Source organism: Aquamicrobium soli (assembly GCF_042646345.1).
GTDB classification, from domain to species: domain Bacteria; phylum Pseudomonadota; class Alphaproteobacteria; order Rhizobiales; family Rhizobiaceae; genus Mesorhizobium; species Mesorhizobium soli_A.
In genome coordinates, this window is sequence record NZ_JBHRTK010000015.1 from 165353 (window position 1) to 222079 (window position 56727).

Sequence of the window (56727 nt, forward strand, 5' to 3'; positions counted from 1 at the left end):
AAGTCACGCCCTTGCCGACGTCGACGACGATGCCGGCGCCCTCATGGCCGAGGATGGCGGGGAAGATGCCTTCCGGATCGGCGCCTGACAGGGTGAATTCGTCGGTGTGGCAGATGCCGGTCGCCTTGACCTCGACCAGCACTTCGCCTTCGCGCGGGCCTTCGAGGTCGACCTCCATGATCTCCAGCGGCTTTCCGGCGCCCACGGCTACGGCGGCACGAGTCTTCATCAGGCAGTTCTCCAGTACGATTCGAGAAAACGGTCGGTTGGCCGCAAGGCTAGCAGCCAAGGGCGCCAGCGGGAACCCGGGGCAGGCCCTGTCCACACGACACGATGACGCTGCCGGCTTATTGCCTGCTTGAGCGTTGCTGCGGGAACCCATACAAGAAGAGCTTTCGAGGGGATATCGCCGGCATGTTTTCGAAAATCCTGATTGCCAACCGTGGCGAGATCGCCTGCCGCGTCATCAGGACCGCGCGCAAGATGGGGATAGCCACGGTCGCGGTCTATTCGGATGCGGACCGGCAGGCCGTGCATGTCGCCATGGCCGACGAGGCTGTGCATATCGGGCCGGCGCCCGCGGCGCAGAGCTATCTGGTCGCCGAAAAGATCATTGCCGCCTGCAAGGAGACGGGTGCGCAGGCCGTTCACCCCGGCTACGGCTTCCTGTCGGAGCGCGCCTCCTTCTGCGAGGCGCTCGAGGCCGAGGGCATCGTCTTCATCGGCCCCAAGCCCAAGGCGATCCGCGCCATGGGCGACAAGATCGAATCCAAGAAATTCGCCAGCGAGGCACAGGTCAGCACGGTGCCTGGCTTTCTTGGCGTCATCGAGAATGCCGACCATGCGGAGAAAATAGCGGGCGAGATCGGCTATCCGGTGATGATCAAGGCTTCCGCCGGCGGCGGCGGCAAGGGCATGCGCATCGCCTGGAGCGAAACGGAAGTACGCGACGGCTTCGACCGCGCCCGCTCGGAGGCCAAGAGCTCGTTCGGCGACGACCGCGTCTTCATCGAAAAATTCGTGGTCGACCCGCGGCATATCGAGATCCAGGTGCTGGGCGACGCTCATGGCAACTGCATCTATCTCGGCGAGCGTGAATGCTCGATCCAGCGCCGCAACCAGAAGGTCGTGGAGGAGGCGCCATCGCCGTTCCTCGATGCCGCGACCCGCAAGGCCATGGGCGAGCAGGCGGTGGCGCTGGCCAAGGCGGTGGACTACCAGAGCGCCGGCACCGTCGAGTTCATCGTCGATGCCAACAAGAACTTCTATTTCCTTGAAATGAACACCCGTTTGCAGGTCGAGCATCCGGTGACGGAACTCGTTACCGGCATCGACCTGGTCGAGCAGATGATCCGTGTCGCGGCCGGCGAGAAACTGGCGCTCAAGCAATCCGACATAAAGCTCGACGGCTGGGCCGTCGAAAGCCGCCTCTATGCGGAGGACCCGTACCGCAACTTTCTGCCCTCGATCGGAAGGCTGACGCGCTACCGGCCGCCGGAGGAAGGCGGGGAAGGCGACATCGTCGTGCGAAACGACACGGGCGTTACCGAAGGGTCGGAAATCTCGATGTTCTACGACCCGATGCTGGCCAAGCTGTGTACCTGGGCGCCGACGCGGCTTGCCGCCATCGACGCCATGTCGCAGGCGCTGGACGAGTTCGTCGTCGAAGGCATCGAGCACAATATCCCGTTCCTGTCGGCGCTGATGCAGCATCCGCGCTGGCGCGAAGGGCGGCTTTCGACCGGCTTCATCGCCGAAGAATATCCCGAAGGGTTTTCGCCGATCGTTCCCGACGCGCAGGAAAAGGCGGTGCTGGCCTCGGTTGCGATCGCGGTGGAACTGTTGCGCAAGGACCGTCTCGACCGGCTCGGCGGGCGGCTTGCGCCGCATTCGGGCGCGCTGAAGCGCCACTGGGTGGTGAAGCTCGGCGAGGAGTATCTTTCGGCCGAAATCCTCGAAGGCATGATTTCGATCCCCATGGAGGTCGACCTGTCGATCGCCGGGGGCAAGGCGCTGACGGTGTTGTCGGACTGGCGCCCGGGCGACGCCGTGTGGCGCGGTACCGTGGGCGGCCGTGCTGTTTCGGCGCAGTTGCGGCCGGTGCCCAACGGTGTGCGCATCGCCTGGAAAGGCATGGCGGTCGATGCCCATGCGATGCTGCCGCGCACCGCCGAGCTCGAGAAGCTGATGCCGGAGAAGGTGGCGCCCGATACCTCGAAGCTGCTTTTGTGCCCGATGCCGGGGCTGATCGTCTCGATCGCCGTCGCCGAGGGGCAGGAGGTCAAGGCGGGCCAGACGCTGGCTGTGGTCGAGGCGATGAAGATGGAGAACGTGCTGCGCGCCGAGCGCGACCTGACGGTGGCGAAGCTTGCCGCCAAGCCGGGCGACAGCCTCGCGGTCGATGCAGTCATCATGGAATTCGCATAACCCACAGGCTATTGGGCTAACGCGGTCATTTTGCTGGACGGATGGGGCAGGGTTCCGGACAATGGGCCTGATCTTTCCCCCGAGTCCCGCGAGCGATTGACGATGGCAGAAGACGGATTTCAGAACGACACGCCGCCCCAGGCGGCAGCGCCCGGCGGGCGCGCGTTCATCCACCTGCGCGTCCATTCCGCCTATTCGCTGCTCGAAGGCGCATTGCAACTCGGCAAGATCATCGGCCATGCGGTGAAGGACGGTGCGCCGGCCATCGCCATCACCGACACCAACAACCTGTTCGGCGCGCTGGAATACGCGCAGAAGGCAGTCAAGGACGGCATCCAGCCGATCATCGGCTGCCAGGTCGACCTGGCCTTCTCGGGCGAGGAAGCCGAGGGGCAGCGCGACCGGCGCCGGCAGGGGCCGGAACTGCGGCCGCTGGTGCTGATCGCGGCGACGGAAACGGGCTATGCCAACCTCGTGCGGCTGGTCAGCCGCGTCTACCTGGAAACGCCGCCCGGCGAACCGGTTCACCTGACCACTTCCATGATGGAGGAAAGCTGCGAGGGCCTGATCTGCCTCACCGGCGGCCCGCGCGGGCCGATCGGCCATGCGCTGAAGCAGGAGCGGCGCGATCTCGCCGAGGCCCGCCTGCTTGCATTGAAGGCGATGTTCGGCGATCGGCTCTATGTCGAACTGGAGCGCGTCGGCGCCTATGACCGCGCCATCGAGCAGGCGTCGATCGACCTCGCCTACAAGCACGAACTGCCGCTGGTCGCCACCAACGAGGCCTTTTTCTCGTCGCGCGAGGACTACGAGGCGCATGATGCGCTGCTCGCCATCGCTGACGGTTCGGTTGTGGCCGCGGACAACCGCCGCCACCTGTCGCCGGACAATTATCTCCGCAGCCAGGCAGAGATGGTCGCGCTGTTCGCCGACCTGCCGGAAGCTCTGGACAATACGGTCGAGATCGCGCTGCGCTGTTCCTACTATCCGCAAACCCGCAAGCCGATCCTGCCGCGCTTTACCGGCGGCGACGTCGAGGACGCGGAAGCCGTCGTCAAGGCGGAAGCCGCCGAACTCACCCGGCAGGCGTGGGAAGGGTTGGACAAGCGCCTTGCCGTCCATGGCCCGACCGCCGGCCATACCGAGGAGCAATACCGCGAGCGGCTCGCCTTCGAACTCGGCATCATCGAGCGCATGAAGTTTCCGGGCTACTTCCTCATCGTCTCGGACTTCATCAAATGGGCGAAGGCGCACGGCATCCCGGTCGGGCCGGGGCGTGGCTCGGGCGCCGGCTCGCTGGTCGCCTATGCGCTCACCATCACCGACATCGACCCGCTGCGCTTCTCGCTGCTGTTCGAGCGCTTCCTCAACCCCGAGCGCGTCTCGATGCCGGACTTCGACATCGACTTCTGCCAGGACCGCCGCGAGGAGGTGATCCGCTACGTGCAGGGCCGCTACGGCCGCGACCAGGTCGGCCAGATCATCACCTTCGGTACGCTGCAGGCCCGCGCGGTGCTGCGCGACGTGGGTCGCGTACTGCAAATGCCCTACGGGCAGGTCGACCGGCTGTGCAAGATGGTGCCGCAGAACCCGGCGCATCCGGTTTCGCTGGGGCAGGCGATCGAGGGTGAGCCGCGCTTTGCCGAGGAGGTGGAGAAGGAGCCGATCGTCCAGACGCTGCTTACCGTGGCGCAGAAGCTGGAGGGGCTTTATCGCCATGCCTCGACGCACGCCGCCGGCATCGTCATCGGCGACCGGCCGCTCTCGGAACTGGTGCCGATGTATCGCGACCAGCGCTCGGACATGCCGGTCACCCAGTTCAACATGAAATATGTCGAGCAGGCCGGACTGGTGAAGTTCGACTTCCTCGGACTGAAGACGCTGACGGTGCTGAACACCGCCGTCAAGCTGATCGCCCGGCGCGGCGTCGACATCGATCTGGCGCACATCCCGCTCGACGACGAGAAAACCTATGCCATGCTGTCGCGCGGCGAGGTGGTCGGCGTGTTCCAGGTGGAAAGTGCGGGCATGCGCAAGGCGCTGCTCGGCATGAAGCCCGACTGCATCGAGGACATCATCGCGCTGGTGGCGCTCTACCGGCCGGGGCCGATGGAGAACATCCCGACCTACAACGCCCGCAAGCACGGCGAGGAGGAGATCGCCTCGATCCACCCAAAGATCGACCATCTGGTGAAGGAGACTCAAGGGGTCATCGTCTACCAGGAACAGGTGATGCAGATCGCGCAGGAACTGGCCGGCTATTCGCTGGGCGAAGCCGACCTGCTGCGCCGCGCCATGGGCAAGAAGATCCGCGCCGAGATGGACAAGCAGCGCGAGCGCTTCGTCTCGGGCGCGGTCGAGCGCGGCGTCACCAAGCCGCAGGCCGATTTCATCTTCGACCTCTTGGCGAAGTTCGCCGACTACGGCTTCAACAAGAGCCACGCGGCGGCCTATGCCGTGGTGTCCTATCAGACGGCCTATCTCAAGGCGCATTACCCGGTCGAGTTTCTCGCCGCGTCGATGACCCTCGACATGTCGAATACCGACAAGCTGGCCGACTTCCGGCAGGACGCGATGCGCCTCGGCATCGAGGTGGTCGCGCCCTCGGTGCAGACCAGTTTCCGTGCCTTCGAGGTGGGCGAGAACCGCATCTTCTACTCGCTGGCCGCGCTGAAGGGCGTCGGCGACGCGGCCGTCGAGCACATCGTGGAAAAGCGCAAGGACGGCCAGTTCAAGAGCCTCGCCGACTTCTGCGAGCGCATCGACCCGAAGATCGTCGGCAAGCGCGTGTTCGAAAGCCTGATCATGGCGGGCGCGCTCGACTGCTTCGGCGAGGACCGCGCCACCATGATGGCCGGGGTGGAGCGCATGATGGGATTGGCCGCGCTCGCCCAGCAGAACGCGACCTCGGGGCAGGCCGACATTTTCGGCGCGTCGCTGGGGGCGCAGTCGCAGGCGCTGCACCTGCCTGCCACCGAACCTTGGCTGGCGGCGGACCGGCTGCACCGGGAATTCCAGGTGGTGGGCTTCTATCTCTCGGCGCACCCTCTCGACGAGTACAAGGCGGCGTTGCAGAAGATGCGGGTGCAGAATTGGGCGGAGTTTTCCGCCGCCGTCAAGCGCGGCGCTTCGGCCGGGCGGTTGGCGGGCACCGTCTCCACCAAGCAGGAGCGAAAGACGCGTACCGGCAACAAGATGGGCGTCGTGGTCTTTTCCGACAACACCGGCCAGTACGAGGCGGTGCTGTTTTCCGAGGCGCTGGCGCAGTATCGCGACCTGCTCGAGCCCGGCCGCTCGGTGGTGATCACCGTTTCGGCCGAGGATCGTCCGGAAGGCGTCAACCTTCGCATCAACAGCGTGCAGTCGCTGGACGATGCCGCCGGCCGCGTGGAGAAGCAGTTGCGTATCTTCGTGCGCGGGGCCGCCCCGGTCGACTCGGTCGCCGCCCGCCTCGGGCAGAGCGGCGAGGGCCAGGTCAGCATTGTCGTGCTGAAGGAGGAAGGGCAGGGTGAGGTCGAGGTGGCGTTGCCCAGCCGTTATCGCATCGACCATCGCATTGCCGCCGCCATCGGTGCCGTGCCGGGCGTCGTGGAGGTGGAACTGGTATAGGAGCGGTATGAGCAAGGACGCCGAAGCGGCGGAGCCGACCGGGTTCGCCGCGCTGAGGGACAGGCTGCGCCGGATCTATCACGGCACGACGCCGCTGGCGTTCCGCTTCCGGCTGGCGACGATGGTCGTCGATATCGCCATCATCGCCTTCTTCATCGCCACGCCGGTCCTGCAGGAGACGCCGACCTTCCTGTGGCTGGACTATGCGGTCGCCGCGCTCGTCGCCGCCGACATGACCGCGCGGCTTCTCGCTTCCACCGACATGCCGCGCCTGATGCGGCAGCCGACCTTCCTGGTCGATTTCTTCATCCTGCTGACCCTGCTGTTTCCGACCGCGCTCGCCAATCTCGGCTTCCTGCGCATCCTGCGGCTGTGGTCGCTGTCGCGCAGCGGCGCCCTGTGGCGGCACCTCGAAATGCGGCGCCTTAAAGTCTGGCGCGACGCCAGCCAGGCGGTGGTCAACCTGCTGACCTTCCTGCTGGTCGTCGCCGGCTTCGTCTACACCTTCTTCTTCCGCGACGGTTCCGGCTTTGCCGGCTATGTCGATGCGCTGTACTTCACCGTCGCGACGGTCACCACCACCGGCTTCGGCGATATCGTCCTGCCGGGCATTGCCGGCAAGCTGACGGCGATCGTCACCATGATCATCGGCATCTCGCTGTTCGTGCGGCTGGCGCAGTCGGTGTTCCGGCCGAACAAGGTGTTTTTTCCCTGCCCGCAATGCGGCTTGCAACGCCATGAGCCGGATGCGGTGCACTGCAAGGCCTGCGGCTACCTGCTCAATATCCCCGACGACAACGACTGATTCCGCCGGCGTCCGGGTGCGGGATTTGCCATTTCGGCCACGTTGCCTATAAGGCGCGTTCCCTTCAATGAACGCGCCGAAGCCAATGACCGTGCTTTCCACCCCCTATTACTTGATCGACGAGGCCCGGCTTCTCCAAAATATGGAGAAGATCGCCCGCCTGCGCGAGAAATCCGGCGCCAAGGCGTTGCTCGCCCTGAAATGCTTCGCGACCTGGTCGGCCTTCGACCTGATGCGCCCCTACATGGACGGCACCACGTCGTCCTCGCTGTTCGAGGTGCGGCTTGGGCGCGAGAAATTCGGCGGCGAAACCCATGCCTACAGCGTCGCCTATGGCGACGACGAGATCGACGAGGTCGTCTCCCACGCCGACAAGATCATCTTCAACTCGATCGGCCAGTTGCAGCGCTTCGCCGACAAGGCGTCCGGCATCCGCCGTGGCCTGCGGCTCAATCCGCAGGTGAGTTCCTCCAGCTTCGACCTGGCCGATCCGGCCCGGCCGTTCAGCCGGCTTGGCGAATGGGACGTGGCGCGCGTAGAGACGGTCATGGACCGCATCAGCGGCTTCATGATCCACAACAACTGCGAGAACTCGGATTTTTCGCTGTTCGACCGCATGCTGGCGCAGATCGAGGACAGGTTCGGCTCGCTGCTCAAGCGGGCGGAGTGGGTAAGCCTCGGCGGCGGCATCCATTTCACCGGCGAGAACTATCCGCTGGACGCCTTTGCCGAACGGCTGAAGGCCTTTGCCGGCCGCTACGGCGTCCAGGTCTTCCTGGAGCCGGGCGAGGCCTCCATCACCAAGTCCACTACGCTCGAGGTCACGGTTCTCGATACGCTGTTCAACGGCAAGCATCTCGCCATCGTCGATTCCTCGATCGAGGCGCACATGCTCGACCTCCTGATCTATCGCGAGAGCGCGCGGGTGGAGCCGAACACGGGCCCGCACGAAGTGATGCTGTGCGGAAAATCCTGTCTTGCCGGCGATATTTTCGGCACCTTCCGCTTCGAGCGGGAACTGAAGGTCGGCGACCGGATTTCGATCCAGGATGCCGCCGGCTATACCATGGTCAAGAAGAACTGGTTCAACGGCGTCAAGATGCCGGCCATTGCGATCCGTCAACGCGACGGATCGGTTCGCCTGGTCCGCGAGTTCACCTATGCGGACTATGAGCAGAGCCTGTCCTGAGCTCTGCGCCAACTGCCACCCATCGCAAAAGGATGCTTGACAGGGAATGAAGAAGAACGTGCTCGTTATCGGCGCCGGCGGTGTGGCGCAGGTCGTGGCGCATAAATGCGCGCAAAACAACGATGTGTTCGGCGATATCCATATCGCGTCGCGGACGGCTGAAAAATGCCGTCAGATCGTCGCTTCGGTGCACGAGAAAAAGAGCCTGAAAGGGCCGGGCGTGATCGAGGCGCATGAACTCGACGCCATGGATGTCGAGGCGACCAAGGCCCTGATCCAGAAGGCCGGTTCGCGCATCGTCATCAATGTCGGCTCGCCCTTCGTCAACATGACGGTGCTTTCGGCCTGTATCGCGACGGGTGCAGCCTATCTCGACACGGCCATCCACGAGGATCCGGCGAAAGTGTGCGAGTCCGCGCCCTGGTACGCCAACTACGAATGGAAGCGGCGCGAGGAGTGCGCGAAGGCAGGCGTCACCGCCATTCTCGGCGCCGGCTTCGACCCGGGCGTCGTCAACGCCTATGCGCGCCTTGCCGTGGACGATTATTTCGACACGGTCGATTCGATCGACATCATCGACATCAACGCCGGCAGCCACGGCCGCTACTTCGCCACCAATTTCGATCCGGAGATCAATTTCCGCGAGTTTACCGGCCGGGTGATGACGTGGCAGGACCGGGAATGGAAGATCAACAAGATGTTCGAGGTTCGCAAGGACTGGGACCTGCCGGTCGTCGGCAAGAGCCCGTCCTACCTGACCGGGCATGACGAGATCCATTCCCTGTCCCAGCACCTCGACGTGCCGACCATCCGCTTCTGGATGGGGTTCGGCGATCACTACATCAACGTCTTCACGGTGCTGAACAGCCTCGGCCTGTTGTCGGAGCAGCCGGTCACGACCGCCGAGGGGCTGGAAGTCGTGCCGCTCAAGGTGGTCAAGGCCGTGCTTCCCGACCCGTCGTCGCTGGCGCCCGGCTATACCGGCAAGACCTGCATCGGCGACCTGGTCAAGGGCACGAAGGACGGCAAGTCGCGCGAGGTCTTCATCTACAACGTGGCCGATCACAAAGAGGCTTATGAAGAGGTCGGCAGCCAGGGCATTTCCTACACCGCCGGCGTTCCAGCGGTCGCGGCCGCGATGCTGATCGCCTCGGGCGAGTGGGACGCCAAAAAAATGGTCAATGTCGAGGAACTGCCGCCACGCCCGTTCCTCGACCTGCTCGGCCGGATCGGCCTTCCGACCCGGGTGAAGGAAGGCGAGAGCGACCAACCTTTCGCCTGACGCGATGTAGCCGGCGGAGCCAATCTGGGTCCGCCGGCCTCAGATGCGCTCCCACGGATGCCGGATTTCCGGCCCTTCGTCCTCGTCGGGGCGGGTAGGGCGGCCGCGGTGACCCTTGCCGAACGTATAGCCGGTCTCGACCGCCTTGCCGCCGAACTTGTCGCGCAGGGCGTCGATGGCGCCTTCGGCCAGCGCGCGCTTCCTCGCCTGCACGTCGACGAGGTCGGGCGGGTCGGCCTTTCCGGCATCCGACAGGTCGCTGACCCCAATGCCGAGCAGCCGGTATTTCGTGCCGTCGAGTTCCTTGCCGATGAGGTGGAGGCCAGTCTGGAAGATGCGGTCGGCAAGCCGTGTCGGGTCGTCCAACTGATGGTTGCGGGTCCTGATCCTGAAATCCTGCGTCTTCAGCTTCAGCACTACCGTGCGGCCGGCGAGGTTCGCCTTCTTCAGCCGGGCCGAGACCTTTTCCGACAGGGCGCGAAGCACCGGCACCAGGTCGGCGGCGCCGGCAAGATCGGTGTCGAAGGTGGTTTCGGCCGATACGCTCTTGGAATCCCGGTCCGCCGTCACCCGGCGGTCGTCCTCGCCGCGCGCCAGATAGTAAAGACGGTCGCCCATGCTGCCGTATCGGCGCAGGAGATCGCCGCGTTCCATCTTCTGCAACTGGCCGATGGTGCGGATGCCGTCCTGCTCCAGCGTGGCCGCGAAAGCCTTGCCCACGCCCCAGATCATGGTCACCGGCTGCCCGGCCAGGAAGTCCGGGGCCTCCGCCTCGCCGATGACCGAGAAGCCGCGCGGCTTGCGCAGGTCGGACGCCACCTTGGCGAGGAATTTGCAATAGGAGAGGCCGACCGAGGCGGTGATGCCGATTTCCTGTTCCACCGTGCGGATGAAGCGCGCCAGCACCAGCGCCGGCGGCAGGCCGTGCAGCTTTTCCGTGCCGCCGAGGTCGAGGAACGCCTCGTCGATGGAGATCGGCTCGACCAGCGGCGTCAGCGCCTGCATCATCGAGCGCACCTGCCGCCCGACGCGGGCGTATTTCTCCATGTCCGGCTTGATGACGATGGCGTCGGGGCAGGCCTCCAGCGCCTTGAACATCGGCATCGCCGAGCGGACGCCGTTGATGCGGGCGATGTAGCAGGCCGTCGAGACCACGCCGCGCTTGCCGCCACCGACGATGACCGGCTTGTCCTTCAGCGCCGGGTTGTCGCGCTTTTCCACCGCGGCGTAGAACGCGTCGCAGTCGATATGGGCGAGGTGCAGTCGGTAGAGTTCGGGATGGCGGACCAGCCGGGGGCTGCCGCAGCGCTCGCAACGCGGCGCAGGCCCGCGCTGAAGGGTCAGGCAGTCGCGGCAGAAACCGTGAGCGGGATCGTTGACAGGGGCTGCCATGGTCTGCGAACGTAAAGAGAACGATCGTTATCCTACGTCAGGGCGCGACGGGCGGCAAGGCGGCGAACGAGAGGCTGTGGATATGGGTGTTCTGCGCATCGTCCCCAACATAGCGGGGGCCGACCTGGAGCAGGCGAAGGCGTTCTATCGGGAGGTTTTCGACCTCGATATCGCGATGGACCTCGGCTGGATCGTCACTTTCGCCTCCGATGCCGGCATGCGGCCCCAGATCAGCGTCGCCAGCGAAGGCGGTTCGGGGACGCCGGTGCCGGATGTCTCGATCGAGGTGGAGGACGTCGACCAGACGTTTAGGCGCGCCGCCGATGCCGGACACGAAATCCTGTACGGCGTCGCCGACGAGCCCTGGGGCGTACGCCGCTTCTACATGCGCGACCCGTTCGGCAAGGTGCTGAACGTGCTTTCGCACGCCGGCTAGCCGAGGTCAGATGCTGAGGGCCTTGACGATCTTCGGCAGCGCGTCGTCCCAGTCCTCGACCACGGTAATGTCGTCCGGGATCGGCGGCAGGAAGTCGCGCAGTGAATTGTCCGCCATCAGGTGGAACAGATGGGCATCGGCAACCGACTCGCGCGCCGACAGAAGGTTGGCGGGCTGGTCGTCGACGAAGGCGACCGGGCGGCGGGTGGCGCCGCGCAGCTTGGCCACGGCCGGCCCCTTGGCCATCTCCGTCGTCAGCAGCGGGTAGGCGAGGCCGAGCGCGTCGAGATGCGCGCGGCGCGCCGCGCGATGACGGTGGAACATCGCCGTCAGCAGCACGATCTCGGCATGCCGGCCGATCTCGGCCAGCGCGTCGGCGGCGCCGATGGTGACGCTCTGCCACTCGGCCTGGGCGTCGAAGAATTCATCGAGCAGCGCCGTCACCTCCGCCTGCTCGACCAGCCTGCCGGTCGCCGTCTCGGCGACGTTGCCGGTCAGGTGGAACGATTTCAGCGTCAACTGGAGGCCGCGCTTCTCGAGGAAGTTCGGGAAGGGGCGGATGAATTCCAGCACCACGTCATCGACATCGAGCACCAGCAAGGGGCGGTCGTCGTGCGCCAGTTCCTCGATCTGGCGCGCTGTTTCGGGATCGTCGCTCATGTGGAAGCCTCGTAAGTGTCGTTGCCGGTGGGAAGGGCCCGCAGCGCGGCGCCGACGGCGGCCGGCGGCGTGCCGGTTTCCTCGGCAAAGCGCAGGAGCGTCGGCTCGTGGGCAAGGATGAACTGCAGCACGCCGGCCAGGAAGCCGGGTTCGCGCGCGGCCTGGCGGATGGCGCCGGCTTCGATGCCGGTGATGGCGAGGAAACGAGGCAAAAGCTCGGGGTCGCCGGCAATGAAGCCGAGCGCGCCGATGGCCAGCGCCTCGGCATTCTCGCGTGTCGACGTTTGCTCGGCCATTGCTGCCTTCTGCCTTGAACTCCCGGATTGCGACCCCGAAGTAATGCTTTGGGACGGCGGCGGCAAGCCGTCGGCCCGACAACTGTGCCGAACGGGCGGAACCGGGCGGTTTTCGACCCTCGGGTTACCGTTTCGTCAAGGATATCGGTGTAGGGTAGCCCTCGGGTTTGGCGCGTTCGCGAAGGAACGCACGGCTGCAGCGGCCAGCTACGGACGCTGCCCGGACGGGAGCGATATGTCAAAAAAGGTCATGATCGTCGAGGATAACGAGCTCAACATGAAGCTCTTTCGCGACCTCATCGAGGCCAGCGGTTATGAAACGGTGCGCACGCGCGACGGGCTGGAGGCGCTGGAACTCGCCCGCCGCCACAAGCCGGATCTCATCCTCATGGATATCCAGTTGCCGGAGGTTTCCGGCCTGGAGGTGACGAAATGGCTGAAGGAGGACGACGAACTGCACGTCATCCCCGTCATCGCCGTTACCGCCTTCGCCATGAAGGGGGACGAGGAGCGCATCCGGCAGGGCGGGTGCGAAGCCTACATTTCCAAGCCGATCTCGGTGCCGCGCTTCATCGAGACCATCAAGTCCTATCTGGGCGATGCCTGATGGTCACCAGGTCCTGCCCCGGAGTTCGCTGACATGACTGCTCGCATCCTGGTCGTCGATGACATCCCGGCCAATGTGAAACTGCTCGAAGTCCGGCTGCTGGCCGAATATTTCGAGGTGCTGACCGCCACCAACGGGCCGGACGCCATCGACACCTGCGAGAACGGCAAGGTCGACGTGGTGCTGCTCGACGTGATGATGCCGGGAATGGACGGCTTCGAGGTCTGCCGGCGCCTGAAGAGCGATCCGGTGACCTCGCATATCCCGGTGGTGATGATCACCGCGCTCGACCAGGTCGCCGACAGGGTGCGCGGCCTGGAGGCCGGGGCCGACGATTTTCTCACCAAGCCGGTCAACGACCTGCAACTGATGACGCGCGTGAAAAGCCTGGTGCGGCTGAAGTCGCTGACCGACGAGTTGCGGCTGCGCGCCTCCACCACGCGCAACATCGGGATCGAGGAACTGCTGAACCGGACCTTCACGCCGGCCGACACCACGCCGAAGGTGCTTTTGGTGGACGAGCGCAAGTCGTCCTTTGAGCGTATCCAGAAAATGCTGCGCGGCAGTGTCGAGCTCGACGTGTCTACTGACCCGCATACGGCGGTGTTCCAGGCTGCCGAGGCGCCTTACGACTGCGTCATCATCTCGACGGGCTTCGACGAGTTCGATCCGCTCAGGCTGTGCTCGCAACTGCGCTCGCTCGACCGTACCCGCTTCCTGCCCATCATCCTGCTTGCCGAGGCGAGCGAGGACCAGCGCATCATCCGCGGCCTTGAACTCGGCATCAACGATTATCTCGTGCGGCCGGTCGATCCGCACGAACTGACGGCGCGGCTGCGCACGCAGGTGCGGCGCAAGCGCTACAACGACCAGCTTCGCGCCAGCGTCACCCAGACCATCGAAATGGCGGTAACCGATGGCCTGACCGGCCTGCACAACCGCCGCTACCTCGACAGCCACCTGCAGACGCTGTTCGAGCGCGCGGTGGCGCGCCGCCGGCCGCTGTCGATGATGATCACCGACCTCGACCGCTTCAAGGCGATCAACGACACGCACGGCCACGACGGCGGCGACGACGTGCTGCGCGAATTCGCGCAGCGCCTGCGCAAGAACGTGCGCGGCATCGACCTCGCCTGCCGGTTCGGCGGCGAGGAATTCGTCGTGGTGATGCCGGATACCGACGGTTTCGTGGCGGAGAAGGTGGCGGAGCGCATCCGCGCCGAGATCGCGCGCGAGCCGTTCGCGATCGGCCATGACGGCAAGGCGATCGAGGTTACGGTCAGCGTCGGGGTTTCCTCGCTACTGAAGGGCCCGGACACCGTCGAAGCGATGATGAAGCGGGCGGACCTTGCCCTCTACGAGGCCAAGAGCGGGGGCCGCAACCGGGTGGTCGCCAAGGCGGCCTGAACGCTTCGCTGCTGCCCGGCCTGTCAAGCGCGTAAGGTTAGCGATTTACCTTAACCCAAGCGATTCGGCCGCCGTGGTTAAGAAAGTGTTGATTTATATAAGCCTTTGCGCAAATGTCATTCCAGAGCATGTCTCCCTGGAGTGAAAGCGGTTTTCGCGACAGGGTGGGCGTCCGAAAGCAGCATCAAGGCGCGCCGCACGCGCAATAGCGGATTGGCGGCGCAAGAAGATCATGTGCTTCAGGGACGCGCCACGGATGCTCCGATACGTTGATTGGGCATTGGAAGGATCCGGGGAGTTTCCTCGGACCAACGCTCCAAAACGTCCACCGGCCAGTTGCCGGGACGTTTCCAGCATACCCCATGATGCTCAGGTCCGCCGCATCTCCTGGGTCCGTGGGGTCGGTCGGCCGGCACTGGCATATAGTGGCCTCCTCGTACCGCTGCCAAACGCCGGCCGACCCCCAATTTCCAGAACCGTTGCGATCGAGAGTGGCCCACAGGGCATGACCCCTGGGTGGCGCGCCAAATAAAAACGCCGCCCGGAGGCGGCGTTCAGACATTCCGGCGTGACCGGATTACTTGATCTTGGTTTCCTTGAACTCGACGTGCTTCTTGGCGACCGGGTCGTACTTGCGGAAGGACAGCTTGTCCGTCTTGGTGCGGCTGTTCTTGCTGGTCACGTAGAAGAAGCCGGTGTCGGCGGTCGACAGGAGCTTGATCTTGATGTTTGCGGCTTTGGCCATGATATTCGTCCGTTTTTGTCGTGGGGTTCGCGCCGCTTGAGCACGGGAAAACACCCGGACGCGGGAAACTTGGCGCGACACATAAAGGAGACGCCTGGAAAGTCAAGTCCGCAGCCGGCGCCGGATCGGTCTAATCCGGCATTCGGCCGCGGAATCGGGCGTTCCGGTCAGCTCGTATGGGCGACGAGCTTGTTGATCGTCTCCGGGAAGAAGCTCGGGGCGGCGCGGCGCTTGCCGAACATCATGTCGTACTGCAGGAAGCGAAAGTCGCGGATCGCCGGATCGATTTCCTTGGCGCGCGCCCAGTCGGGCGTCGCCTCGCCGGAAGTCGACAGGAGCAGGCTGCGGTCGACCACCCGGTAGCGCTCGTTCAGCTCGCCCAGGAAGCCGGTGTAGTAGGGATGCGTGATGCCGGCCGCCGTCAGCACGTGGTAGGGCAGGAACGCAGGGCTGATCGCGCCCATGTCCTTCACCGGGCCGGTCTTGTTGGACCAGACGACGAGCGGCGTCTCGCGATGCTCCAGCATCTTTTCCGGCGCTTCCTTGCGCGGCGCGACGTTGTTCTTCAGGAAGCCCGTCTCGACATAGACCGGCCCCAGCGGCGGCAAGTGGTCGCCGAAGAAGGCGATGACCGTCGGCCGTTCGCGCTGCCTGGCCCAGTCGAGCAGCCGCTGGAGGCCATGGTCGGCGTCGGCGGCGCCTTCGGCATAGCTTTGCAGCGAATCGCGCGCCCACTGGCTGGTCGGGGCGTCCACCGTGTGTTTCGCGTCCGGGTAGCGCTGCGGTTCGTAGGGGCCGTGGTTCTGCAGGCTGACCACGAAGAAGAAGAACGGATCGCTGGTCTCGTCCGCCTCGCGGATGACTTCGTCGGTCATCGCCGCGTCGGAGGCGAGCGGGCCGCGCTTCTGCATCGGCGGCATGTTTTCTTCCGAGCGGAAGCTGTCGAAACCGAAATCGGCGTAGACCGGCGTGCGGTTCCAGAACCAGTTCGTGCCGGGGTGGATGGCGCGCGTCTCATAGCCTTCGTTCTTCAGGAACGTCGCCATCGAGGGGATCGGCGCGCGCACATATTGCTGGTAGGGGATGCTGCCGGCCGGCAGGAAGGCGTTGGAGAAGCCGGTCAGCGCCTCGAACTCGACATTGGCGGTCATGCCGCCGAACTCGGGCGAGAATACCGAGCCGGAACGCAGGTCGCGCACCGTGGGGATGGGGTCCGGCTTGATGGAAACGCCGGGCAGCACGGTCGGGTCCCAGAACGATTCGCTCATCACGACGATGATGTCGGGCTTTTCCGGCGGGAGGGAGGTGGTGACGGTCGGCTTCTTGATCGCAGCGATCGCGTTTTCGGAATAGCCCTTCGGCGCGGTGACGTGCGCCATCGGCACGTTGAGTGCGAACGCCAGCGCAAAGCCGTTGGAATTGTAGTTTTCCTTCTGGTCCCACATCATCGGGATGATCTGCAACCGATCGCGCGTCCACGAGAAGCTCGCGTAGTCCATCAGGGAAACGAAGAAGGCGAGCAGCGGCAGGGTCAGCACCAGCCGGGCGAGACGCCCCTTGTAGGTCAGTGCCGGCGCAAGGCGCCGCCACAGGCGCCAGCCATAGACCAGCAGCGCGGCCGCAAGGACGATGCCGACGACCAGGGCGATGCCGGTCATCGGGCGCTCGCGCACCAGAAGCGGCATCAATTCGATGATCTGGCGGGCGTAGAGGAAGTCCGTCGGGTAGAGCGGGTCGCCGAGATAAAGCGACTTCTGGTGACCGACGAAGGCAAGCCCCAGCGTCAGCGGCGCGACGAACATCAGGCTCTGGTGCCTGCGGCCGAAAACGGCGTCGAGCCCGATCATGATCAGCGCGAACAGGATGATCGTGGTCCAGCCGGGCTTGAAGGGCTGCGAGAAGAAATTGGTCGTAGCGGCGAGGTCGCCGCGAAAGATGAGCTCGATGGCGAACACGAGGACGGCCGCACTCACCAGCGAGACGAGCCCGTAGCCGGCCACATGCCAAGCTGCGCCGGCGCGGCCGACCGGTCGCCTTGCCTTGCCAAACTGATCCGGCACCTCGCGGGCGGTGCCTGCGATACTCTTCACCACTCGAACTTCCCCGGTCTGCGCAGGCCAGGGCCTGCAGTCATGGAACTGTCATCGGAATGTCATGTTGAATTATCGCGTGTGGCGAAAATAGGAAGAGCCGGCGAACGAATCGTGTGCGGTTTTAACCAGGAGTGATCGGCAAAAACCGTCTAAAACCCGAAGCTTGGCCTCGCTCATGCCGGGTTCCGGCGCGTCGGATGACTTGACTTGAACTGGCGGCTTGCGCAACAGCAGGCGGGAAGAAGTTACGCTGGAGCACAGGACATGGCCGTCGCATTCACTTTTCCGGGGCAGGGCAGCCAGGCCGTCGGCATGGGCAAGGACCTGGCCGAGGCTTTTCCCGAGGCGCGCAGGGTGTTCGAGGAAGTCGACGAGGCGCTCGGCGAGAAGCTGTCGACGCTGATCTGGGAAGGGCCGGAAGAAACGCTGACGCTGACGGCCAATGCGCAGCCGGCGCTGATGGCGGTGTCGCTGGCGGCGGTAAGGGCGCTGGAAGCGCGGGGCTTTTCGCTGAAGGACAAGGTGGCCTATGTCGCCGGGCATTCGCTCGGCGAATATTCGGCCTTGGCCGCAGCTGGCTTCGTCTCCGTCGCCGACGCGGCGCGCCTGCTGCGCATTCGCGGCAACGCCATGCAGGCGGCGGTGCCGGCGGGCGAGGGCGCCATGGCGGCCATCATCGGCCTGGAGCAGGCGGACGTGGAGGCTGCCTGTGCCGAAGCGGCGGCCGGGTCGGTCTGCCAGGTCGCCAATGACAATGGCGGCGGGCAACTGGTGATCTCCGGGGCGAAGGCCGCCGTCGAGCGCGCCGCCAAGCTGTGCACGGAAAAAGGCGCCAAACGCGCGCTGATGCTGCAGGTGTCGGCCCCCTTCCATTCGGCGCTGATGTTGCCGGCGGCCGAGGCGATGCGCGAGGCGCTGGCCAAGGTAGAGCGGCACGCGCCGGCCGTTCCGGTGGTCGCCAACGTCTCGGTGAAGCCGTCGAGCGACGTCGAGGAGATCACGCGCCAACTCGTCGAGCAGGTCACCGGCCGGGTGCGCTGGCGCGAAACCGTCGACTGGTTCGGCGGCAATGGCGTTTCCACGCTTTATGAGGTAGGCGCCGGCAAGGTCCTGTCCGGCCTGGCGCGGCGCATCAACCGCGACATCGCCACCGCCAACATCGGTACGCCGGCCGAGATCGAGGCCGCGCTGGCGGCGTTGTCGTAAGAAAGCTATTTTGAACGCTCCCTGCCGAAGGGAGTGCTCCAACAAGGAGAAAAAGATGTTCGATCTGACCGGCCGCAAGGCGCTTGTCACCGGCGCATCGGGGGGAATAGGCGAGGCGATCGCGCGGATATTGCACGCGCAGGGGGCCGTCGTCGGCCTGCACGGCACGCGGGTCGAGAAACTCGAGGGGCTGGCGGGCGAATTGGGCGACAGGGTCAAGCTGTTTCCCGCGAATCTGTCCAACCGCGACGAAGTCAAGGCGCTCGGCCAGAAGGCGGAAGCCGAACTGGAAGGCGTCGACATCCTCGTCAACAATGCCGGCATCACCAAGGACGGGCTGTTCGTGCGCATGTCGGACGCCGACTGGGATGCGGTCATCGAGGTCAACCTGACCGCCGTCTTCCGCCTTACCCGCGAGCTCACCCATCCGATGATGCGCCGCCGGCATGGCCGCATCATCAACATCAGTTCCGTCGTCGGCGTCACCGGCAATCCCGGGCAGGCGAACTATTGCGCCTCCAAGGCCGGCATGATCGGCTTTTCCAAGTCGCTGGCGCAGGAAATCGCCACCCGCGGCATCACCGTCAACTGCGTGGCGCCGGGCTTCATCGAATCGGCGATGACCGACAAGCTCAACGACAAGCAGAAAGAGGCGATCATGGCCGCGATCCCGACGCGGCGCATGGGCACCAGCGCCGAAGTCGCCTCGGCCGTGGCCTATCTGGCCTCCGACGAGGCCGGCTATGTCACGGGGCAGACGCTGCACGTGAACGGCGGCATGGCGATGATCTGAGGGATGGGGAAAATCCCCATTTCGCGTTGGACCCCGGCCGATTCTCGTGTATGCGGGCCCAGACCCCGGCGGTTGGGGATATGACCGTCCTGTTGCCGTCGTGTTTTCGGCAGGACCATCTTTCAGCTTGATTAGCGGCATTGCGACCGCTAACGAAGACAGACAAACATGAAGACGAGGATGCCCACATGAGTGACACCGCAGAGCGCGTCAAGAAGATCGTTATCGAGCACCTCGGCGTCGATGCCGAGAAGGTAACGGACCAGGCGAGCTTCATCGACGATCTGGGCGCGGACAGCCTCGACACGGTCGAACTGGTCATGGCTTTCGAGGAAGAATTCGGCGTCGAGATTCCCGATGACGCGGCCGAGACGATCCTGACCGTCGGCGACGCCGTGAAGTTCATCGACAAGGCTTCGGCCTAAACTACGCTTCTGACAGGAAGGACCTGCGATGAGGCGCGTCGTCGTCACAGGCCTCGGTCTGGTTTCGCCCTTCGGAATGGGCTTCGAGCACGGGTGGAAGGAACTGCTGAGCGGCCGTAGCGCCGCCAAGCGTGTCACCGAGTTCGAGGTGGACGATCTGGCTTGCCAGATCGCTCACGTCATTCCGCGCGGCGACGGTAGCAACGGCACCTTCAATCCCGAGGCCGTGCTCGAGCCGAAGGAACTGCGCAAGATCGGCGACTTCATCCTGTACGGGATCGCGGCCGCCGACGAAGCGTTGAAGGATTCCGGCTGGGAACCGAAGAGCGAGGCCGAGCGCTGCGCCACCGGCGTCATGATCGGCTCCGGCATCGGCGGTCTGGAAGGCATCGCGGAAAACGCGATCATCCTGAAGGAACGCGGACCGCGCCGCATCAGCCCGTTCTTCATCCCCGGCAACATCATCAATCTCGTTTCCGGCCAGGTTTCCATCCGCCATGGGCTGAAAGGCCCCAATCATGCGGTGGTGACGGCCTGTTCCACCGGGGCGCACGCCATCGGCGACGCCGCGCGGCTGATCATGTTCGGCGACGCCGACGTGATGCTGGCCGGTGGCGCCGAATCGCCGGTAACGCGCCTGTCGCTGGCCGGCTTCGCCGCCTGCCGGGCGCTTTCGACCGACCGCAACGACACGCCCGAGAAGGCTTCGCGCCCCTATGACCGCGACCGCGACGGTTTCGTCATGGGCGAGGGCGCCGGCGTGGTGGTGCTCGAGGAACTGGAGCACGCCAAGGCGCGCGGTGCCAGGATCTATGCCGAGGTGACGGGCTATGGCCTGACGGGTGACGCCTACCACATCACGGCTCCGGCCGAAGACGGCGACGGCGCCTTCCGCTGTATGACGGCGGCGCTGAAGCGCGCGAACCTGAAGCCGGCCGATCTCGATTACATCAACGCCCACGGCACCTCGACCATGGCCGACACGATCGAGCTCGGCGCGGTCGAGCGCCTCGTCGGCGATGCCGCTTCGAAGGTTTCGATGTCGTCGACCAAGTCGTCCATCGGCCACCTTCTGGGGGCCGCGGGCGCCGCGGAAGCGATCTTTTCCATTCTGGCCATTCGCGACAACATCGCGCCGGCGACGATCAATCTGGAGAATCCCGAACGGGAGACGGAAATCGACCTCGTGCCGGTCACGCCGCGCGCGCGCAAGATCGACGTGGCGTTGTCCAATTCCTTCGGCTTCGGCGGCACCAACGCGTCGCTTGTTTTCCAACGCTTCAACGGCTGACCGGGCGGGCCTCCGCCCACGGCCGTGATCGACCGTTCCGGCAATTTTGCCATATTCGCCTCTACTGTTCCGGCATGGATTCGTCGCGAGATCAAACGATAGACCCTCATGAGCAATACGCCGGATAATCCTGGAGAATTCGCCCCGCGCGCAGCAGCGTCCGGGCCTATCATCCCCAAGACGGCGAACGAGGCGCTGCGGCCGGAAGCCGGCACGCCGCCGCCGAAGCGTTCGCGCGCCTCGCGCAGCCAGTTTGTCGTGTTCCTGAACTTCCTTGTTTCGCTGATCATGCTGGTCGTGCTCGGCGCCGGCATCGGGGTCTATTTCGGCCGCGAGGCCTTTCTCGAGCCCGGGCCGTCGGCTGCCGGCGACACCTTCCTGGTCAAGCCGAAAATGGGCGTGGCCGACATCGCCGACCAGTTGGAGCGGCGCAACCTGATCAGCGACGCACGGATCTTCCGCCTCGGCGTGCGCGCCTACGGCAACGAGACGGCGCTGAAGGCCGGAGAGTACGAGATCAAGCCGCAGGCCTCGATGCGCGACATCATGGAACTGCTGAAGAGCGGCAAGTCGGTCCTTTATTCGCTGACCATCCCCGAGGGGCTGACGGTGGAACAGGCGTGGCAGCGCATCTCCGAACAGGAAGCGCTGACCGGCGACATGCCGGCGACGATGCCGCCGGAGGGCAGCCTCGCCACCGACACGCTACGCTTCACGCGCGGTGCGACCCGCCAGCAGATGGTCGACAAGCTGCTGGCCGACCAGAAGCAACTGGTCGAGGACGTATGGCAGCGCCGCTCGCCCGACCTGCCGCTGGCCAATATCGAGGAATTCGTGACGCTGGCTTCCATCGTCGAGAAGGAAACCGGCCGGGGCGACGAACGCTCGCGGGTGGCGGCCGTGTTCCTGAACCGGCTGGCCAAGGGCATGCGCCTGCAGTCCGACCCGACCATCATCTACGGCCTTTTCGGCGGCAAGGGAAAGCCAGCCGACCGGCCGATCTACCAGTCGGACATCGCCAAGCAGACGCCGTACAACACCTACCTGATCAACGGCCTGCCGCCGACGCCGATCGCCAATCCCGGCCGTGCCGCGCTCGAGGCCGTCGCCAATCCGTCGAAGACCAAGGATCTGTATTTCGTGGCCGACGGCACCGGCGGCCATGTATTCGCCTCCACGCTGGAAGAGCACAACGAAAACGTCGCCCGTTACCGGAAGTGGCAGAAGCAGCAGGCAGCAGAGGCGGCGAAGGCTTCCGAAAACGCCGGTGAGAGCACCGAGCAGTAAAGCCGCTGGGGGGCGGGGCGTATGAGCGTTCAGAGTATGACCGGGTTTGCCCGCTCCACCGCCCAGCACGAGGGCGCGGTGCTGGCGTGGGAGGTCAAGTCCGTCAACGGCAAGAGCACCGAACTTCGACTGCGCGTGCCGCAGGGGTTCGAGCGGTTGGAGCCGGTGGTCCGACAGACCGTGCAGAAGCGGTTTTCGCGCGGAAATTTCCAGGCGGCGCTGACGGTTAGCCGCGTCGCCGCGGCGCCGGTTCAGCCCGTCATCAACGAGGCATTCCTGAAGGATATCGCCGGCCTCGCCAAGCGGCTGGAGGAGCAGTTCGGCGTGGCGCCGGCCACCGCCGACGGCATCCTGGCGCTGCGCGGCGTGCTCGACATGCCGGAAGCGGTCGAGACCAGCGAGACGCGAGATGAGCTCGATGCGGCGATCCTTGCGACCCTCGACGAAGCGCTGTCCGGGCTGGAGGCGGCGCGCCGGGCGGAGGGCGAGGCGTTGCGCACGCTGCTTGGCGGCCATCTCGACGCCATCGAGGCGCTGACGCTTCGGGCCGAGGCCGACCCTTCACGCGAACCGGCCGCGATCCGCGAGAGGATCGCCGGGCAGGTGCGCCTGTTGCTTGATGCCGCCGCCAACCTCGACGAGGCGCGCCTGCACCAGGAAGCCGCATTCCTCGCCACCAAGGCCGACATCCGCGAGGAGATCGACCGGCTAAAGACGCATGTGGCGTCGGCCCGCGCGCTCCTGTCGGGCGGTGGAGCCGTCGGCCGCAAGCTGGATTTCCTGGCACAGGAATTTAACCGCGAATCCAATACGCTTTGTTCGAAGTCGAATGCGGCGACGGTGACGGCCATCGGGCTGGAACTGAAGGCCGTCGTCGACCAGTTTCGCGAACAAGTCCAGAACCTGGAGTAACCGATGGTTGCCAAAGATGCCGGGTCCCGCATCCGCCGCCGGGGGCTGATGCTCGTGCTGTCGTCTCCCTCCGGGGCCGGCAAGTCGACTATCGCCAGGAATCTGATCGAAACCGATCCGGGGTTCGAACTGTCGGTCAGCGTGACGACGCGGCCGCGCCGTGGCAGCGAGATCGACGGCATCCACTATCACTTCCGCACGCAGCGGGAGTTCGACATCATGCGCGACAATGACGAGTTGCTGGAATGGGCCGAGGTGCACGGCAACTTCTACGCCACACCGCGCGAGGCGGCCGAGAAGGCGATGGCCGAGGGGCGCGACATGCTGTTCGACATCGACTGGCAGGGCGCCAAGCAGCTCAAGGAGAAGATGCGCGGCGACATCGTCTCGATCTTCATCCTGCCGCCGTCGATGAAGGAACTGAAGGCACGCCTGAAGCGGCGCGCCGAAGACCAGGAAGCTGCCATCGAGACGCGGTTGAAGAATGCGCGCACCGAGATCGAGCACTGGACGGAATATGATTTCGTCGTCGTCAACGACGATCTCGACCGGGCCTTCAGCCAGGTGAAGGCCATCGTCGTCGCCGAGCGGCTACGGCGAGATCGCCGTCCAGGCCTGTTCGACTTCGTCTCCGGCCTGCTCGATGAAAATCTAGAGTAGCCGTTTCTGATCAGTGGTTTAAGCTGATTCTCAGACGTTTAGAATTAAGCGCAGCGGATTGGCCGGGTCGGCCAGGAGTTTAGCGGCCAGCGCCACGCACACGACGACCAGAAGCGGCTTGATCAGCCGGGCTCCGTTGCGGATGGCGAGCCAGGCGCCGGTGCGCGCGCCGAGGAACTGCGCCACCCCCATCAACAGCCCGATTTTCCAGGAAATGGCGCCCACCACCACGAACACGGCGAAACTGCCGGCGTTGGAGGAAAAGTTCAGCAGCTTGGTGTGGGCCGTCGCCTTCAGGACGCCGTAGCCTGCAAGCGCGACATAGGCGAGCATGTAGAAGGAACCGGCGCCGGGCCCGAAGATGCCGTCGTAAAAGCCGATGGCGGGAACGAGCAGCAGGGCGAACAGGAACGGCGACAGTCGGTGTGCGCGGTCGACGTCGCCCATGCTGGGCTTGATGGCGAAATAGAGCGCGATGGCGACCAGCACGATGGGGAGCGCCGCGCTGAGGATGTCTGCCGGCACGACCGTCGCCACCACTGCCCCGAGCGCTCCGCCGGCAAATGCCATCAGCGCGGAAGGCAGCTGCCGGCGCGGGTCGACATGGCCTTTCGAGGCGTAGGCATGAGTCGCCGAACCCGACCCGAACAGGCCCTGCAACTTGTTCGTGCCCAGCGCCTCGACCGGCGGCAGCCCGGCCAGAAGCAGGGCCGGAACCGTGATCAGCCCGCCGCCGCCGGCAATGGAATCGACAAAGCCGCCGGCGAAGCCGGCGAGCGCCAGCATGGCAACGGTTTCGGCGGTGAGATCAAGCATGGCGGGCGGGAAATCCGGAGGGTATCACGCGTTCGATCACAGGCGCCTGCCTTATGCAAGGCCAATCGCAGGCGCCGCGGGCCGGAGTCCAACCGCGTCAGCCTTGCTCGCGCAGGCGTTTGGCGATGGCACGGTGGAGATCGGGGGCGGCGCTGACCAGCGCCTGCGCGGCCGGCGATTGCGGGTGCTCGAGCACGTCCGCGGTCTTCCCCCGCTCCACGATCCGACCTTCGTGCATTACCATCACCTCGTCGGTGATAGCGCGCGCGACCGTGAGGTCGTGGGTGATGAACAGATAGGCGATGCCCAGCCGCCCATTGAGGTCCGCGAACAGGTCGAGAATCTGTGCCCGGATCGAGACGTCGAGCGCCGACACCGGCTCGTCGGCGATGACCAGTTTCGGGCGGGTGATGATAGCGCGCGCGATCGACAGCCGCTGGCGCTGGCCGCCCGAGAACTGATGCGCGTATTTCTCCATGTCCGACGACGACAGGCCAACCTCGTGCAGGGCCTGTGCGACGGCCTCGCGGCGCTCAGCCGGCGAAGGCTTTTTCTCCAGCACGTGCAGCGGCTCCGCCACCAGCCGCTCGGCCTTCAGGCGCGGGTCGAAGGAGCCGTAGGGGTCCTGGAACACGACCTGCATGTTGCGGCGCGCGGACTTCAGGTCTGCCTCGCTGCGGTTGGTGATCGTTTCGCCGAGAAAGCCGATTTCACCGGAGGTCGGCTTGTCGAGGGCGAGAATAAGGCGCGCCAGCGTCGACTTTCCGCAGCCTGAGCGCCCGACCAGCGCGACCGACTGGCCGGCCTGCATGGAAAAGGAAACGTCGTCGACGGCGCGGGCAGGGGCCTCGCGGCCGAACAGGGAGGTGCGGCGGCCAGGATACAGGCGCGATACGGATTGGACGGAGAGGAGGGGGGAGGCGTCTTCTGTGGAAGCAGAGCGGCCGTGGATATGTTCACCCCCACCCCTAGCCCCTCCCCACAAGGGGGCGGGGGACGCGGGGAGCGCTTCATTCCCCTCCCCCTTGTGGGGAGGGGGCGGGGGTGGGGAGAGTACCGCCGCTGTCCTCTCTTGCCTTCGTGCCGGCACATGCATCGAGGCTTGGGCCAGTTGGCGCGTATAGGGGTGGAGCTGTTCGGAAAGCACGCGGGCGGTGTCGCCGGCTTCCATCACTTCGCCGTGGCGAAGGATGGTGATGCGGTCGGCCATCTCGGTGACGACGGCGAGGTCGTGCGAGATCAGCAGCAGGCCCATGCGGCTTTCCGTCACGAGATCGCGCAGCAGATCGAGGATCTGCGCCTGCAACACCACGTCGAGCGCCGTCGTCGGCTCGTCGGCGATCAACAGCTTCGGCTTCAGCGCGCAGGCGATGGCGATGACGACGCGCTGGCGCTGGCCGCCCGAAAGTTCGTGCGGATAGCGCGTCAGCGGGAATTTTTGCGGCGGCAGGCCGACGCGGTCGAGGATTTGTGCCGCCCGTTCTTCAGCTTCCGCACGGCTCGCCCGCGTATGCCAGCGGATGCCCTCGGCGACCTGTTCTCCGATGGTTTTTACCGGGTTGAGCGCCGTCATCGGCTCCTGGAACACCATGCCGATATCGTCGCCGCGCAAGGCGCACATCCTGTCTTCGCCGGCCTTGAGGATATCTACGCCCTCGAACATCACGTGCCCTTTGGCCCTCGCGGCATGCGGCAAAAGTTGCATTACCGTCAGCGCGGTCATCGACTTTCCGGAGCCGGATTCGCCCACGAGGCCCATGACCTCGCCCGGCGCCACGCTCAGGCTGACCTTGTCGAGGATCGCGGCGTCGCCGATCGCCAGCGACAGGTTTTCGATGTCGAGCAGGTTCATGCGCGCCGCCTTGATTTGGGGTCGAGGACGTCGGCAAGCCCGTCGCCGAGAAGATTCAGCCCGAGCACGGTGACGACGATGGCCATGCCGGGGAAGATCGCCATCCACGGCGCGATGACCATGCGGGTCTGCGCCTCGAACAGCATGCGGCCCCAGCTCGGCATCGGCGGCTGCGCGCCGAGGCCGAGATAGGACAGGCCGGCTTCCGCCAGGATGCCCAGCGCGAACTGGATGGTGCCCTGCACCAGAAGCAGCGTGGCGATGTTGGGCAGGATGTGTTCCAGCGTGATCTGCGCGCTGCCCTTGCCGGCGGCGCGGGCGGCGAGGATGAACTCGCGTGGCCAGATGGCGAGCCCGCCGGCGCGCGCCACGCGGGCGAAGACGGGAATGTTGAAGATGCCGATGGCGATGATGGCATTGACCGCGCCGGGCCCGAAGATGGCGGTGATCATGATCGCCGAAAGCAAGGCGGGAAAGGCGAAGACGAGGTCGTTCAGCCGCATCAGCACCTCGTCGACGAAGTTGCCCCGCGCCGCGGCCCAAAGGCCGAGCGGAACGCCGATGCCCATGCCGATGCCGACCGCCACCAGCGCCACCGCGATGGAGTTGCGGGCGCCAATCATGATCATGGACAGGATATCGCGGCCGAAATGGTCGGTGCCGAACCAGTGTGCCAGCGAGGGCGCCTGCGTCTTGTCGGAAATGACCAGCCTGGTCACGTCATAGGGCGTCCACGCATAGGAGGCGAGCGCCATCGCCGCCACGGCCAGCGTGATAAGGAAGCCGGTGAGGAAGGACCGGTTGGAAAAAGCCGCGCTCATGACCGCCCCCGCAAGCGCGGGTCGACGATCGCATAGGAGAGATCGACCAGGAGGTTGACGACGATGACGCTGGCGACCAGCAGCATCACCACGCTTTCGACCACGATCAGGTCGCGCTGGGTGATGGCCTGGAACACCAGCCGGCCGAGGCCGGGCAGGTAGAACACGTTCTCGATGATGATGGTGCCGGCAAGCAGGAAGGAAAATTGCAGGCCCATGATGGTCACCACCGGGATCATCGCGTTACGCAGCGCATGGCGCCACAACACGGCGCGGCGCGGCATGCCCTTGGCGCGGGCGGTGCGGATATAATCCTCGGAAAGCACCTCGACCAGCGCCGAGCGCGCCACGCGCGCCAGGATCGCCGCCTGCGGCAGGGCGAGCGCGATCGCCGGCAGGAGCAGCGCCTTCAGCCCGGGCCACAGGCCTGCCCCCCAACCGGGAAAGCCGCCGGCCGGCACCAGTTTCAGCCACACGGCGAACAGGTAGATCAGCATCAGCGCGAACCAGAAGTTCGGAATGGCGACGCCGAGCTGGGCTGCCCCCATCGAGATCGTGTCGCCGGCCTGGCCGCGCCGGCTCGCCGAATAGAGCCCGACCGGAAGGGCGATGGCGGTGGCGAGAAACAGCGCCATCAACGCCAGCGGCAGCGAGACGATCGTGCGCTCGGCTACGAGGTCGATGACGGGCACCGAATAGGTATAGGAGCGACCGAAATCGAGCGCCAGCAGTCCGCCTGCCCAGTGGAGGTAGCGAATGAGGACGGGCGCGTTGAGGCCCATCTGGTCGCGCAACAGGTCCACCTGTTCCGCGCTGGCGTTCATGCCGAGCATCAGCCGTGCCGGGTCGCCCGGAACGATTTCCAGCACCGCGAAAACGATGATGGAAGCCAGCACCAGCGTGGCGGCGGCGACGGCAAGGCGCTTTGCGAGATAGGCCGTCATAGAGCTTGCCCCTCACCCTTACCCTCTCCCCGTGAAGAACGGGGAGAGGGGGGCGTCGACGTCACCGCTTGTCCCTTCTCCCCGTTCTTCACGGGGAGAAGGTGCCGGCAGGCGGATGAGGGGTGACCGGTTGGCGCAAGGGCTACTCCGACCACTTCACCTTGGTCAGGTCGTTGGCCTGGATCGGGGCGTTTTGCCAGAATCCTTCCAGCCTGGCGTCCCAGACGCCGACCTTCGGCAATTCGAACAGGAAGCCGACGACCGCGTCATCCGCGAGAATCATTTGCGCCTTGCCCAGCAACTCGTCGCGCTTGGCCTCGTCCGAGGTCAGGTTCAGTTCCTCGATCACCTTGTCGAAGGCCGGGTTGTCGTAGTTGAAGTAATAATCCTTGCGCGAATAGATATCGATGTCGCTCGGCTCGGTGTGCGACACGATGGTCAGGTCGTAGTCTTTCCGGGTGAAGACCTGGTCGAGCCATTGCGCCCACTCGACGGGAATGATCTCCAGGTTGATGCCGACGTCGCGCAGTTCCGACGCGACGATCTCGCCGCCGAGACGCGCATAGTCGGGCGGCGGCAGCTTAAGCGTCGCCTTGATGCCGTTCTCGAAGCCGGCCTCCTTCAGCAGTTCCTTCGCCTTGGCGGGATCGTGCGGATATTCACCGGTGAGATCGACATAGGCCTTGTTGGACGGCGACATATGCGAGCCGATCGGGACACCCAGGCCGCCGGTCGCGCCGTCGATGATCGCCTTGCGGTCGAGCGCATAGGAGATCGCCTGCCGCACCTTGAGATTGTCGAAGGGCGGTTTCTTGTTGTTGATGGCGAGGATGGTTTCGCCTTCGGTCGAGCCGATAACGACTTTCAGGTTCGGGTTATCCTTCACCTGCGCCACCGCGTCGGGCGGGAAGAACGGGAACGCCTGCACGTCGCCCGACAGCAGCGCCGGCACCTGCGCTGCGGCATCGGGAATGATGCGGAACTCGGCCTTGTCGAGGAACACCGGGTCGCCCCAGTAGCCGTCCGATTTCACCAGCGTGATCGAGGAGCCCTTCGCCCAGTTCTGGAACTTGAACGGCCCGGTCCCGATCGGCTTTTCCTTGTTGGTGTCGGCCGATTCGGGCGCCACGATCACCGCATCGCCCCAGCCCATGTTGTAGAGGAAGGACCCTTGCGGGTGCTTGAGCGTCACCTTGACGGTGGCGGGGTCGACGACCTCGACGGTGTCGATGGCCGAGAACAGGCCCTTCTGGGCATTGACGGAATTGTCGGCGCGGGCGCGGTCGAGCGAGAATTTCACGTCGTTGGCGTCGAAATCGGTGCCGTCGTGGAATTTGACGCCGGTATGCAGCTTGAACGTGTAGACCTTGCCGTCGTCGGAAACCGTCCAGCTTTCGGCGAGGTCGGGCAGCACTTCGCCATTGGGGCCGATGCGGGTCAGGCCCTCGAACACGTTGGCGTAGACCACTTCGTCGATGGCCGCGGCGGCGCCCGCGGTCGGGTCGAGATGCGGCGGCTCCAGTACGACGCCGAGGACGAGGTCGGTACGGGCGGCCATGGCGGCGGCGCTCGAAGCGAGGGCCAGCACCGATGCCGCGACCAGGGTTTTCCAAATTCTCATGACTGCCTCCCGAAATCCGGCCGGTGCTTCAAATCCCGGGCGGATAGAAGCGTGAAAACGACATCGAGTAAATCGACTTTCTGGCAATCGGCGCCGCCATGCAGCGGAAACGGCGGCTCTCCGTCACTCCCGGCCGCCCCGCAGCAGGATGTTGAGGCCGATGGCCATCACCTTGGCCGATTGCAACATGTCGGCGATGCCGACCCATTCGTCGGGGCGGTGGGCGAGGTCGAGAATGCCGGGGCCGTAGGCGATGCAATCGTACAAATGGCCGATGCGGGCGATATGCTTCTGGTCGTAGGTGCCGGGAGAAATGACGTAATCCGGCTCGCGGTCGAAGATTTCCATGATGCCTCGCGCCACGGCCTTGACCACGGGCGCGTCGCGCTCGGTCATGGTCGGCTGCACTTCCATCAGGTCGCGGATTTCATAGCGGAATTTAGGCCGCTTGCGGGCCAGCCGGTCAAGGATGCCGGTCACTTCCCGCTTCACGTCCTCGATCTTTTCTTCCAGCAGGAAGCGGCGGTCGATGGTCAGCCGGCAGCGGTCCGGCACGTTGGGCGAGGGCAGGCCGGGGCGGAAATCCTCGGTCTGGCCGCCATGGATCGAATTGATGTTCATTGTCGAGCGCCGCGCGCCCTCGGGCACCACGGGCATGGTGGTCCGCTTCCGGTCCAGCGCCGGGAAAAGCTCGTCCTCGAAGGCTTGCAGCACCGCGCCCATGTGGCGCACGGCATTGTCGCCGAGAAACGGCATGGAGCCGTGGGCGATCTCACCGCCGGTCTCGATCTCGGCCCACCAGACGCCGCGATGGCCGAGGCAGATGCGGTCCTTGTTGAGCGGTTCGGGAATGATGACGTGATCGACCCGGGGCTGCGAGAAATAGCCGAGCTTCGCCAGATGGGCGACGCCGCCGAAGCCGCCGGATTCCTCGTCTACCGTTCCCGATATTTCGATGGCGCCGGGAAAGTCGGGATAGGCCTCCATGAAGGCCTCGACGGCGATGACGGAGGCGGCGAGCCCGCCCTTCATGTCGCAGGCGCCGCGGCCGTAGACACGCCCGTCCTTCACCACGCCGGCAAAGGGATCGACGCTCCAGCCTTCGCCGGCCTCGACCACGTCGATATGCGAGTTGAAATGGACGCAGGGACCGGGCGAGCGCCCGTCGAAACGGGCCACGACATTGACGCGCGGATAGCGCTCGCTGTCGCCCGGAACGCCTTCGGCGCGGATGAACTCGATTTCGAAGCCCCGCCGCTTCAGCCGCTCGCCGAGATATTCGGCGCAGGGGCGATAGGCTTCGCCGGGCGGATTGGCGGTGGGAAAGCGGATCAGATCGACCGTCAGTCCGACCAGATCGTCCACGCGCTTGTCGATCAGTTCCAGCAGTTTTTGCGTCATGCCTGATTTGAGGGCCAAGCGGCAAGCATTGCAAGCCTGTCGCGTCGCCATCCCGGAATGGCTGCCGCCGGCCTCACCCTGGAATCGTTCAAATTTTACGGGCCGGGGTGGCCAGTTTTTCAAGTCTTGCGTGTATCACGGACAAACCCGTTCCAAAAATTGAAAAGGAATGGGAAAGTGAGCAGGCAGGGAAAACGAGGGGTTTGATCTCATGAGGAAGACCATGCTCATGGCGGCCATGCTGGCGGGGCTTTGCCTCGGTGCGCCACAGGCCGACGCGGCGAGCCTCGTCGCGCGCATCGATGTCGGATCGCAGACGATGACCGTATCCAGGCAGGGCCAGGTTCTCTACCGGTGGAAGGTATCGACGGCACGCAACGGCTATGTGACGCCGCGCGGCACCTACCGGCCGCAACGGCTGCACCGCATGTGGTACTCGCGCAAATACGAGATGTCGCCGATGCCGTGGTCGGTCTTCTACCATGGCGGCTATGCCATCCACGGCACCAATGCGGTGAGGCGGCTGGGCACGCCGGCTTCCCACGGGTGCGTGCGGCTTCACACCGCCAACGCGGCCAAATTCTACGCACTGGTCAAGGAAGTCGGGCCGGCGAACACCAGGATCGTCGTCACCAACTGATTTTTTGCGCAAGCGGCCGGCTGCGGCCTCGTTGGCGGTCGCCGGGCGTTCTTGCTCGGCGCAGCCGTCTGCGCGCATGAATTTTGCTGTCAAATGCCTTGTAAAAGCATTTCTTTTCTGCCTTCGCCCCGATAGGAGTAGGAGGTGAGGAGTTGTGCCGATGAGTCCGAGACAGCGGGTTGCGCTTTCCGAGCCCAGGGCCGACGAGGTCCGCAAGACCACGTGCTACATGTGCGCCTGCCGCTGCGGCATCAACGTCCACATCAAGGGCGGCAAGATCCGGTACATTGAGGGCAATCGCGACCATCCCGTCAACAAGGGCGTGCTGTGCGCGAAGGGCTCGGCCGGCATCATGCAGCACTACGCGCCGGCGAGGCTCAACGCGCCGCTGAAGCGGGTGGGACCGCGCGGCTCGGGCGAGTTCGAGGAAATCTCCTGGGACGAAGCGCTCGCCATCGCCACCGACTGGCTGGGCACGGTGCGCCAGAACGACCCGAAGAAACTCGCCTTCTTCACCGGGCGCGACCAGTCGCAATCGCTGACCGGGTTCTGGGCGCAACAATACGGCACGCCCAACTACGCCGCCCATGGCGGTTTCTGCTCGGTCAACATGGCGGCCGCCGGCATCATGACCATCGGCGGCGCGTTCTGGGAGTTTGGTGCGCCGGATTGGGAGCGGACGAAGTTGTTCGTGATGTTCGGGGTGGCCGAGGACCACGATTCCAACCCGATCAAGATGGGCATCGCCAAGCTCAAGCAGCGCGGTGCGCGCTTCGTGTCGGTCAATCCGGTGCGCACCGGCTATTCGGCCGTAGCCGACAACTGGATCGGCATACGCCCGGGCACGGACGGGCTGTTGATCCTCTCGGTCATCCACGAACTGCTGAAGGCGCGCAAGATCGATGTCGATTACCTGGCGCGCTATACCAACGCGCCGTGGCTGGTGATCGACGCGCCGGGCACGGCCGAGCACGGCCTGTTCGCGCGCGACGGCGAGGGCAGGGCGCAGGTCTACGAGACGGTTACCGAGCGGGTCGTACCGGTCGGCACCAAGGGCGCGCGGGTAGGGCTTTCGGGGCGCGTCCAGCTTCAGGACGGGCGCTTTGCCGTGCCCTCCTTCCAGTTGCTCGCAGAAAAGTACCTCGACGAGAAATACGCGCCGGAAAAGGTAGCGAAGCAGACAGGCCTTGCTGTCGATACCATTCGCGGCCTTGCCGGCGAGATCGCACGCGTCGCCTTCGACGAGCCGATCAGCATCGACCAGCCTTGGACCGACATGAACGGCGAACGGCATCAGGCCTATATAGGGCGGCCGGTTTCGTTCCATGCCATGCGCGGCCTTTCCGCCCATTCCAACGGGTTCCAGACCACGCGCGCCCTGCATCTCCTACAGGTGCTGATCGGCGCGATAGACTGTCCGGGCGGCTTCCGCTTCGAGCCGCCTTATCCGAAGCCGCTGGCGGCGCATCCGACGCCCCATGGCCGGGCGGAGCATTTCGGCTCCAACAAGCCGCTGTCGGGGCCGCATCTGGGTTTTCCGCGCGGACCGGAGGATTTGCTGGTCGACGAGGACGGGCGGCCGGCCCGCATCGACAAGGCGTTCTCGTGGGACGCGCCGATCTCCGCGCACGGCATGATGCACATGGTGATCGCGAACGCGCATGCGGGCGATCCGTACCCGATCGACGTCCTGTTCCTCTACATGGCCAACATGGCCTGGAACTCTTCGATGAACACCGCCGGCACCATAAAGATGCTGGAGGACAAGGACCCCGCCACCGGCGAATATCGTATCCCCAAAATCATCTATTCCGACGCCTATGCCTCGGAAATGGTCGCCTATGCCGACCTGGTGCTGCCCGACACCACCTATCTGGAGCGGCACGACTGCATTTCGCTGCTCGACCGGCCGATCTCCGAGCCCGACGCGGTGCAGGACGCCATCCGCTGGCCGGTCGTGGAGCCGGATCGCGATGTGCGCGGCTTCCAGACCGTGCTCCTGGACCTCGGCGCGCGGCTCGACCTGCCGGGCTTCACCGATGGCCATGGCAAGGCGCTCTACAAGGACTATGCCGATTATATCGTGCGCCACGAGCGACGGCCGGGCATCGGCCCGCTGGCGGGCTTTCGCGGCCCCAAGGGCGACCGCACCGGGCGCGGGGCTGCCAATCCGGACCAGTTGCGCCGCTATATCGAGAACGGCTCGTTCTTTTCCGCGCATATCCCGATGGAGGCGCAGTTCTTCAAGCACGCCAATCAGGCCTATCAGGACTTTGCCGTGCGTATGGGCTTCTTCGATACGCCGCAGCCGGTGACGTTCCAGCTTTATCAGGAGACGCTGCAGAAGTTCCGCCTGTCGGCGCAGGGGCTGCGCCAGCCGGTGGCGCCGCAAACGCACGCCGCCCGTATCCTCGAAGCCTTCGATCCGCTGCCGGACTGGTACGAACCGCTTGGCGAGGCGCTGGTCGACGGCGAGCGATACCCCTACCACGCCATCACCCAGCGGCCGGCGGCGATGTACCATTCCTGGGGCTCGATGAATGCGTGGCTGCGCCAGATACATACGAAGAACCCACTTTATGTGCCGGGGCCGATCTGCGACGAACTCGGGCTGGCCGATGGCGATTGGGCATGGATCGCCTCGCACCATGGCCGCATCAAGGTGCAGGTCGCGCGCATGGAGGCGGTCAATTCGAGCACGCTGTGGACGTGGAACGCGATCGGCAAGCGCAAGGGCGCCTGGGGCCTGGACAGGCAGGCGCCCGAAGCCACAAAAGGCTTTCTGATGAATCACTTGATCCATGAACTTCTTCCATTGAAGAAGGACGGGTTGCGCTGGTCCAACTCCGATCCGGTGACGGGACAGGCGGCCTGGTACGATCTCCGGGTCAGCATCGAGAAGGCGGACGCCGGCGAGGAGAGCGAACCGCAGTTTGCGCCGCTCGCCCAGCCCGGGCGGCCCGAGCCGCACCCCGCCGTGCTGCGCTACGGACAGGAGTGGACGAAGTGACCTCGCTTCCTTCCCTGCCTACGCCGAAGAAGCTCGGCCTCGTCATCGATCTCGACGTCTGCGTCGGCTGCCATGCCTGCGTGGTCAACTGCAAGGAGTGGAACACCGGCGGCTATGGCGCGGCGCTGTCGGACCAGGACCCCTACGGCGCGGATGTTTCCGGTGCCTGGCTGAACCGCGTGCACACCTTCGAGGTGGTGCCAGACGGCGGCGAGGTGGTTGGCGAGGCAGGCGACGCACGCATCGTGCATTTCCCGAAATCCTGCCTGCATTGCGAGGATGCGCCTTGCGTCACCGTGTGCCCGACCGGGGCTTCCTACAAGCGGGCCGACGACGGCATCGTGCTGGTGGACGAGGATATGTGCATCGGCTGCGGTCTGTGCGCCTGGGCGTGCCCCTACGGTGCGCGCGAGATGGACCTTGCCGCCGGCGTGATGAAGAAATGTACGCTGTGCATCGACCGCATCTATAACGAGACTTTCGAGGAAGCCGACCGCCAGCCGGCCTGCGTGCGCACCTGTCCGGCCAATGCGCGCCATTTCGGTGACCTGGCCGACCCGCAATCGGCTGTATCGATCATGGTGGCCGAGCGCGGCGGCGTCGACCTGATGCCGGAGCAGGGCACGCGGCCGGTCAACAAGTATCTGCCGCCGCGCGCGCGCAAGCCGCTGGCCGACAGCGCCCCCTCGCTGCCGCTAGCCGAAAACACCGAAGGCGCGAAGGGCTTCTTCGCCTGGCTCGACGGCATGTTGGACAGGATCTGAGCCGATGCATCCAGCGCCTTCCATCATCGTCTTCACGACGCTGTCCGGGCTTGGCTACGGCTTTGCGGCAGTGCTCGGGCTGGGGCTTGTCGATCCATCGGCATTGGCGACCAAGGTGGCGCATGTGCTTGCGCTGGCGCTGATCGCCGCTGGCCTGTCGGCGTCCACCCTGCACCTCGGCAATCCGCAGCGCGCCTGGCGGGCGCTGTCGCAATGGCGCTCGAGCTGGCTGTCGCGCGAAGGGGTGATGGCGATCCTCACCTTCGTGCCGCTGGTCGTCTCGGCTTGGGCCTCGCTGTTCGAGGGGCGCTATTTGCCGACGGTCGGTATCGTCGGCACGGTCATGTGCATGGTGACGGTCTATTGCACGGCGATGATCTACGCCTCGCTGCGATCGGTCCAGGCCTGGCACACGAAGCTGACGCCGCTCTGCTACCGCCTGTTCTCCATCGCCGGCGGCTTTGTCCTGGCTGCTTTCTTCGCGCTTTGCGGCGGCGGCAACGGCGTTGCCATGTGCCTCCTGGCCCTGCTGTTCCTGATTGCCGCGTGGGTGGCCAAGGTCTTCTGGCGCCGGAACATGCTGCAGGCGCCGCCGCTGTCGAGCCCCGAAAGCGCCACCGGCCTCGGCAACATCGGCCGCGTGCGCCTGCTGGAGCGGCCGCACGCCATGGAAAACTACCTGACCCGCGAAATGGGCTTCAAGGTCGCGCGCAAGCATGCCGCCAAGCTGTGGAAACTCGCGTTCGCCGCCGGCGGCGTGATCCCGGCTGTGCTGATGCTGGCGTTGCTGCCGCTGGCGGGCGGGCCCAGCCTGTTCGCGGCGATGCTGGCCGGGCTAGCGATTATTTTCCACCTGCTCGGAATGCTGGTGGAGCGCTGGCTGTTCTTTGCCGAAGCGCGGCACGCGGTGATGAACTATTACGGCGGCTAAGCCTTAGCCACGCAGCTTGCGGGGGTGGCCGCTGATCTGCCAGCGCTTGTGGAACCACATCCACTGGCCGGGGTCGTCGCGGATCCAGCGCTCGACGACATCGGCCAGAAGCTGGGTGGTCGCCCTGACATCGACATTGCCGGAGCCGTCGCGCGGCAGTTCCAGCCGGTCCTCGACCTCGAGGCGGAAGCGGTTGCCGGGCAGGCGGACGCAGCGCGCGGGGTAGACGTCGCAATCATAATGGCGCGCAAGCATGCCCAGCACGGGGTTGCTCAGGCAGCGGCGGCCGAAAAACGTCGTTTCCACGCCGCGCGAAAATTTCTGGTCGACCAGCACGCCGACATTGCCGCCTTCGTCCAGGATGCTGGCGAGCGCGAAGGAGGCGCCGGTAGAGGACGGTTGCAGGTTGCCCATGGTGGCGCTGCGCGTCGACTGGATATAGTCGGCCAGATAGGGGTTGTTCGGCGGGCGAAACAGCGCCGTGATCTTCATGCCGAAGGTAGCGGCGGCCACCGGCAGCAGTTCGAAATTGCCGAGATGGCCGGTAAACAGAATATGCGGCCTTGCCTCGCCGGCGATCCGCAGGAAGTTTTCCGCGCCCTTGACCTCGATGCGGCCGGGCGTCGCCGCGTTCGGATCGTAGTCGAACAGCCGGTCGAGGAAGATGTACTCGGCCGCGAGCCGGGCCATGTTGCCCCACATGTCGGAAGCGATGGCCTCGATCTCGGCTTGCGACTTTTCCGGATAGGCCTGGCGCAGGTTGTCCAGCGCCACCCGGTGGCGGCCGACCAGCGGGCCGAGGCGGCGTGCCATGCGGTCGGCGAAGTTGAGCGCGGTGTCGGTAGGCAGGTGCCGCAGCAGCGCCATCGCCGCCATCGCGGCGCGGGCGATCAGCCAGTAGTTCAGCTTGCGCAGCCTGAGCGCGAGGGCGAACCGGAAGCCCGGTTTCGGAAGGCGACGCCGTGCCAAGATCGTTTCAGCCGACGGTGAGGATGATCTTGCCGAAGACGTTGCGGCTTTCCATGCGCTTCAGCGCCGTGTCGATGCCGTCGAAGCCGATCTCGGTGTCGATGACCGGATGGACCAGCCCGGCCGCCATCTTCTGCATGGCGTCGGCCATGTTTTCCATGCGGCAGCCGAACGAGCCCAGCAGCTTCAGTTGCTGCTGGAAGAGTTGCATCAGGTTGACCTGTGTCGACACGCCCGAGGTGGAGCCGCAGGTGACCAGGCGGCCGCCGCGCTTCAGCGCCAGCATGGAGCCGGCGAAGGTATCGGCGCCGACATGCTCGAAGACGACGTCGACGCCCTTCTTCTTCGTCAGCTTGCGGGTGACGCCCTCGAAGCGGTCCTCGCGATAGTTGATGACGTGGTCGGCGCCAAGGGCCTTCGCCTTTTCCACCTTGTCGTCGGAGCCGACGGTGGTGATGACGGTGCAGCCCATCTTCTTGGCAAGCTGGATGGCCGCCGAGCCGATGCCGGAGCCGCCGGCATGGATGAGGATCGTCTCTCCCGGCTCAAGTTTGGCATTGTCGAACAGCATGTGCTCGACCGTGCCGAAAGTAACGGGCGCGACCGCGGCACCGATGGCGTCGACGCCGGGCGGGGCTGGCACCAGCAGGCGCGCCGGCAGGTTGATCTTTTCCTGCGCAAAGCCGTCCAGATGGAAGCCATGCACGCCAGAGACGTGCTCGCACAGATTGTCGCGGCCCTCGCGGCAGGGGCGGCAGAGCCCGCAGGTGCGCGCGCCGTAGATGGACACGAGCTGGCCGGGCAGGAGGTTGGCAACGCCGGGGCCGACCGTCTCGACTTCGCCGGAAGCCTCGGCGCCGACCACGAGCGGCAGCTTGCGCTTGGCAAACGCCATGCCGCGCCAGCCCCAGACGTCGATGTGGTTGAGCGCCACCGCCTTGATCTTCAGCGTCACCTCGCCCAGCGCGGGCGGCGGCGGCGGCGGCAGGTCCACGGTTTCGAGCCGGCGGTCCTCGATGAGTTGCAGTGCGCGCATGGCCAGTATTTCGGTTCCGTTTAAGCGATACGGGGTCGCTTAAACGGGTTCCCGCGCCATGACAAGGCAGGTGTTCTGGCCACCGAAGCCGAACGAGTTCGACAGCACTGTTTCGACCTGCGCTGCGCGGCTGGTGTTCGGCACGACATCCAGCGGGATCGCCGGATCGGGATTGTCGTAGTTGATGGTCGGCGGAAGGACGCCTTCACGCATGGTCATCAGCGAAAACGCCGCCTCGATCGCGCCGGCCGCCGACAGCGTGTGGCCGATCATCGACTTGTTCGACGAAACCGGGATCGAGCGGAGCGCCTCGCCGAACACGGTGGAAAGCGCCAGATGCTCCATCTTGTCGTTTTCCGGCGTCGAGGTGCCGTGGGCGTTGATGTATTCGATCCTGTCTTCGGCGAGCCCCGCATCGGCAAGGGCTGCCTTGACCGCCGCGATCGCCGGCGAGGCGTCGGGCTTGGAGCGGGTGCGGTGGAAGTCGTCGGCCTTTTCGCCGCAGCCGCTGAGGATGCCGAGGATGGCGGCACCCCGCGCCTTTGCGCTCTCCAGCGATTCCAGCACCAGCGCCGCCGAGCCTTCGGCGAGCACAAAGCCGTCGCGGTCCTTCGAGAACGGCTTCGAGGCCTTTGCCGGATTGTCGTTGCTGGTCGACAGCGCCGATAGCAGCGAGAAGCGGATCAGCGCCTCCGCGGTCGCCGAACCGTCGGCGCCGATGGACAGCGCGCGGTCGGCCTCGCCGCGCCGGATCGCCTCGACGCCGAGCTGGATCGCGGTAGCACCCGAGGCGCAGGCGGTGGAAAGCGTGATCGGCAGGCCGCGCGTGCCGAAGCGATCGGCAAGGCGGTCGGCGATGGAGCCGAATTGCGCGGTTTCGAACAGGTCGAACGAGTTCAGGCCGCGCGCCACTTCAAGCAGGCGGTCCGGCTCGCCGTCGCCCTCGCCGCTGTTGTAGAGCGCGAAGCGGTCGTGCCAGTCCAGTTCCATCGGCGGCGAGGCGAGGAACAATGGGCCGCCGAAGTCCTCCAGGCCGAAGCCCGATTCGGCGACCGCCTCGTGCGCCGCCTTTTCGGCGAGTTCGTAGGTGAGGGCGCTGGCGCCCTTGCTGCTCGAGGGCAGGAAATCGACCATGCCGGAAATGCGGGTGCTGAGCTGCTCCACCGGAAAGCGCGTGATGGAGCGGATGCCGGAGGTTCCCGACGTCAGCGCCGCCCAGTTGTCGGCCTTGCCGATGCCAAGGGAAGTGACGATGCCGATGCCGGTGACGGCAACCACCGGCCTGCCCATATGGTCCTTCATCGTGGCCATGCTTGCTGCTCTCAATCGGCGGCGCGAACCAGCGCCAAGCCCTCGAAATGGTGATAGCCGACCGCCGTTGCCAGAACCTTTTGCGGCGTGCCGGCAAAATTCCGCTCGGCCGGGTCGAAAGCCGGGTAGCCGGCCTTGTGGTGGACGGCGAGTGCCGCCAGCGCCACCGCGAACGGGAACTGGGCCTCTTTCATATGGCCCGTCAGCGTCGAAAAACCACGCGCGGCGATTTGCGGATGGGCCGCCAGGGCGGCCTGTTCGGCCGCCGTCGCCTTGTGGGCGCCGGAAGCGCCGGAAATCGCCAGAAGGTCGCCCTCCGGCAGGTCGGCCTTGTCGAACAGGCCGGCGATCGAGCCTTCCAGTTCACCCTTGGTCCGCCGCGCGCGGGCGGACAAGACACCGTCGAGCGTCGCGTAGATGCGGCCGCCACGCTTTTCGGCATGTTCGCGTTGCTCGAGTACCAGGAAGGCCCCGCCGGAGCCGGTGACGACGCCGCCGCCCTGGCCGCCCTGGCGGTTCCAGACCGATTGCCATGGGCCGCGATGCAGGTAGCCGCCGAGTTCGTATCCGAGCAGCATGTCGACATGCTCGGTCTGGAAAGCCCCGCCGACCAGCATGTGCGTGGACTGGCCGGCGCCGATACGCGCGGCCGCCGTCTCCAGCGCCGAAACGCCGGCGCCTTCCTCGCCCATGAAGGTGCGCGACGAGCCGGTCACCTTGTGGACGATGGAGATATTGCCGGCGAGAAGATTGGAAAGCTGGGCAAGGAAAAGGGTGGGGCGTAGTTCCGTCGTCAGCTTCTCGTTGAGAAGCACGTCGCGGTCGCTGCGGTCGGCCGAGGCGGCCAGGATGTCGGTGTCGACCGCGATGTCGCGCTCGCCGCCGCCGGCCGCGACCACCAGGTCCATCGTGCTGCACAGCGCGTCGTTGCCCTTGATGCCGGCATCGTCGAGCGCCAGGCCCGCGGCATAGGTGCCGAGCCGCTGCCAGGTCTCCATCTGCCGCTGGTCGCCGCGCTTGGCGATCTGCTGGTTCCAGTCGATCTCGGGCAGCGGATGGACCGTATAGGGCGCGAAGCGCTCGGCATCGAGCACCGGCCTGAGGCCGGGATCCGTCAGCTTCTGCCAGTGGACATCGGGACCTTCGCCTAACGAGGAGACGAGGCCGATGCCGGTTATGACGACGTCGTGGGCGTTCATGGAGGCTTTTTGGGTCAGCGGAAGCGGCCCGTCAAGGCAGCAGGGCGCTTCGGCCCATCAGGCATTCTTGGCCGCGATCAGGGTGTCGATCTTGGCGCACAGGTTCTTCATGACGAAATACTCGTCGGTCGAGGCCTTGCCGTCGTTGACTTCCTGCGTCCACTTCTCGAGCGGCACCTTGATGCCGAATTCCTTGTCGATGGCAAAGACGATGTCGAGGAAGTCGAGGCTGTCGATGCCGAGGTCGTCGATCGTGTGGCTTTCCGGCGTGATCGTGTCGATGTCGATCTCGCTGGTATCGGCAATGATCTTGGCGACTTTGTCGAATGTGCTGGACAAGGGCTTTTCCTTCGAATGCGGGGGGAGGGTGGCCGCAGATGCTTTTGCGCTGTCTAATCGGTTTTCGCGGGCAGGAAAAGGCTGAATATGGCAGAGCGGCCCGCGGATGCAACCGTCAGCGCCGATCCGGCTCTGCGCGGGCTGGAACGCCAGGCGAACGAAGCGTCAGAACGTGACGCGGCCGAGCGCACGCAGGCCGTCGCCCTGGACGCCGACGATGACGGCTTCGCCCTCGCGCGGCGACACCCCGGTCAGTTCCTTGATGTTTTCCAGATGGGTGACCATGACGAGAATGTCCGAGCCGGAATAGTCTCGCACCGCATCCACGATCGCCGCCATCTGCCTGGCCCGTTCGGTTTCGTCGCTGCCCGGCACATCGAGCGGCTCGAACGGCTCCGGTTCGGCCTCGAACGCGATGCGCGCGGTGTCGAGGCAGCGGCAATAGCGGCTGGACAGGACCTTTTCCACCGGCGCCGAGCGCGCGCCGAACAAGGCGCCGATCTTGCGCGCCTGCTGCTTGCCGCGCTCCGAAAGGTTGCGCTGCGTGTTGCACTTGGCGATATCGAAATTGGCCGGATCGGTGGTGCCGTTGGTCATCGCATGGCGCAAAAGCACGACATGGCCACCCTGGCGCAGCAGCGCCCAGCCGGCATCCGTCGCATGGGCGAGCGTGGGGACGGCCAACAAGAACACCGCCAGGGCGAGCCGATACATGGACTGTCGTTCTCCGGGAAACATCGCGAATCCTTAACATAGGGACCGCAAAGCCGGCGGAAAGACAAGAAGGATCGACGGAACGCGGCGAATTGGCCGCTGCCGGCAGTACCGCGTGACTTGGCCCTGACCGGTCCAAAAAGTGGCCGGCAAGCCGGCTTTGAAGCCGACTTGCCGGTGGGAGGATGCCTTAACTGCGGTACGTCTTAGATGTTCTTGGCGGCCATTTCCCCGGCAATGAACTCAGCCTGGCGGATGGCGAGACTGACGATGGTCAGCGTCGGATTCTCGGCTCCACCGGAAGTGAACTGGCTGCCGTCGGACACGAACAGGTTCTTGATGTCGTGGGTCTGCCCGTGTTTGTTGACGACGCCGTCCTCGGGCTTCTCGCTCATGCGATTCGTGCCGAGATTGTGCGTCGAAGGGTAGGGCGGCGTCGGGAAGCTGCGCGTTGCCCCGACCGCATCGTAAAGCGCCATCGATTGCTTGTAGGCGTGGTTGCGCATGGCGGTGTCGTTGGCATGGTCGTCGAAGTGGACATCGGCGATCGGCATGCCGTGCTCGTCCTTCTCCTCGGCATGCAGCGTGATGCGGTTGTCCTCGCGCGGCATGTCCTCGCCGACGATCCACAGGCCCGCCATGTGGTCGTAATGGTCGAGCGCCGTGGTGAAGGAGCGGCCCCAGGCGCCCGGATCGAGGAAGGCGGCCATGAACGGCAGGCCGAGCGACAGCGTTTCGAGCTCGTAGCCGCCGACGAAGCCACGTGACGGATCGTGGCGCGCCTCGTCGCGGACGATGCCGGCCATCGTGGTGCCGCGGTACATATGCACCGGCTTGTCGAAAATGGCGTAGACCGAGCCGGTGGTGTGGCGCATGTAGTTGCGCCCGACCTGGCCGGAAGAGTTGGCGAGCCCGTCCGGGAACTTGCTCGAGTTCGAGTTGAGCAGCAGGCGCGGGCTTTCGATCGAATTGCCGGCGACGGCGACGATGCGCGCCTTCTGTTCCCGCAGCTTGCCGTCCTTGTCCGCGTAGACGACGCCGGTGACCTTGCCGCTGTCGTCGTGGTTGATCTTCACCGCCATCGAGTTCGGGCGCACTTCGAGATGGCCGGTGGCCTCGCCCTTCGGGATTTCCGTATAGAGGGTCGACCATTTCGCGCCCCATTTGCAGCCCTGGAAGCAGAAGCCGGTCTGCTGGCAGGCCATGCGCCCGTCGCGCTCCTCGGAATTGATCGCCATGCGGCCGGTGTGGCATTCCTTGTAGCCGAGCTTGTCGGCTCCCGCCTTCAACACCTTGAAGTTGTTGTTGCCCGGCAGGCCGGGAATGCCGTTGGTGCGCGTCACGCCCATCTTGTCCTCGGCCCGGGCGTAGTAGGGTTCGAGGTCGGCCAGCGTGATCGGCCAGTCGAGCAGGTTGGCGTCGTCCAGCTTGCCGTAGGTCGTAAGCGTCTTGAATTCGTGCTCCTGGAAGCGCAGCGATGCGCCGGCCCAGTGGACGGTGGAGCCGCCCACCGCCTTCACGATCCATGCCGGCAGGTTGGGAAAATCCCTGGCCACGCGCCAGTCGCCGGAGGCGATGCGCTTGTCCTTCCAGGCAAGCTGCGCAAACGAATCCCACTCGTCGTTGATGAAATCCTCATATTCGTGACGGCCGCCAGCCTCGAGGATGACGACATCGATGCCTTTCTGGGCCAGTTCGTTGCCGAGCGTGCCGCCGCCGGCGCCGGAACCGATGATGACGACCACGCCGTCGTCGTTGAGGTCAAAGGGTGCTGCCATGGTTTCCTCCCATGATGTGCGAATTCAGTCGGTGCGGGCCGGGCTTCAGAGCCACTCGATGTCGTCGAAGCCGCGTTCGATGTAGCCGCCCTTGGAATAGGACTCGCCCTCGTAACCGAAGACCGGCCAGATCTCCTTCTGGTTATAGAGGCCCACCACCAGCCCGCCGCGGATCGTCTGGAAAAAGGGTGTCGTGTCGATCTGCTTGAGGACCGCGACCCGCTCGTCCTCCCAGCCGAGGCCGCTGTAGCCGTTCTCTCCGGCTTTCCGGTCGAGGTCGGCGATGCCGTTTTCGATGAGTTCCTTGTAGGCCGGGTCCTTGGCGGCCTGCTCGTCATGGGTCTTGACGGCGATGGCGTAGAATTTGTCGGCGAGCTGGTCGTGCGGATAGATGTCGCGCGCCATCTGGATCAGCGTGGCCATGGTTTGCGGCTTCAGCGCCGAGGGTTCGATCCCCCAGGCATGCTGCGGGCTGATGACGGCGCCGCCGGTTATCACCAGCAAAGCGCCGATGCCGCCGCGTTTCAAAATCTCGCGTCGGGACGGCCCTGGCTTGCCGTCGTAGATCGTGACCATGTTTTCCTCCCTGGCTTGCTGTCAGGCGCCGCGTGGGCGCTTTGGCTGGCGCCGTGCCTGCCCGGCACGGCCGGACTCCCTATTTGAAGCGACCTCCGCGCTGCAGGACCTCGATCTTGTAGCCGTCCGGGTCCTCGATGAAGAAGAAGCGGGCGAGCAGAGTTCCGTCGCGCTTGAACTCGACGATGTCTTTGGGCTTGAGGCCGAGCGCGCCGATCCGGTCATGCTCGCCGTCGAGATCGGCGACCGAAACGGCGAGATGGCCGTAGCCGTCGCCGAGGGCGTAAGGCTCGGTGCGCCCCTTGTTCACGGTGAGCTCCAGCTCGAATTCGCTTTCGGCGTTGCTGAGATAAATGAGCGTGAAGGACTCGAAGTCGAGCCGTTCGGCCACCTCGAGCCCGAAGGCCTTGCGGTAGAAATCGATGGAACGGGCCTCGTCGAGGACCCGGATCATGGAATGAATTGCTTTCGCCAAATCAGACTCCGTCGGCCATGCTGCTGACGGCACTATGATCGGCAATCTCCGGCTGGGGGTGGCAGCCGGTTACCACGCGCCGCCTGCAAGGACGTTCCCGCACCAAAGTCCGGTTGCCGTTCCGGTATTTTTTTCCGATTATGCGGCGGATGGCGGCAGTGCGTGCCTTGCGCCGGCGCTGGCCGCCATGGCGGTGCGACCACGGAGGGTATCGACATGTGCAGGGTGTTTGCCGGGCAGGATCCGGAAGGCTATCGCCAGATCAACCGGTCGATCCGTATCGCGGGCTATTCGACGAGCATCCAACTGGAAGCCGCGTTCTGGGAACTTCTGGACGAGATCGCCGAAAGCCAGGACCTGACGACGCCGAAATTCATTTCGAAGCTCTATGAGGAGGCTATCGAGATCAACGGCGAAATCCCCAATTTCGCCTCCATGCTGCGCACGACCTGCGTTCTTTACCTGCGCGGCCACCGGCCTTTGCTGAACGACGGGGAGGCCGCGGAGCGCCGGGCTGCATAACGGCTGCGGGCGCTCGGGGGAGGGCGACGCGGCCGCTCGCGCTCTTTTTGCGATTTTGGGGGCTTGCTTCTCTACCTGCGAGAATATAGGGCTTTGCGCGGTTCGGAGTGTAGCGCAGCCCGGTAGCGCACTTGACTGGGGGTCAAGGGGTCGTGGGTTCGAATCCCGCCACTCCGACCATTTTTTCCTTCATCAGTTCGTCAGGCAGTTTTCGGCGCTTACCGGCGGCGGAAAGATGGCCGGACATAGCCTAAGGCGGCTTCTGCCGCCGACCGCCCGGCAGGCGCATGAGCGACCGGGCGGTGTCGAGAGGGGGAAAGAGGCGCCGGCCCTACTGGAGCTTCGAGGACGGCGTGCCTGGCTGCCAACCGGCCAGGGACTCGTACTGGATCCAGTCCTGGCGGGTCCCTTCGGTGCTTGCCAGCGCGTCCTTGGCCTTGTGCAGGAGGTCGTCGAAGCCAACCCGGTCCGAGACGATGACGGCGCCGGCACGGATCGACAGGGGAAACTGCGTGCCGGTGGGGAAGAATTCCAGCTTGCTGACGTTCTCGTAAATTCGGTCGGCGACGCGCTTGGCGTTGGCTTCGTCGGCGCCGGGCAGGAACACGCCGAACTGCGTGCCGGAAACGCGGCCGACGATATCGCCGCCCCGAATGGTCTTCTTGATGGCCGCGGCCACCCGGGTCAGGGCTTCGTTGCCCCAGCTATAGCCGAAACGATCATTGACGGTCGCAAGGTCGTCGACATTGATGAGCAGGATGGTGCCGCGCGTCGGGTCCGATACCGCAGCCCGGTTGGAGTAGGAATCGACCAGCGCCGAGAAGGTGGTTTCGTTGAGGCAGGCCGTCAGCCCGTCGTTCTGCGCGATGCGCTGGATTTGCGTGCGCAGCCTGCGGGCCCTGGAAAGGGCGATGCCGAAGGCAAGCGACAGCGGCGCGCCGACCACGAGCGCCACGACGGCGGCGAGCCCCATCTCGCGCGTCGAACCGGCCGCCGGCGAGACCACGTTCAGGATCGCATAGGCCGCCAGCCCAACGGCCAGGGAAGCGAGTGCGCCGCCGAGGGCTACCGAAAGCGTCAGTTTGTGCTGCAAGAAAACGCCTCTCGAATCAGGTGCGCCCGTCGCCATTTCAAATCCCCGTTATATCGATGCTTGACCCAATACCCCATGGGTCGTGAAATTGACGTTGCGGTCGCCGGGAAGTTTTGATCAATCGCAGTATAATTTTGGTAAGCAAGTCTGAGGGGGTTTTCCATGCCGTGGTTCCGCGCCTTTCGCCGTCTCCTTCACGTCGCTCTCGCAGCGGCGGGACTGTTCGCCCTGGCGCCTGCGGATTCCTCGCAGGCCGGGCAGGAGGTTCGACAGTTCGACGTCAGGACCGGAAAATGGGTCAGGCAGCGCGTGGACAACAACGAGATTGCGCGGCGGCTGAATGCGGCGCCGATTCCTCCCAGGATAGTGGCCTATGCGGGAAAGGAACGCGAGCGCACGATCATCGTCGATACGGCGCGCCGCCGTCTGCTGCTCGTGCGGGGCGACGGCACCGCGCTGGAGTACATGATCGGCGTCGGGCGCGAGGGGTTCGCCTGGAAGGGGCGTGAAAAAGTCAGCCGCAAGGCCGAGTGGCCTTCCTGGACGCCTCCGCAGGAGATGATTCGCCGCGAGGCAGTAAAAGGCCGCATTCTGCCTGCCACCATGGAAGGTGGGCCGGAAAACCCTCTGGGCGCGCGCGCATTATACCTTGGAAGCACGCTTTATCGAATTCATGGAACCAATGAACCGCAGACTTTGGGGGGCGCGGTTTCTTCTGGCTGCATACGAATGGCAAACGACGACATCATCGATTTGTATAATAAAGTAAGGATCGGCGATTCAGTGTTAGTTCGGTAGACTTTCAACCGGGGCGTGTGGCAGAATCGTCACAGAATCAATTCTTTGCGATGCAATTCTGCTAAAAATACTATATTGAGTTGAACGCTTTTCGCCGCCGGGGCATAAGAAACCACTGGGGTTCTAATGGGGCGCGGATTCTCGATCCGCCTGCAAGGGGACGGGAAGTTGGGTAAATCGTTATTTCGCGTCGCGTCGGCGGCGTTACTCGCCAGCGTGTTCTTCGTGCCGAGCACGGCCAGCGCGCTTTCCCTCAAGGAGGCGATGGCGGTAACGCTCGAATCCAATCCGGAAATCGGGCAGGCGTCGGAAAACCGCGAGGCGATCGAGTTCGAACTGCGCCAGGCGCGGGGGCTTTATTTGCCCAGCGTCGACCTCGAGACGTCCGTTGGCGCCCGCGACCTCGATAACCCGTCCCGCCGGCGCGGCATCGACGACGATCCCCTTTATCCGTCCGAAGCCGGCATCACCATCACGCAGAAGCTGTTCGACGGCGGTGGCCGCCGGGCGGAACTGGAGCGGCAGGCCGCGCGCGTCGACAGCGCCTCGTTCCGGGTCCTCGAGCGCTCGGAGTCCATCGGCCTCCAGGTGGTGCGGGAATATCTCGAAGTCCTGCTCCAGGGGCAGATCATCGAGGAATCGCGCCGCAACATCGCTTTCCACCAGCAGGTCCTTTCGGATATCGGGTCGCTGATTTCGGGCGGAACCCTGACCGAGGCCGACCGGCAGCAGGGGCGTGAGCGCCTGCTTGCGGCGCAGGCACGCGCCAAGGAAGCCGAAGAGGAAATGGAAGCGGCAAAGACCCGCTTCCTCACGCTGGTCGGCAAGCCGTTCGGCGGCGCCACCATGCCCGCGTCGGTGGCCGGCGCCTTGCCGAAGTCCCTCGATGCCGCGATCGGCCTGGCGCGAGCCAGCAATCCGCGCATCAAGGTCGCCAATGCTGACATCGACGTCGCCGACGCCATGGTGGATGCGGCGCGCTCCAACATGTACCCGGAGGTCTATCTGGAAGGCCGCGCGCGCACCGGCAACGATATCGACGGCAGCGTCGGGCGCACGTCGGACCTGCAGGCCCGCGTCGTCGCCAAGTGGAACCTCTATCGCGGCGGTATCGACATCGCCAACGAGCAGGAGCAGATCAGGCGCGCCAGCGAGCAGCGGCTCGTGCTCCACCAGAACTACCGCGAGGTCGAGGAAGCCGTCCGGATTTCCTGGGACAGGCGGATCCGCCAATCGGACCTTGCGGCCACGCTGCGCCAGCAGGCCACCCAGAACAGCCAGTTGGTGAGTTCCTATCGCGAGCAGATGGCGGTCGGCCGGCGCTCGCTGCTCGACGTTCTCGGTGCGCAGAATTCCCGCTATACCGTCAACGTGCTGGCCAAGACGGCGGAGTATGCCTCGCGCTTCGCGGAATACCGGCTGCTCGCCGCGACCGGCACCTTGCTGAGCACGATGCATCTGCAGGCCGCCAAGCAATCCACGGCTTATGCGCGCACCGAGTTCAAGGTCCCCGAGACGCCGCCGACGGAAACCTATACGCGCGCTCCGTCCCAGCAGGTGAACGAACTGCCGTTGGATCTTCTGGCACCGCTCAACTAGTCCGGGGAGAAGCGTTTGTCCCGCGGTGAATGGATCAGCCTGAGCACTGATCCTCGGCCGTTTGCCGTGCGCGCCCGGGCGCCGGCCTGTCCTGAACGTCCCGCATGGCGGGGCGGGTATCCCAGATGACGTCGACGTTCGAATTCCCCGATACGCCAGCTTCCGCCGACCAGGCGGGGCAGGCTGCGCCGCGCAGCCTCAGGGGCCAGGATTTCAGGGCCGTCTTTCGGCGGGTCGCCATCTTCCTTGGCCGGCCGGGGTCCGATGTCGTGCTGTTTTCCGGCGTTCCCTTCAACGAGGCACTGCCCTCGATAGAGGACATCCAGCGCCTCAGCGAGCGCATCGGGCTCGAGGCGCATGGCTCGGGCTGGCGCGAGCTCGCCTCCGACAATCTCGACCTTCCCGCCATGGTGCTGCTGAACGACGGCTCGGCGGTCTCCTTGCTGGAGATCCATGAGACAGGTGGCAAGGCCGGCCGCTCCCGGCTTCTCGATGCGGTGGATGCGCAGATCGGCGGACGCCCCATCGGCCGCGACGAGGTCAGGGCGGTGCTGGTCTTCAGCACCGTCAGCGCCGATACGATGCATTCGGCCGTCACCGGACAGCATGGAAATATCGTGCGCCGGCACTGGCTGGTCAGCGCCCTCATTCCGTTCTGGCGCTCCTATGCCCAGGTGGCGATGGCGGCGCTGTTCATCAATCTCCTGGCGCTGGCCTCGCCGCTCTTCACCATGAACGTGTATGACCGCATCCTGCCGAACGATGCGAAGGCGACGTTGTGGGTGCTGGCGCTCGGTGTCGGCGGCGCCGTTCTCTTCGATCTCATCCTGAAGTCGGTGCGCGCCGCGCTGATCGACTATGCGGGCCGGCGCGCCGACCTCAAACTGTCCTATCTGCTGTTCGAAAAAGTCCTCAACGCGACCATGGCCTCGCGTCCCATGCAGACCGGCGACTATGCCAGCCGCGTCATGCAGTACGAATTCGTGCGTGAGTTCTTCACCTCCAACACCATCAGCGTCCTCATCGACACGATATTCGTGTTCGTGTTCCTGATCGTCATCTATCTGGTGGCCGGTTGGGTCGTTGTCGTGCCGGTCGTCGCCTTCATCCTCTCGCTGGCGATTGGCCTGATCGCGCAGCACCGGATCGGCCGCCGGGTGGCGGCGGCGGCCAACGAGTCGACGATGAAGCAGGCGCTGCTGGTCGAGACGATCTCGACCATCGAGACGGTGAAGTCGCTCAAGGCCGAGCGCAGCCTGCTGCGCAAGTGGCACGAACTCTCCAAGAAGTCGTCGCTGACATCGGAAGAGATCAAGCAGCTTTCGGCATCGGCCGCGCACTGGACGCAGTTCGTGTCGCAACTCGTCTCGGTGGTCATCGTCATCGCCGGCGCCTATGAATTCTCGCAAGGGCGCATGTCGTCGGGCGCTATCATCGCCGCCGTCATGCTGTCGGGCCGCACCGTCGCGCCGATGGGGCAGATCGCCATGACGCTGGCGCGCCTACGCCAGGCGATCCTTTCGCTGCGCATCCTGAACTCGGTCATGTCGCAGCCGGAGGACCTGCCGAGCGCCACCGGCTTCGTCAACCGCGACATCGGCGCCGGCAGCTTTGCCTTCCGCGACGTCGATTTCGCCTATCCCGGTTCGGACCAGAAGGTGCTGGCCAGCCTGTCGTTTTCGGTGAATGCCGGCGAACGCGTCGGCATCATCGGCCGCATCGGCTCCGGCAAGACGACGATCGGGCGCCTGCTCGGCGCGCTTTATCCGCCGAGCGGCGGCAGCCTGATGATCGACGGCATCGACGTGCGGCAATACCACCCCGCCGTGGTCCGCTCGGCCGTGGCGGTAGCCTCGCAATCCGCCGATCTGTTCTCCGGGTCCATCAAGGAAAACCTCATGATGGCCAACCCCGAGGCGACCGATGCGGAGATCATCGACGTCGCGCGCCGCACCGGCGTCGACGAGTTCGTCTCGCGCCATCCGCGTGGCTACGACATGCCGGTGGGCGAGCGCGGCAGCAACCTTTCGGGCGGGCAAAGGCAGTCGGTCGCCATCGCGCGCCTGCTTCTGGCCCGGCCGAAGATCATTTTCCTCGACGAGCCGTCCGGGGCGATGGACCTCGCCTCGGAACGCCGGCTGATCAACAATCTGGCGACCGCCTTCGGCCCTGAAACCACCATCGTCATTTCCACGCACCGCTACAGCATGCTGGAACTGGTCGATCGCCTGATCGTGCTGGACAACGGCCGCGTCATCGCGGACGGGCCCAAGAAGGCGGTCATCGAGCAGCTCCAGAAAAACGCGGCGAGGCCGGCATGACCGACGCGCCTCCCTTCTGGGCCCGGATCGGCCTCGTCGTCGTGGCCCTCCTGATCCTGTCCTTCGTGGCGTGGGCCGCCATCACCCAGGTGGACGAGATCGCCCGCGGCCAGGGCAAGGTGGTGCCGGTTTCGCGCACCCAGGTCATCCAGGCCAGCGAAGCCAGCGTCGTCCAGGAGATCGCCGTCCAGATCGGGCAGATCGTGAAGAAGAACGACCTGATCGTGCGGCTGGACGATACCGCGACCACCTCGACCCTGGGCGAGCTTGAGGCCCGGGAGAGGGCGCTGCTCGCCCAGATCGCGCGGCTTGAACTGGAGCAGACCGGCGACATGACCTTGCCGATGCATTGCCCCGAGAAGATCAGCAAGGTGAGCCCGGAGATTTGCGACAACGAGGCGCAGTTGCTGAAAGCTCGGCGCGACGCCTTCCAGAACAAGCTTTCGGTTCTTCAGGAGCGCCATCTGCAGCGCCGGAAGGAACTGGACGAGGCGCTGGTGAGCATCGAGCGGCTGGAAGCCAATATCGCGGTTTCCAAGAAGGAAGCCGCCTTGCTGGAGCCGCTGGTGAACCGCAAGCTGGCGCCGCAGACGGACCTGCTGCGCATCCAGAAGGAACTGACCGATTCGACCGGTCAGTTGAAGCTGATCAAGGAAACGCTCGACCGCATCCGCGCCGCCATCAAGGAAGCCGCGTTGCAGGTGGACGAACTGTCGCTGTCCTTCCAGCAGGAAGCGCTGGCCGAAAAGACCAAGGCGCTCGCCGATCTTTCCGTCGTCACCGAAACGGTGCGCGGCGCCTCCGACCGGGTGCAGCGCACGGACCTGCGCTCTCCCGTCGACGGCGTGGTCAACCGGCTCGATATAACGACCATCGGGGCGTATGTGCAGCCGGGCACGGTGGTGGCGGAGGTGGTGCCGACCTCCGACATCCTGCTGGTGGAAGCGCGCATTTCGCCGAAGGACGTGGCCTTCATCCGCGTCGGCCAGCCGGCGCTCGTCAAGATCACCGCTTTCGACTTCTCGATCTATGGCGGCCTGCAGGGCAAGGTGTCCAACGTGTCGGCGGATTCCATCTTCGACGAGAAATCCAACGAGACCTACTATCTGGTGCAGGTGAGAACGGATCGGTCCGAGATCGTCCATGACGGCAAATCGCACGCCATCATTCCCGGCATGGTGGCGTCGGTCGATATCATGACCGGCAAGAAGACGGTCCTTCAATATCTGCTGAAGCCGATCAACAAGGCTCGCACCGAAGCCATGCGGGAGCGGTGACGCATGGAAAACGGTTCCAGCGACGAGCCTTCCCTGCTGCATCATGCGGAGCCCGTCTTCCGCGTGCTGGAGGGCGGAAGTTCGCGGCGCGGCATTCGCCTGGAGCGGGCCTACTGGCAGGTGTTGCGTGAAATCGCGCAGGCCGGGAAGCAACGACCGGGCACGCTGGTCCAGTCGATCCTGGAGGAGGCGCCAACGGCGGCCAACGCCACGTCACTGCTGCGGGTATACTGCCTGCGGTGGATGGTCGATGCGCTGGCCGCCGCGCGCAAGGTGAGCGACCCGTCCGTCGTGGCCAACCTGGTCAGGGCTTCGCCCGGTGCGGCCTTTGCGCTCGGGCTGGACAAGCGGATCGTGGCCTATAATCAGTCTTTCCTGAACTTCGTCCAGGCCCGCTTGTCCCACACCGGAACCGAACCGGTCGGCCGCGACCTTCGCCTGACACTCGACGGCCACCTGGTGACCCTTGCCGATGCGCTGAAGGCCAACGGAAACGTGCCGCTCGAAATCGGTTTCGTGGTCGCCCTTTCCGATCGGCGGCTGCGAGGAAAACTGAACGCCGTGCTGGCGCCGGTCGCCGACCAGGACATCATCCTCTGCTACGTCCTGCCTTGAGGGGGCGGGGCCACGGTCAGGACGGATTGGCCACGCCTTCGCCCGGCAGCACCTTGTCGAGGGAAGCCGGGCGCTTCTGCATGGCGAACTCAGAGCCTCGCTTGTAGCCGTGCACCCAGGCGCGCTGTGCGCCGAGCGAGTAGAGGGCCTGGTACTGCGGCAGCGCGCTGTCCGGCAGCACCGTGTCGCGCAGGTTGTCCAGTATGTAGGTCTGGCTGGTTGTCGAGACCGCCAGGACGGCATGGAAGAAGTTCCGCTTGGCATCGCGTACCACCACCAGCGCCAGGCTTTCGGCGGGCAGGCCGGCGCTGCGGAGGGCGGCGAGCTTCAGCAGCGCGTAGTCCTCGCAATCGCCCCGTCCGGTGGTCAGCGTCTCGACCGGCGTCGCCCAATGATCGAGCGTGCCATAGATGTTGGCGTCCGTGTCATAGCGGAGCAGCTTGTTGACCGCGAGATTGACGGCGTCGACCTTTTTGGCGATCGGCGCATCGGCAATCGCGGCCACCGTTTCCTGAAGCAACCCCATCCGGGTCCTGCAGGTCGTGCTGCCGGCGCAGTCTTCGCGCCTGAGCCGGTCGAGCGCCTGCTGCATGTGCTGCCATTGGGCCAGCGCATCAGGCTTGAAAGGGAAGGCCACCGATCCGAACACGCCGGTCGGGACGGAACCGGTGCTCATGCGGTCGAGACCGACCGGGGCCGCGGCATCCCGTGCCTTGTCGCTGTCGCCGGCAATGCGTTGCTGCGAATGGAACGGCCGGGCCTGCGCTGCCGCGGCCACGCGCGCCTGCTGGAGCCCCGCCGGGCCGGCGAACAGCGAAAAACCCAGCGCGAGCCCGGCCGCGATGGCGGCGTGGCGCGGCTTCGATAAAGCAAGATATCCAGCACTCATAAGACTGCCCTTTGCAATTCGGAGGCAGCCTAGATGAAGCGATTGTAGATACGCCTAAGAGGTGTAGTAAGTTATGGATGTACTTGAAACGCCGCGTTTGATTAAAATTTTATACATGGGAAGGCGACGGCTTTTTTAGCCGGCCGGAGGTGCCGAAAATCCCTTTCGGCAGACGGCCCAGGCGTCTGGTTTTCCTCTGGATTATATAATTATGTATATTTATAAAGTTAACCAACGACAAAATAATGTATAGATAGCATATCTGGATATATCATCTACAAAGCCGCCCTATTGATCGCCGGCACAATTCATGGCTTTGCTGGCGGCAAATTCAAATTGGGGGCAGGGCTATGGCTACCAACGGCATTATTGACAACGCTGACGTGTTTGCCGAACGGCACGGCGTGGAGCATCCGGCGGAATTCCAGGCACAGCTTATGGCGCAGGCGGAAGCCGCGCCGGCGCCGGCCACGGCACCGCAAGCCCCTGCCGCCGTCGCACAACAGGCACCTGTCGCCGCCGCATCGCAGGCGGACACGAAGGTCGTAGAGGTGGCGCAGGACAATACGGTCAAGCTGCCGGCGGGCACGTCGATCGAAAAGATCGAAATCGACGGCGACAGCCTTGTGCTGGTGCAGCCCGATGGCACCCGCATCGTCATCGAGCATGCGGCCCTGCATGTTCCCACCTTCGTCATCGACGATGTCGAGATCCCGCAGGAGGCGCTGGTCGCCGCCCTGCAGGCCAACCAGATCGACGTGGCGGCCGGCCCCGACGGCTCGCTGACGGCGGTGGCGGCCGGCAGCGAAAGCGCCGGCGGCAATTTCAACCAGCCGTTCCCCGGCATCGGCGACGCCGGCCCGATCATCGACCTTCTGCCGCCGACCGCGCTGCAGTTCGGCACGTTGGAAGAGCGCGAGCTTTTCCCGGCGCAGACCCTCAAGGATGATGCGCCCGTCATCCTTTCGGTCACGGGATTCGAGCGGGTCGACGAGGACGGCCTGCCGAACGCCAACGACGACGCGGCGCGCGCCGGGGAAGTGGATGCGGGCGGCATGGCGTCCGCGACCGCCCAGGTGGTCGTCGACTTCGGCAACGACGCGCCGGCGAATCTTCCGGGCGCGTTTGCTTTCACCAATCCGGACGAACTGAGCGGCAAGCTTTTCGCTATCGGCGGCGAGCCGATCGAATTCACGCTCGAGAACGGTGTTCTAGTCGGCCGGGCCGGCGGCGAAGGCGATCCGATCATCGAAATCTCTGTCAAGGGCGCCACGACTACGCCCGGCACGTCCCAGGTTGTCTATGAACTTGAACTCAAGATTCTTGGGCCCGTCCAGCACGGCGTGTCGGGGGAGGATTTTGTCGAACTGAACGGCATAGCCTTCACCGTCACGGATAAAAGCGGCGATGTCGTTCCCGGCAGCATCAACGCCTCGATCGCCGATGACATTCCGGTTGCGGCCGGGGATCAGTCGATCGCGATCGCCGTCGATGAAGACGGGCTCGGCTGGGCCAACCAGGACGATGGGCGGGACGGCGAGGAAGCCGGCAGCGGCAGCCGGACGTTCACCGGGAACGCCGGCGCGCTGAACGCGCTCATCAATTTCGGCGCCGATGGCGCGCATGCGACGGAAGCATTCTCGCTGAAGGTCGTTGAGCCGGAGGCCTTTGGCAGCTGGACCTCGGGCGGCAAGCAAGTTTTCGTCGTTTCCGACGGTTCGACGCTGCACGGGTATGTTGACGGTGACGGCGGGGCCGACCGGGCCGTGTTCGACCTGACCGTGGGGGCGGACGGTTCCTACACCTTCACGCTGCATAGCCAGATCGACCATCCTGCAGCTGGCGGAGAGAACGAACTGACCGGCGGCATGGACCTGTCGGGCTTCATCGTTGCCAAGGACGGCGACGGCGACACCGTCGAACTGGCGGGTGGCTCCTTTACCGTTCAGGTGCTGGATGACATTCCGGTTTCTGCTGGGGATCAGTCGATCGCGATCGCGGTCGATGAAGACGGGCTCGGCTGGGCCAACCAGGATGATGGACGGGACGGCGAGGAGACGGGCAGCGGCAATCGGACGGTCACCGGGGATGCCGGCGCGCTGAACGCGCTCGTCAATTTTGGCGCCGATGGCGCGCATGCGACCGAGGCCTTCTCGCTCAAGGAAGTTGCCTCGACGGAGTTCGGGAACTGGACATCGGGCGGTGAGCAGGTTTTCGTCGTTTCCGACGGCTCGACGCTGCATGGCTATGTCGATGTCGATGGAGACGGCTCGTTCGATGCAGCGAAGGACCGGGCGGTGTTCGACCTGACGGTGGGCGCTGACGGCTCTTATTCGTTCACGCTGCATAGCCAGATTGATCATCCCTCGCTCGACGGCCAGACCGGCGACGACGGCGAGAACCTGCTGTCCGGCGCCATGGACCTGTCGGACTTCATCGTCGCCAAGGATGGCGACGGCGATACCGTCGAACTGTCGAGCGGTGCCTTCACCGTGCAGGTGATGGACGACATTCCCGTCATCACGGCCCGCGACGCCGAGACCGGCGAAAGCACGAGTTCCTACACCGTCAGCTACACGCTTCAGGCCGGCAACGTGGCCATTCGCGGCATGGACGGAATAGGCGACCACGACATCAAGCTGAGCGGCCGGGATCTCAACGATGCGAGCGACGGTTCGGTCAACACCACCGGCGCCAAGATTGGTGTCGGAGATGGCCAGCGCATTGACGGCTACGATACCAAGGGCAACATTACCGGCCCTGAAATCCTGACCATGGAATTCGTCAAGAGCCTGACGATCACAGCGAATAATCCAAATCCGCCAACGGTCAGCCAGGGCGACGCCTATACGGTTTCGTCGACGCGCTTCACCATCGACGTTAGCGAGGGCAAA

General features: G+C 65.0%; 49 protein-coding genes and 1 tRNA gene (2 of these 50 only partly in view). 27 read left to right on the top strand and 23 right to left on the bottom strand.

Annotation, left to right across the window (positions count from 1 at the left end; all coding sequences use genetic code 11):
- Window positions 1–229, bottom strand: the 5' portion of a protein-coding gene (locus tag ACFOHJ_RS16310; protein WP_378222251.1) for an S-(hydroxymethyl)glutathione dehydrogenase/class III alcohol dehydrogenase. The gene continues 899 nt to the left of window position 1, outside the view; the window shows 229 of its 1128 coding nt (coding positions 1–229); it begins with the start codon at window positions 227–229; the stop codon falls past the left edge of the window.
- Window positions 230–414: 185 nt separating this feature from the next.
- Here ACFOHJ_RS16310 and ACFOHJ_RS16315 point away from each other — a divergent pair, with 185 nt between their 5' ends.
- From ACFOHJ_RS16315 to ACFOHJ_RS16335, 5 genes are all read left to right on the top strand, one after another.
- The gene (locus tag ACFOHJ_RS16315; RefSeq protein WP_378222252.1) at window positions 415–2427 is read left to right on the top strand and encodes an acetyl-CoA carboxylase biotin carboxylase subunit; all 2013 of its coding nucleotides are present in this window, start codon (window positions 415–417) and stop codon (window positions 2425–2427) included.
- A gap of 102 nt (window positions 2428–2529) precedes the next feature.
- A complete protein-coding gene (dnaE, locus tag ACFOHJ_RS16320) occupies window positions 2530–6036 on the top strand; it encodes a DNA polymerase III subunit alpha (protein WP_378222254.1) in 3507 nt (1168 codons plus the stop codon).
- A 7-nt stretch (window positions 6037–6043) separates the two neighbouring features.
- On the top strand, window positions 6044–6841 hold the full coding sequence (locus tag ACFOHJ_RS16325) for a potassium channel family protein (protein ID WP_378222255.1): 798 nt from the start codon (window positions 6044–6046) through the stop codon (window positions 6839–6841).
- 91 nt (window positions 6842–6932) lie between these two features.
- Window positions 6933–8030, top strand: coding sequence for a carboxynorspermidine decarboxylase (gene nspC / locus ACFOHJ_RS16330; RefSeq protein WP_378222338.1), 1098 nt, complete (start codon window positions 6933–6935; stop codon window positions 8028–8030).
- A gap of 46 nt (window positions 8031–8076) precedes the next feature.
- A complete protein-coding gene (locus ACFOHJ_RS16335) occupies window positions 8077–9312 on the top strand; it encodes a saccharopine dehydrogenase family protein (protein ID WP_378222257.1) in 1236 nt (411 codons plus the stop codon).
- Window positions 9313–9351: 39 nt separating this feature from the next.
- Here the strand turns inward: ACFOHJ_RS16335 and ACFOHJ_RS16340 are convergent, their stop codons facing one another.
- Window positions 9352–10704, bottom strand: coding sequence for a DNA polymerase IV (locus ACFOHJ_RS16340; protein ID WP_378222259.1), 1353 nt, complete (start codon window positions 10702–10704; stop codon window positions 9352–9354).
- A gap of 82 nt (window positions 10705–10786) precedes the next feature.
- Here ACFOHJ_RS16340 and ACFOHJ_RS16345 point away from each other — a divergent pair, with 82 nt between their 5' ends.
- The gene (locus ACFOHJ_RS16345; RefSeq protein ID WP_378222340.1) at window positions 10787–11140 is read left to right on the top strand and encodes a VOC family protein; all 354 of its coding nucleotides are present in this window, start codon (window positions 10787–10789) and stop codon (window positions 11138–11140) included.
- A gap of 6 nt (window positions 11141–11146) precedes the next feature.
- On the opposite strand, the gene ACFOHJ_RS16350 is transcribed toward ACFOHJ_RS16345, so the two are convergent.
- Both ACFOHJ_RS16350 and ACFOHJ_RS16355 read right to left on the bottom strand, forming a co-directional pair.
- Window positions 11147–11800, bottom strand: a complete 654-nt coding sequence (locus ACFOHJ_RS16350) for a hypothetical protein (protein ID WP_378222261.1) — start codon at window positions 11798–11800, stop codon at window positions 11147–11149.
- Window positions 11797–12096: a DUF3572 domain-containing protein gene (locus tag ACFOHJ_RS16355; RefSeq protein WP_378222263.1), complete on the bottom strand. Its 300-nt coding sequence runs from the start codon at window positions 12094–12096 to the stop codon at window positions 11797–11799. The genes ACFOHJ_RS16350 and ACFOHJ_RS16355 overlap by 4 nt, the downstream gene beginning before the upstream one ends.
- 250 nt (window positions 12097–12346) lie before the next feature.
- On the opposite strand from ACFOHJ_RS16355, the gene ACFOHJ_RS16360 reads away from it, so the two are divergent.
- Together ACFOHJ_RS16360 and ACFOHJ_RS16365 are read left to right on the top strand one after the other, a co-directional pair.
- Window positions 12347–12703, top strand: a complete 357-nt coding sequence (locus ACFOHJ_RS16360) for a response regulator (protein ID WP_378222342.1) — start codon at window positions 12347–12349, stop codon at window positions 12701–12703.
- Between the two features lie 33 nt (window positions 12704–12736).
- Window positions 12737–14110: a PleD family two-component system response regulator gene (locus ACFOHJ_RS16365; protein ID WP_378222265.1), complete on the top strand. Its 1374-nt coding sequence runs from the start codon at window positions 12737–12739 to the stop codon at window positions 14108–14110.
- A gap of 577 nt (window positions 14111–14687) precedes the next feature.
- Here ACFOHJ_RS16365 and rpmG read toward each other — a convergent pair.
- Both rpmG and ACFOHJ_RS16375 read right to left on the bottom strand, forming a co-directional pair.
- Complete coding sequence (gene rpmG / locus ACFOHJ_RS16370) at window positions 14688–14855, bottom strand: 50S ribosomal protein L33 (protein WP_006201775.1); 168 nt, start codon at window positions 14853–14855, stop codon at window positions 14688–14690.
- Between the two features lie 167 nt (window positions 14856–15022).
- A complete protein-coding gene (locus ACFOHJ_RS16375) occupies window positions 15023–16915 on the bottom strand; it encodes an LTA synthase family protein (protein ID WP_378222343.1) in 1893 nt (630 codons plus the stop codon).
- Between the two features lie 297 nt (window positions 16916–17212).
- On the opposite strand from ACFOHJ_RS16375, the gene fabD reads away from it, so the two are divergent.
- From fabD to gmk, 7 genes are all read left to right on the top strand, one after another.
- Complete coding sequence (gene fabD, locus ACFOHJ_RS16380) at window positions 17213–18154, top strand: ACP S-malonyltransferase (protein ID WP_378222276.1); 942 nt, start codon at window positions 17213–17215, stop codon at window positions 18152–18154.
- Window positions 18155–18209: 55 nt separating this feature from the next.
- Entirely contained in the window at window positions 18210–18947 is a 738-nt protein-coding gene (gene fabG / locus ACFOHJ_RS16385; RefSeq protein WP_378222278.1) for a 3-oxoacyl-[acyl-carrier-protein] reductase, read from the top strand.
- A gap of 188 nt (window positions 18948–19135) precedes the next feature.
- Entirely contained in the window at window positions 19136–19372 is a 237-nt protein-coding gene (locus ACFOHJ_RS16390; RefSeq protein ID WP_378222279.1) for an acyl carrier protein, read from the top strand.
- A 28-nt stretch (window positions 19373–19400) separates the two neighbouring features.
- Window positions 19401–20663 (top strand): beta-ketoacyl-ACP synthase II, encoded by a 1263-nt coding sequence (gene fabF, locus ACFOHJ_RS16395; RefSeq protein ID WP_378222281.1) that lies wholly within the window; start codon window positions 19401–19403, stop codon window positions 20661–20663.
- Window positions 20664–20771: 108 nt separating this feature from the next.
- Window positions 20772–21950: an endolytic transglycosylase MltG gene (gene mltG, locus ACFOHJ_RS16400; protein WP_378222282.1), complete on the top strand. Its 1179-nt coding sequence runs from the start codon at window positions 20772–20774 to the stop codon at window positions 21948–21950.
- Window positions 21951–21971: 21 nt separating this feature from the next.
- On the top strand, window positions 21972–22862 hold the full coding sequence (locus tag ACFOHJ_RS16405) for a YicC/YloC family endoribonuclease (protein WP_378222284.1): 891 nt from the start codon (window positions 21972–21974) through the stop codon (window positions 22860–22862).
- Window positions 22863–22865: 3 nt separating this feature from the next.
- Entirely contained in the window at window positions 22866–23522 is a 657-nt protein-coding gene (gmk, locus tag ACFOHJ_RS16410; RefSeq protein ID WP_378222286.1) for a guanylate kinase, read from the top strand.
- A gap of 30 nt (window positions 23523–23552) precedes the next feature.
- Here gmk and ACFOHJ_RS16415 read toward each other — a convergent pair whose 3' ends face one another.
- From ACFOHJ_RS16415 to ACFOHJ_RS16440, 6 genes are all read right to left on the bottom strand, one after another.
- On the bottom strand, window positions 23553–24338 hold the full coding sequence (locus tag ACFOHJ_RS16415; RefSeq protein ID WP_378222287.1) for a TSUP family transporter: 786 nt from the start codon (window positions 24336–24338) through the stop codon (window positions 23553–23555).
- 97 nt (window positions 24339–24435) lie between these two features.
- Window positions 24436–26190, bottom strand: coding sequence for an ABC transporter ATP-binding protein (locus ACFOHJ_RS16420; protein WP_378222289.1), 1755 nt, complete (start codon window positions 26188–26190; stop codon window positions 24436–24438).
- Window positions 26187–27011 (bottom strand): ABC transporter permease, encoded by an 825-nt coding sequence (locus tag ACFOHJ_RS16425; RefSeq protein ID WP_378222291.1) that lies wholly within the window; start codon window positions 27009–27011, stop codon window positions 26187–26189. Before ACFOHJ_RS16425 ends, ACFOHJ_RS16420 begins: the two co-directional genes overlap by 4 nt.
- The gene (locus tag ACFOHJ_RS16430; protein ID WP_378222292.1) at window positions 27008–27955 is read right to left on the bottom strand and encodes an ABC transporter permease; all 948 of its coding nucleotides are present in this window, start codon (window positions 27953–27955) and stop codon (window positions 27008–27010) included. Before ACFOHJ_RS16430 ends, ACFOHJ_RS16425 begins: the two co-directional genes overlap by 4 nt.
- 142 nt (window positions 27956–28097) lie before the next feature.
- Window positions 28098–29576 carry an ABC transporter substrate-binding protein gene (locus ACFOHJ_RS16435; protein ID WP_378222294.1) on the bottom strand — a complete coding sequence of 493 codons (1479 nt, stop codon included), beginning with the start codon at window positions 29574–29576 and terminating at the stop codon, window positions 28098–28100.
- A 123-nt stretch (window positions 29577–29699) separates the two neighbouring features.
- Complete coding sequence (locus ACFOHJ_RS16440) at window positions 29700–30977, bottom strand: acetylornithine deacetylase/succinyl-diaminopimelate desuccinylase family protein (RefSeq protein WP_378222296.1); 1278 nt, start codon at window positions 30975–30977, stop codon at window positions 29700–29702.
- A 211-nt stretch (window positions 30978–31188) separates the two neighbouring features.
- Here ACFOHJ_RS16440 and ACFOHJ_RS16445 point away from each other — a divergent pair, with 211 nt between their 5' ends.
- From ACFOHJ_RS16445 to ACFOHJ_RS16460, 4 genes are all read left to right on the top strand, one after another.
- Window positions 31189–31617 (top strand): L,D-transpeptidase, encoded by a 429-nt coding sequence (locus ACFOHJ_RS16445; RefSeq protein WP_378222297.1) that lies wholly within the window; start codon window positions 31189–31191, stop codon window positions 31615–31617.
- A gap of 160 nt (window positions 31618–31777) precedes the next feature.
- Window positions 31778–34627 (top strand): molybdopterin oxidoreductase family protein, encoded by a 2850-nt coding sequence (locus tag ACFOHJ_RS16450; RefSeq protein WP_378222299.1) that lies wholly within the window; start codon window positions 31778–31780, stop codon window positions 34625–34627.
- On the top strand, window positions 34624–35391 hold the full coding sequence (locus ACFOHJ_RS16455) for a 4Fe-4S dicluster domain-containing protein (protein ID WP_378222301.1): 768 nt from the start codon (window positions 34624–34626) through the stop codon (window positions 35389–35391). The genes ACFOHJ_RS16450 and ACFOHJ_RS16455 overlap by 4 nt, the downstream gene beginning before the upstream one ends.
- 4 nt (window positions 35392–35395) lie before the next feature.
- Window positions 35396–36322, top strand: coding sequence for a dimethyl sulfoxide reductase anchor subunit family protein (locus ACFOHJ_RS16460; protein WP_378222303.1), 927 nt, complete (start codon window positions 35396–35398; stop codon window positions 36320–36322).
- 3 nt (window positions 36323–36325) lie between these two features.
- Here the strand turns inward: ACFOHJ_RS16460 and ACFOHJ_RS16465 are convergent, their stop codons facing one another.
- From ACFOHJ_RS16465 to ACFOHJ_RS16505, 9 genes are all read right to left on the bottom strand, one after another.
- A complete protein-coding gene (locus ACFOHJ_RS16465; RefSeq protein ID WP_378222305.1) occupies window positions 36326–37291 on the bottom strand; it encodes a lipid A biosynthesis lauroyl acyltransferase in 966 nt (321 codons plus the stop codon).
- 7 nt (window positions 37292–37298) lie between these two features.
- Window positions 37299–38327: a zinc-binding dehydrogenase gene (locus tag ACFOHJ_RS16470; protein ID WP_378222306.1), complete on the bottom strand. Its 1029-nt coding sequence runs from the start codon at window positions 38325–38327 to the stop codon at window positions 37299–37301.
- Between the two features lie 39 nt (window positions 38328–38366).
- Window positions 38367–39638, bottom strand: coding sequence for a beta-ketoacyl-ACP synthase (locus ACFOHJ_RS16475; RefSeq protein WP_378222308.1), 1272 nt, complete (start codon window positions 39636–39638; stop codon window positions 38367–38369).
- 11 nt (window positions 39639–39649) lie between these two features.
- Complete coding sequence (locus ACFOHJ_RS16480) at window positions 39650–40837, bottom strand: beta-ketoacyl-ACP synthase (RefSeq protein ID WP_378222310.1); 1188 nt, start codon at window positions 40835–40837, stop codon at window positions 39650–39652.
- Window positions 40838–40894: 57 nt separating this feature from the next.
- Window positions 40895–41176 carry an acyl carrier protein gene (locus tag ACFOHJ_RS16485; RefSeq protein WP_378222312.1) on the bottom strand — a complete coding sequence of 94 codons (282 nt, stop codon included), beginning with the start codon at window positions 41174–41176 and terminating at the stop codon, window positions 40895–40897.
- A gap of 165 nt (window positions 41177–41341) precedes the next feature.
- On the bottom strand, window positions 41342–41890 hold the full coding sequence (locus tag ACFOHJ_RS16490; RefSeq protein ID WP_378222313.1) for a histidine phosphatase family protein: 549 nt from the start codon (window positions 41888–41890) through the stop codon (window positions 41342–41344).
- A 206-nt stretch (window positions 41891–42096) separates the two neighbouring features.
- Entirely contained in the window at window positions 42097–43668 is a 1572-nt protein-coding gene (locus ACFOHJ_RS16495) for a GMC family oxidoreductase (protein ID WP_378222315.1), read from the bottom strand.
- Between the two features lie 45 nt (window positions 43669–43713).
- Complete coding sequence (locus ACFOHJ_RS16500) at window positions 43714–44244, bottom strand: gluconate 2-dehydrogenase subunit 3 family protein (RefSeq protein ID WP_378222316.1); 531 nt, start codon at window positions 44242–44244, stop codon at window positions 43714–43716.
- A 79-nt stretch (window positions 44245–44323) separates the two neighbouring features.
- Window positions 44324–44719, bottom strand: a complete 396-nt coding sequence (locus tag ACFOHJ_RS16505) for a VOC family protein (protein WP_378222318.1) — start codon at window positions 44717–44719, stop codon at window positions 44324–44326.
- 216 nt (window positions 44720–44935) lie between these two features.
- Here ACFOHJ_RS16505 and ACFOHJ_RS16510 point away from each other — a divergent pair, with 216 nt between their 5' ends.
- Both ACFOHJ_RS16510 and ACFOHJ_RS16515 read left to right on the top strand, forming a co-directional pair.
- On the top strand, window positions 44936–45241 hold the full coding sequence (locus ACFOHJ_RS16510; RefSeq protein ID WP_378222319.1) for a ribbon-helix-helix domain-containing protein: 306 nt from the start codon (window positions 44936–44938) through the stop codon (window positions 45239–45241).
- A gap of 103 nt (window positions 45242–45344) precedes the next feature.
- A tRNA-Pro gene (locus ACFOHJ_RS16515) sits at window positions 45345–45421 on the top strand.
- 151 nt (window positions 45422–45572) lie between these two features.
- On the opposite strand, the gene ACFOHJ_RS16520 is transcribed toward ACFOHJ_RS16515, so the two are convergent.
- Window positions 45573–46334, bottom strand: coding sequence for a GGDEF domain-containing protein (locus ACFOHJ_RS16520; protein ID WP_378222321.1), 762 nt, complete (start codon window positions 46332–46334; stop codon window positions 45573–45575).
- Between the two features lie 162 nt (window positions 46335–46496).
- Between ACFOHJ_RS16520 and ACFOHJ_RS16525 the strand changes: the two genes are divergently transcribed.
- The 5 genes from ACFOHJ_RS16525 (at window position 46497) to ACFOHJ_RS16545 (ending at window position 52944) form a co-directional block, all read left to right on the top strand.
- A complete protein-coding gene (locus ACFOHJ_RS16525) occupies window positions 46497–47132 on the top strand; it encodes a L,D-transpeptidase (RefSeq protein WP_378222322.1) in 636 nt (211 codons plus the stop codon).
- Window positions 47133–47258: 126 nt separating this feature from the next.
- On the top strand, window positions 47259–48731 hold the full coding sequence (locus tag ACFOHJ_RS16530; RefSeq protein WP_378222324.1) for a TolC family outer membrane protein: 1473 nt from the start codon (window positions 47259–47261) through the stop codon (window positions 48729–48731).
- Between the two features lie 125 nt (window positions 48732–48856).
- Entirely contained in the window at window positions 48857–51052 is a 2196-nt protein-coding gene (locus ACFOHJ_RS16535; protein WP_378222326.1) for a type I secretion system permease/ATPase, read from the top strand.
- Entirely contained in the window at window positions 51049–52329 is a 1281-nt protein-coding gene (locus tag ACFOHJ_RS16540; RefSeq protein WP_378222328.1) for an HlyD family type I secretion periplasmic adaptor subunit, read from the top strand. The genes ACFOHJ_RS16535 and ACFOHJ_RS16540 overlap by 4 nt, the downstream gene beginning before the upstream one ends.
- A 3-nt stretch (window positions 52330–52332) precedes the next feature.
- Window positions 52333–52944 (top strand): ribbon-helix-helix domain-containing protein, encoded by a 612-nt coding sequence (locus ACFOHJ_RS16545; RefSeq protein ID WP_378222330.1) that lies wholly within the window; start codon window positions 52333–52335, stop codon window positions 52942–52944.
- 16 nt (window positions 52945–52960) lie between these two features.
- Here ACFOHJ_RS16545 and ACFOHJ_RS16550 read toward each other — a convergent pair whose 3' ends face one another.
- On the bottom strand, window positions 52961–53833 hold the full coding sequence (locus ACFOHJ_RS16550; protein WP_378222332.1) for a transglutaminase-like cysteine peptidase: 873 nt from the start codon (window positions 53831–53833) through the stop codon (window positions 52961–52963).
- Window positions 53834–54183: 350 nt separating this feature from the next.
- On the opposite strand from ACFOHJ_RS16550, the gene ACFOHJ_RS16555 reads away from it, so the two are divergent.
- Window positions 54184–56727, top strand: part of the annotated coding region (locus tag ACFOHJ_RS16555; RefSeq protein ID WP_378222333.1) for a DUF5801 repeats-in-toxin domain-containing protein (this coding region is incomplete at its 3' end). The annotated region continues 2136 nt past the right edge of the window; 2544 of its 4680 annotated nt are in view.

What these genes read in the sequence shown, in the direction of transcription:
- ACFOHJ_RS16535 (WP_378222326.1), top strand. Translation starts at nt 48,857, where the DNA reads ATGACGTCGACGTTCGAATTCCCCGATACGCCAGCTTCCGCCGACCAG.
- fabF (WP_378222281.1), top strand. Translation starts at nt 19,401, where the DNA reads ATGAGGCGCGTCGTCGTCACAGGCCTCGGTCTGGTTTCGCCCTTCGGA.
- ACFOHJ_RS16470 (WP_378222306.1), bottom strand. Translation starts at nt 38,327, where the DNA reads ATGCGCGCACTGCAACTCATCGAGGACCGCCGGCTCGAAACCGTGGAC.
- dnaE (WP_378222254.1), top strand. Translation starts at nt 2,530, where the DNA reads ATGGCAGAAGACGGATTTCAGAACGACACGCCGCCCCAGGCGGCAGCG.
- ACFOHJ_RS16495 (WP_378222315.1), bottom strand. Translation starts at nt 43,668, where the DNA reads ATGGCAGCACCCTTTGACCTCAACGACGACGGCGTGGTCGTCATCATC.
- gmk (WP_378222286.1), top strand. Translation starts at nt 22,866, where the DNA reads ATGGTTGCCAAAGATGCCGGGTCCCGCATCCGCCGCCGGGGGCTGATG.
- ACFOHJ_RS16435 (WP_378222294.1), bottom strand. Translation starts at nt 29,576, where the DNA reads ATGAGAATTTGGAAAACCCTGGTCGCGGCATCGGTGCTGGCCCTCGCT.
- ACFOHJ_RS16420 (WP_378222289.1), bottom strand. Translation starts at nt 26,190, where the DNA reads ATGAACCTGCTCGACATCGAAAACCTGTCGCTGGCGATCGGCGACGCC.
- ACFOHJ_RS16450 (WP_378222299.1), top strand. Translation starts at nt 31,778, where the DNA reads ATGAGTCCGAGACAGCGGGTTGCGCTTTCCGAGCCCAGGGCCGACGAG.
- fabG (WP_378222278.1), top strand. Translation starts at nt 18,210, where the DNA reads ATGTTCGATCTGACCGGCCGCAAGGCGCTTGTCACCGGCGCATCGGGG.
- ACFOHJ_RS16430 (WP_378222292.1), bottom strand. Translation starts at nt 27,955, where the DNA reads ATGACGGCCTATCTCGCAAAGCGCCTTGCCGTCGCCGCCGCCACGCTG.
- ACFOHJ_RS16415 (WP_378222287.1), bottom strand. Translation starts at nt 24,338, where the DNA reads ATGCTTGATCTCACCGCCGAAACCGTTGCCATGCTGGCGCTCGCCGGC.
- ACFOHJ_RS16445 (WP_378222297.1), top strand. Translation starts at nt 31,189, where the DNA reads ATGAGGAAGACCATGCTCATGGCGGCCATGCTGGCGGGGCTTTGCCTC.
- ACFOHJ_RS16390 (WP_378222279.1), top strand. Translation starts at nt 19,136, where the DNA reads ATGAGTGACACCGCAGAGCGCGTCAAGAAGATCGTTATCGAGCACCTC.
- ACFOHJ_RS16355 (WP_378222263.1), bottom strand. Translation starts at nt 12,096, where the DNA reads ATGGCCGAGCAAACGTCGACACGCGAGAATGCCGAGGCGCTGGCCATC.
- ACFOHJ_RS16440 (WP_378222296.1), bottom strand. Translation starts at nt 30,977, where the DNA reads ATGACGCAAAAACTGCTGGAACTGATCGACAAGCGCGTGGACGATCTG.
- ACFOHJ_RS16425 (WP_378222291.1), bottom strand. Translation starts at nt 27,011, where the DNA reads ATGAGCGCGGCTTTTTCCAACCGGTCCTTCCTCACCGGCTTCCTTATC.
- ACFOHJ_RS16500 (WP_378222316.1), bottom strand. Translation starts at nt 44,244, where the DNA reads ATGGTCACGATCTACGACGGCAAGCCAGGGCCGTCCCGACGCGAGATT.
- ACFOHJ_RS16525 (WP_378222322.1), top strand. Translation starts at nt 46,497, where the DNA reads ATGCCGTGGTTCCGCGCCTTTCGCCGTCTCCTTCACGTCGCTCTCGCA.
- ACFOHJ_RS16510 (WP_378222319.1), top strand. Translation starts at nt 44,936, where the DNA reads ATGTGCAGGGTGTTTGCCGGGCAGGATCCGGAAGGCTATCGCCAGATC.
- mltG (WP_378222282.1), top strand. Translation starts at nt 20,772, where the DNA reads ATGAGCAATACGCCGGATAATCCTGGAGAATTCGCCCCGCGCGCAGCA.
- ACFOHJ_RS16460 (WP_378222303.1), top strand. Translation starts at nt 35,396, where the DNA reads ATGCATCCAGCGCCTTCCATCATCGTCTTCACGACGCTGTCCGGGCTT.
- ACFOHJ_RS16365 (WP_378222265.1), top strand. Translation starts at nt 12,737, where the DNA reads ATGACTGCTCGCATCCTGGTCGTCGATGACATCCCGGCCAATGTGAAA.
- ACFOHJ_RS16325 (WP_378222255.1), top strand. Translation starts at nt 6,044, where the DNA reads ATGAGCAAGGACGCCGAAGCGGCGGAGCCGACCGGGTTCGCCGCGCTG.
- ACFOHJ_RS16545 (WP_378222330.1), top strand. Translation starts at nt 52,333, where the DNA reads ATGGAAAACGGTTCCAGCGACGAGCCTTCCCTGCTGCATCATGCGGAG.
- ACFOHJ_RS16350 (WP_378222261.1), bottom strand. Translation starts at nt 11,800, where the DNA reads ATGAGCGACGATCCCGAAACAGCGCGCCAGATCGAGGAACTGGCGCAC.
- ACFOHJ_RS16405 (WP_378222284.1), top strand. Translation starts at nt 21,972, where the DNA reads ATGAGCGTTCAGAGTATGACCGGGTTTGCCCGCTCCACCGCCCAGCAC.
- fabD (WP_378222276.1), top strand. Translation starts at nt 17,213, where the DNA reads ATGGCCGTCGCATTCACTTTTCCGGGGCAGGGCAGCCAGGCCGTCGGC.
- ACFOHJ_RS16490 (WP_378222313.1), bottom strand. Translation starts at nt 41,890, where the DNA reads ATGTATCGGCTCGCCCTGGCGGTGTTCTTGTTGGCCGTCCCCACGCTC.
- ACFOHJ_RS16550 (WP_378222332.1), bottom strand. Translation starts at nt 53,833, where the DNA reads ATGAGTGCTGGATATCTTGCTTTATCGAAGCCGCGCCACGCCGCCATC.
- ACFOHJ_RS16530 (WP_378222324.1), top strand. Translation starts at nt 47,259, where the DNA reads ATGGGGCGCGGATTCTCGATCCGCCTGCAAGGGGACGGGAAGTTGGGT.
- ACFOHJ_RS16540 (WP_378222328.1), top strand. Translation starts at nt 51,049, where the DNA reads ATGACCGACGCGCCTCCCTTCTGGGCCCGGATCGGCCTCGTCGTCGTG.
- rpmG (WP_006201775.1), bottom strand. Translation starts at nt 14,855, where the DNA reads ATGGCCAAAGCCGCAAACATCAAGATCAAGCTCCTGTCGACCGCCGAC.
- ACFOHJ_RS16480 (WP_378222310.1), bottom strand. Translation starts at nt 40,837, where the DNA reads ATGAACGCCCACGACGTCGTCATAACCGGCATCGGCCTCGTCTCCTCG.
- ACFOHJ_RS16335 (WP_378222257.1), top strand. Translation starts at nt 8,077, where the DNA reads ATGAAGAAGAACGTGCTCGTTATCGGCGCCGGCGGTGTGGCGCAGGTC.
- ACFOHJ_RS16315 (WP_378222252.1), top strand. Translation starts at nt 415, where the DNA reads ATGTTTTCGAAAATCCTGATTGCCAACCGTGGCGAGATCGCCTGCCGC.
- ACFOHJ_RS16360 (WP_378222342.1), top strand. Translation starts at nt 12,347, where the DNA reads ATGATCGTCGAGGATAACGAGCTCAACATGAAGCTCTTTCGCGACCTC.
- ACFOHJ_RS16345 (WP_378222340.1), top strand. Translation starts at nt 10,787, where the DNA reads ATGGGTGTTCTGCGCATCGTCCCCAACATAGCGGGGGCCGACCTGGAG.
- ACFOHJ_RS16340 (WP_378222259.1), bottom strand. Translation starts at nt 10,704, where the DNA reads ATGGCAGCCCCTGTCAACGATCCCGCTCACGGTTTCTGCCGCGACTGC.
- ACFOHJ_RS16475 (WP_378222308.1), bottom strand. Translation starts at nt 39,638, where the DNA reads ATGGCCACGATGAAGGACCATATGGGCAGGCCGGTGGTTGCCGTCACC.